The sequence below is a fragment of the Deinococcus indicus genome (assembly GCF_002198095.1).
Lineage (GTDB): Bacteria > Deinococcota > Deinococci > Deinococcales > Deinococcaceae > Deinococcus > Deinococcus caeni.
The window spans coordinates 113,104-170,774 of record NZ_NHMK01000022.1 but is presented as its reverse complement, the minus strand read 5'-3'; the positions used below and the strand labels follow the sequence as shown (position 1 = coordinate 170,774).

General features: G+C 72.2%; 47 protein-coding genes (2 of these 47 only partly in view). 31 read left to right on the top strand and 16 right to left on the bottom strand.

The annotated features are described in order from the left end of the window. The 8 genes from CBQ26_RS14990 to CBQ26_RS14955 form a co-directional block, all read left to right on the top strand. Positions 1-390 carry the 3' portion of a PhoU domain-containing protein gene (locus tag CBQ26_RS14990; protein WP_229844158.1) on the top strand. The gene continues 195 nt to the left of window position 1, outside the view, so the window shows 390 of its 585 coding nt (coding positions 196-585); its start codon lies beyond the left edge, outside the window; it ends in the stop codon at positions 388-390. 384 nt (positions 391-774) lie between these two features. Beyond that, a complete protein-coding gene (locus CBQ26_RS14985) occupies positions 775-1,350 on the top strand; it encodes a TerD family protein (RefSeq protein WP_088249444.1) in 576 nt (191 codons plus the stop codon). A 125-nt stretch (positions 1,351-1,475) separates the two neighbouring features. Beyond that, complete coding sequence (locus CBQ26_RS14980; RefSeq protein ID WP_088249443.1) at positions 1,476-2,729, top strand: TerD family protein; 1,254 nt, start codon at positions 1,476-1,478, stop codon at positions 2,727-2,729. Beyond that, positions 2,726-4,000: a VWA domain-containing protein gene (locus CBQ26_RS14975; protein WP_088249454.1), complete on the top strand. Its 1,275-nt coding sequence runs from the start codon at positions 2,726-2,728 to the stop codon at positions 3,998-4,000. Before CBQ26_RS14980 ends, CBQ26_RS14975 begins: the two co-directional genes overlap by 4 nt. Positions 4,001-4,122: 122 nt before the next feature. Next, positions 4,123-4,704 carry a TerD family protein gene (locus CBQ26_RS14970; protein ID WP_088249442.1) on the top strand — a complete coding sequence of 194 codons (582 nt, stop codon included), beginning with the start codon at positions 4,123-4,125 and terminating at the stop codon, positions 4,702-4,704. Positions 4,705-4,794: 90 nt separating this feature from the next. Next, positions 4,795-5,370 carry a TerD family protein gene (locus CBQ26_RS14965; RefSeq protein ID WP_088249441.1) on the top strand — a complete coding sequence of 192 codons (576 nt, stop codon included), beginning with the start codon at positions 4,795-4,797 and terminating at the stop codon, positions 5,368-5,370. A gap of 407 nt (positions 5,371-5,777) precedes the next feature. Beyond that, positions 5,778-6,827 (top strand): DUF475 domain-containing protein, encoded by a 1,050-nt coding sequence (locus tag CBQ26_RS14960; protein WP_088249440.1) that lies wholly within the window; start codon positions 5,778-5,780, stop codon positions 6,825-6,827. A 91-nt stretch (positions 6,828-6,918) separates the two neighbouring features. Further along, complete coding sequence (locus CBQ26_RS14955; RefSeq protein WP_088249439.1) at positions 6,919-7,422, top strand: hypothetical protein; 504 nt, start codon at positions 6,919-6,921, stop codon at positions 7,420-7,422. Positions 7,423-7,581: 159 nt separating this feature from the next. Here the strand turns inward: CBQ26_RS14955 and CBQ26_RS14950 are convergent, their stop codons facing one another. The 8 genes from CBQ26_RS14950 to CBQ26_RS14915 form a co-directional block, all read right to left on the bottom strand. Then, entirely contained in the window at positions 7,582-9,390 is a 1,809-nt protein-coding gene (locus CBQ26_RS14950; protein ID WP_172418116.1) for a right-handed parallel beta-helix repeat-containing protein, read from the bottom strand. 696 nt (positions 9,391-10,086) lie between these two features. Continuing rightward, on the bottom strand, positions 10,087-11,763 hold the full coding sequence (locus CBQ26_RS14945; protein WP_088249437.1) for a tyrosine-protein kinase domain-containing protein: 1,677 nt from the start codon (positions 11,761-11,763) through the stop codon (positions 10,087-10,089). Further along, positions 11,760-13,127, bottom strand: a complete 1,368-nt coding sequence (locus CBQ26_RS14940) for an O-antigen ligase family protein (RefSeq protein ID WP_088249436.1) — start codon at positions 13,125-13,127, stop codon at positions 11,760-11,762. Before CBQ26_RS14940 ends, CBQ26_RS14945 begins: the two co-directional genes overlap by 4 nt. Next, entirely contained in the window at positions 13,124-13,786 is a 663-nt protein-coding gene (locus CBQ26_RS14935) for a tetratricopeptide repeat protein (RefSeq protein ID WP_088249435.1), read from the bottom strand. The genes CBQ26_RS14940 and CBQ26_RS14935 overlap by 4 nt, the downstream gene beginning before the upstream one ends. Before the next feature lie 5 nt (positions 13,787-13,791). After that, positions 13,792-14,250, bottom strand: a complete 459-nt coding sequence (locus CBQ26_RS14930; protein ID WP_143342158.1) for a hypothetical protein — start codon at positions 14,248-14,250, stop codon at positions 13,792-13,794. A gap of 293 nt (positions 14,251-14,543) precedes the next feature. Further along, positions 14,544-15,446 carry a glycosyltransferase family 2 protein gene (locus CBQ26_RS14925; protein ID WP_088249433.1) on the bottom strand — a complete coding sequence of 301 codons (903 nt, stop codon included), beginning with the start codon at positions 15,444-15,446 and terminating at the stop codon, positions 14,544-14,546. Then, positions 15,439-16,803 (bottom strand): hypothetical protein, encoded by a 1,365-nt coding sequence (locus CBQ26_RS14920; protein WP_088249432.1) that lies wholly within the window; start codon positions 16,801-16,803, stop codon positions 15,439-15,441. The genes CBQ26_RS14925 and CBQ26_RS14920 overlap by 8 nt, the downstream gene beginning before the upstream one ends. Position 16,804: 1 nt before the next feature. Continuing rightward, positions 16,805-18,052, bottom strand: a complete 1,248-nt coding sequence (locus CBQ26_RS14915; RefSeq protein ID WP_172418115.1) for a lipopolysaccharide biosynthesis protein — start codon at positions 18,050-18,052, stop codon at positions 16,805-16,807. A 307-nt stretch (positions 18,053-18,359) separates the two neighbouring features. On the opposite strand from CBQ26_RS14915, the gene rfbF reads away from it, so the two are divergent. The 13 genes from rfbF to CBQ26_RS14850 all read left to right on the top strand — a co-directional run bounded on the left by rfbF (position 18,360) and on the right by CBQ26_RS14850 (position 35,638). Next, positions 18,360-19,130 (top strand): glucose-1-phosphate cytidylyltransferase, encoded by a 771-nt coding sequence (gene rfbF / locus CBQ26_RS14910; RefSeq protein WP_088249430.1) that lies wholly within the window; start codon positions 18,360-18,362, stop codon positions 19,128-19,130. Then, positions 19,130-20,374: an L-2-hydroxyglutarate oxidase gene (gene lhgO, locus CBQ26_RS14905; protein WP_088249429.1), complete on the top strand. Its 1,245-nt coding sequence runs from the start codon at positions 19,130-19,132 to the stop codon at positions 20,372-20,374. Before rfbF ends, lhgO begins: the two co-directional genes overlap by 1 nt. Then, entirely contained in the window at positions 20,371-21,432 is a 1,062-nt protein-coding gene (locus CBQ26_RS14900) for an NAD-dependent epimerase/dehydratase family protein (RefSeq protein WP_088249428.1), read from the top strand. Before lhgO ends, CBQ26_RS14900 begins: the two co-directional genes overlap by 4 nt. Next, complete coding sequence (rfbC, locus tag CBQ26_RS14895; RefSeq protein WP_088249427.1) at positions 21,429-22,016, top strand: dTDP-4-dehydrorhamnose 3,5-epimerase; 588 nt, start codon at positions 21,429-21,431, stop codon at positions 22,014-22,016. The genes CBQ26_RS14900 and rfbC overlap by 4 nt, the downstream gene beginning before the upstream one ends. Next, a complete protein-coding gene (locus tag CBQ26_RS14890; RefSeq protein WP_088249426.1) occupies positions 22,013-23,353 on the top strand; it encodes an NAD(P)H-dependent oxidoreductase in 1,341 nt (446 codons plus the stop codon). The genes rfbC and CBQ26_RS14890 overlap by 4 nt, the downstream gene beginning before the upstream one ends. 179 nt (positions 23,354-23,532) lie before the next feature. Next, complete coding sequence (locus tag CBQ26_RS14885) at positions 23,533-24,948, top strand: sugar transferase (RefSeq protein ID WP_088249425.1); 1,416 nt, start codon at positions 23,533-23,535, stop codon at positions 24,946-24,948. Continuing rightward, positions 24,945-26,138, top strand: a complete 1,194-nt coding sequence (locus tag CBQ26_RS14880; RefSeq protein ID WP_088249424.1) for a glycosyltransferase — start codon at positions 24,945-24,947, stop codon at positions 26,136-26,138. The genes CBQ26_RS14885 and CBQ26_RS14880 overlap by 4 nt, the downstream gene beginning before the upstream one ends. Then, a complete protein-coding gene (gene asnB, locus CBQ26_RS14875) occupies positions 26,110-27,984 on the top strand; it encodes an asparagine synthase (glutamine-hydrolyzing) (RefSeq protein ID WP_143342156.1) in 1,875 nt (624 codons plus the stop codon). The genes CBQ26_RS14880 and asnB overlap by 29 nt, the downstream gene beginning before the upstream one ends. Continuing rightward, entirely contained in the window at positions 27,981-29,075 is a 1,095-nt protein-coding gene (locus CBQ26_RS14870) for a glycosyltransferase family 4 protein (RefSeq protein ID WP_143342155.1), read from the top strand. The genes asnB and CBQ26_RS14870 overlap by 4 nt, the downstream gene beginning before the upstream one ends. Positions 29,076-29,281: 206 nt before the next feature. Then, a complete protein-coding gene (locus CBQ26_RS14865) occupies positions 29,282-31,144 on the top strand; it encodes a heparinase II/III family protein (RefSeq protein WP_172418114.1) in 1,863 nt (620 codons plus the stop codon). After that, positions 31,141-32,433 carry a nucleotide sugar dehydrogenase gene (locus CBQ26_RS14860; RefSeq protein WP_088249420.1) on the top strand — a complete coding sequence of 431 codons (1,293 nt, stop codon included), beginning with the start codon at positions 31,141-31,143 and terminating at the stop codon, positions 32,431-32,433. The genes CBQ26_RS14865 and CBQ26_RS14860 overlap by 4 nt, the downstream gene beginning before the upstream one ends. Further along, positions 32,430-33,701, top strand: coding sequence for a glycosyltransferase family 4 protein (locus CBQ26_RS14855; RefSeq protein WP_244898051.1), 1,272 nt, complete (start codon positions 32,430-32,432; stop codon positions 33,699-33,701). The genes CBQ26_RS14860 and CBQ26_RS14855 overlap by 4 nt, the downstream gene beginning before the upstream one ends. Further along, the gene (locus tag CBQ26_RS14850; protein WP_143342154.1) at positions 33,695-35,638 is read left to right on the top strand and encodes a NosD domain-containing protein; all 1,944 of its coding nucleotides are present in this window, start codon (positions 33,695-33,697) and stop codon (positions 35,636-35,638) included. Before CBQ26_RS14855 ends, CBQ26_RS14850 begins: the two co-directional genes overlap by 7 nt. Before the next feature lie 182 nt (positions 35,639-35,820). Here the strand turns inward: CBQ26_RS14850 and CBQ26_RS14845 are convergent, their stop codons facing one another. Together CBQ26_RS14845 and CBQ26_RS14840 are read right to left on the bottom strand one after the other, a co-directional pair. Continuing rightward, positions 35,821-37,047: a LacI family DNA-binding transcriptional regulator gene (locus tag CBQ26_RS14845; protein WP_088249418.1), complete on the bottom strand. Its 1,227-nt coding sequence runs from the start codon at positions 37,045-37,047 to the stop codon at positions 35,821-35,823. Between the two features lie 372 nt (positions 37,048-37,419). Then, entirely contained in the window at positions 37,420-37,620 is a 201-nt protein-coding gene (locus tag CBQ26_RS14840; protein WP_088249417.1) for a hypothetical protein, read from the bottom strand. A 164-nt stretch (positions 37,621-37,784) separates the two neighbouring features. Between CBQ26_RS14840 and CBQ26_RS14835 the strand changes: the two genes are divergently transcribed. Next, positions 37,785-38,960 (top strand): sensor histidine kinase, encoded by a 1,176-nt coding sequence (locus CBQ26_RS14835; protein ID WP_088249416.1) that lies wholly within the window; start codon positions 37,785-37,787, stop codon positions 38,958-38,960. A 74-nt stretch (positions 38,961-39,034) separates the two neighbouring features. On the opposite strand, the gene CBQ26_RS14830 is transcribed toward CBQ26_RS14835, so the two are convergent. Next, complete coding sequence (locus CBQ26_RS14830; protein ID WP_088249415.1) at positions 39,035-40,441, bottom strand: NCS2 family permease; 1,407 nt, start codon at positions 40,439-40,441, stop codon at positions 39,035-39,037. Between the two features lie 249 nt (positions 40,442-40,690). On the opposite strand from CBQ26_RS14830, the gene CBQ26_RS14825 reads away from it, so the two are divergent. From CBQ26_RS14825 to CBQ26_RS21460, 3 genes are all read left to right on the top strand, one after another. Then, the gene (locus CBQ26_RS14825; RefSeq protein WP_088249414.1) at positions 40,691-43,489 is read left to right on the top strand and encodes a diguanylate cyclase domain-containing protein; all 2,799 of its coding nucleotides are present in this window, start codon (positions 40,691-40,693) and stop codon (positions 43,487-43,489) included. 21 nt (positions 43,490-43,510) lie between these two features. Further along, positions 43,511-44,587, top strand: coding sequence for a diguanylate cyclase (locus tag CBQ26_RS14820; RefSeq protein ID WP_088249413.1), 1,077 nt, complete (start codon positions 43,511-43,513; stop codon positions 44,585-44,587). Positions 44,588-44,812: 225 nt separating this feature from the next. Then, positions 44,813-46,900 (top strand): hypothetical protein, encoded by a 2,088-nt coding sequence (locus tag CBQ26_RS21460; protein WP_143342153.1) that lies wholly within the window; start codon positions 44,813-44,815, stop codon positions 46,898-46,900. 65 nt (positions 46,901-46,965) lie between these two features. Here CBQ26_RS21460 and CBQ26_RS14810 read toward each other — a convergent pair whose 3' ends face one another. From CBQ26_RS14810 to CBQ26_RS14790, 5 genes are read right to left on the bottom strand one after another with little or no spacing between them, the layout of a single operon-like run. Continuing rightward, the gene (locus tag CBQ26_RS14810; RefSeq protein ID WP_088249412.1) at positions 46,966-47,757 is read right to left on the bottom strand and encodes a heme ABC transporter ATP-binding protein; all 792 of its coding nucleotides are present in this window, start codon (positions 47,755-47,757) and stop codon (positions 46,966-46,968) included. Further along, the gene (locus CBQ26_RS14805; RefSeq protein WP_088249411.1) at positions 47,754-48,818 is read right to left on the bottom strand and encodes a FecCD family ABC transporter permease; all 1,065 of its coding nucleotides are present in this window, start codon (positions 48,816-48,818) and stop codon (positions 47,754-47,756) included. The genes CBQ26_RS14810 and CBQ26_RS14805 overlap by 4 nt, the downstream gene beginning before the upstream one ends. After that, positions 48,815-49,732, bottom strand: a complete 918-nt coding sequence (locus CBQ26_RS14800; protein WP_088249410.1) for a heme/hemin ABC transporter substrate-binding protein — start codon at positions 49,730-49,732, stop codon at positions 48,815-48,817. Before CBQ26_RS14800 ends, CBQ26_RS14805 begins: the two co-directional genes overlap by 4 nt. A gap of 47 nt (positions 49,733-49,779) precedes the next feature. Next, positions 49,780-50,727, bottom strand: a complete 948-nt coding sequence (locus CBQ26_RS14795; protein WP_088249409.1) for a siderophore-interacting protein — start codon at positions 50,725-50,727, stop codon at positions 49,780-49,782. Positions 50,728-50,740: 13 nt separating this feature from the next. Next, positions 50,741-51,097: a hypothetical protein gene (locus CBQ26_RS14790; RefSeq protein WP_088249408.1), complete on the bottom strand. Its 357-nt coding sequence runs from the start codon at positions 51,095-51,097 to the stop codon at positions 50,741-50,743. A gap of 248 nt (positions 51,098-51,345) precedes the next feature. On the opposite strand from CBQ26_RS14790, the gene CBQ26_RS14785 reads away from it, so the two are divergent. The 6 genes in view from CBQ26_RS14785 to dhbA are tightly spaced (at most 34 nt apart) and all read left to right on the top strand, a layout consistent with a single transcriptional unit that may run on beyond the window. Next, a complete protein-coding gene (locus tag CBQ26_RS14785; protein ID WP_088249407.1) occupies positions 51,346-52,056 on the top strand; it encodes a hypothetical protein in 711 nt (236 codons plus the stop codon). Positions 52,057-52,090: 34 nt separating this feature from the next. Further along, the gene (locus CBQ26_RS14780) at positions 52,091-53,287 is read left to right on the top strand and encodes an isochorismate synthase (RefSeq protein ID WP_088249406.1); all 1,197 of its coding nucleotides are present in this window, start codon (positions 52,091-52,093) and stop codon (positions 53,285-53,287) included. Beyond that, a complete protein-coding gene (locus CBQ26_RS14775; RefSeq protein ID WP_172418113.1) occupies positions 53,284-54,999 on the top strand; it encodes a (2,3-dihydroxybenzoyl)adenylate synthase in 1,716 nt (571 codons plus the stop codon). The genes CBQ26_RS14780 and CBQ26_RS14775 overlap by 4 nt, the downstream gene beginning before the upstream one ends. Next, positions 54,996-55,871 carry an isochorismatase family protein gene (locus CBQ26_RS14770; protein WP_088249405.1) on the top strand — a complete coding sequence of 292 codons (876 nt, stop codon included), beginning with the start codon at positions 54,996-54,998 and terminating at the stop codon, positions 55,869-55,871. The genes CBQ26_RS14775 and CBQ26_RS14770 overlap by 4 nt, the downstream gene beginning before the upstream one ends. Further along, the gene (locus CBQ26_RS14765) at positions 55,868-57,163 is read left to right on the top strand and encodes a condensation domain-containing protein (protein WP_172418112.1); all 1,296 of its coding nucleotides are present in this window, start codon (positions 55,868-55,870) and stop codon (positions 57,161-57,163) included. Before CBQ26_RS14770 ends, CBQ26_RS14765 begins: the two co-directional genes overlap by 4 nt. Then, positions 57,160-57,671 carry the 5' portion of a 2,3-dihydro-2,3-dihydroxybenzoate dehydrogenase gene (dhbA, locus tag CBQ26_RS14760; protein ID WP_088249403.1) on the top strand. The gene runs 262 nt beyond the window's last position, so the window shows 512 of its 774 coding nt (coding positions 1-512); the start codon lies at positions 57,160-57,162; its stop codon lies beyond the right edge, outside the window. Before CBQ26_RS14765 ends, dhbA begins: the two co-directional genes overlap by 4 nt.

Below are 57,671 nucleotides of genomic sequence, written 5' to 3'. Positions count from 1 at the left end.
GCGTTGCAGGCGCCGGTCGCGCGGGACCTGCGCCTGACCGTGCTGATCCTGCAGAGCACCCCGGACCTGGAACGCGCCGGCGACTACGCCCGGCACCTGTCGCGCACGCCGGACCTGACCGGCCCGGAGGGCGCCCTGGCGCTGGGCGACCTGACCCGCATGGCCGCCACGCTGCGCGCCGCGAGCCTGCCGGGCGACGCAGCGCTGGCCGCGCAGGTCCGGGCACTCGACGCCCGCGTGGACGCCCGCTTCGAGGCGGCGACCGCCGAGCTGATTGCCCGCCCCGGCGGTCCGGACGCCCTGAGCGCCGCCGCGTGGTGGCGCAGCGCCGAGCGGCTGGGCGACCACCTGAAGAACGTGGCCGTGAGGCTGGAGACCCTGTACGCCTGAGCGGAACCGTCGGTCCACGCCCGGAACCCGTTTTCTCCGCCTCTGAGGAGCAGCTCTTCGAGTCGCGTCCGCTCGGACCCAGCGGGCTTTGCAGCCCATTCCATCGGAGTCCGTCTCAACTCCGTCACATCTGACCTTGAGCTGGGCTTTAGATTTCGTGCTTGGCGCGTCCGGCGGGAACTCCGGACATCAGAATCCCGTAAGAGTCGGTGGTGCCAGCATCAGCGGCGCCGCACGGTCCGGCCGGATACGCTCCGGCGGAGCGGGCCGGAGCGCGGGCCTGTACACTCGGGAGGCACCCTGCTCCCAGCGCACACCGTCCGCGAACACCCGATTCCATTCAACGCGCCCGCCGCAGACGCGGGCCGCACCCAGGAGGACAGCATGGCCGTATCACTTTCCAAAGGCGGTAACGTTTCACTTTCCAAGGAAGCTCCGGGCCTCAGCGCCATCACCATCGGTCTGGGCTGGGACCCCCGCGCCACCGACGGTCAGCAGTTCGACCTCGACGGCACCGTGTTCCTGCTGAACGCCGGCGGCAAGGTCCGCAGCGACAGCGACTTCATCTTCTACAACAACAAGACCAGCAGTGACGGCAGCGTCACGCACGCCGGTGACAACACCACCGGCCAGGGCGACGGCGACGACGAGACCGTCGAAGTGAACCTCGCGGGCGTCCCCGCCGACGTGGACAAGATCGCCGTGTGCGTGACCATCCACGAGGCCGACACCCGTGGCCAGAACTTCGGTCAGGTCAGCAAGGCGTACATCCGCATCATGAACAAGGCCGGCGGCGCCGAGATCGCCCGCTACGACCTGTCCGAGGACGCCAGCACCGACACCGCCATGATCTTCGGCGAGGTCTACCGCAACGGCGCCGACTGGAAGTTCCGCGCGGTCGGTCAGGGCTACGCCGGGGGCCTCGCGCCGCTGGCCCGCAACTTCGGCGTGAACGTCTGAACACCTGAACGGTGGCGGGGCGTTCCTCGCCCGTTCATGAGTCTGCCCGTCCACCCAGACCACCCCCGGAGGGAGGGCCGCCACCGGTTCTCCCTCCGCTCTCCTTGATTCCCGGAGACCCGCCGATGCTGACCTTCCAGACGGGCCAGAAAGCCCGCCTCGCCGACCTGGGGGCCGGGACCACGCTGAGCGTCACGGCCCGCGTGACCGGCCCCGCCCCGGAATACGACCTGATCCTGTTCGGCCTGGACGCCCAGGACCGCCTGAGCGACGACCGCTACATGATCTTCTACAACCAGCCCCGCTCGCCCGAGGGCGCGCTGAACATGCAGGGCGGCGCGCGCGGCGAGAAGACCTTCACCGCCGACCTGAACGCCCTGCCTGCCAGCGTGCGCCGCCTGAGTCTGGCCGCCACGGTGGACGGCGGCGCGACCTTCGCGCAGATCGACCACGCCGAGGTGACCGTGCACCTGGACGGCGCGCCGGTCGCCACGTACCGCGTGACCGGCCGGGACTTCCAGGCGCAGCGGGCCGTGATGCTGCTCGACGTGTACCACAAGGACGTCTGGCGCGCCTGGGCGGTCGGGCAGGGCTTCAACGGCGGCCTGGACGCCCTGGTGCGCCACTACGGCGGCGAGGTGGCCGACACGCCCGCCGCGCGCCCACCCGCGCCACCCACGCCGGCCCCGGCTCCCACACCGTCCGCTGCGCCGGCTCCGGCACCTGGGGGCCTGAACTTCAACCGCGAGCGGCCCCGCGCCGAACCGGCCCCCCCCGCCGCGCCGCCGACCCCGCCGGTCAGCCTGCAGAAGATCACGCTGGACAAACCTGGCCAGAGTGCCCGCCTGTCCCTGCGCAAGGGCGGCGGCAGCGACCCCATCCGCGTGAACCTCAACTGGAACCGGGGCGGCGGGTTCCTGCGGTCCAGCACCGACCTGGACCTGGGCTGCATGTATGTCCTGAACGACGGGGAACGAGGCGTGATCCAGGCGCTCGGGAACCGTTTCGGGTCCGAGCGGCTCGAGCCGTTCATCCTGCTCGACAAAGACGACCGCACCGGCGCCGCCACTGACGGCGAGAACCTCACCATCCACCGCCCGGACCTGATCCACACAGTCCTGATCTTCGCGTTTATCTATCAGGGCACCAGCGACTTCACCCGCGTGGGCGGCCGGCTGACCATGAAAGACCCGCGCGGCAACGAGATCAGCGTGAACCTCAGCAACCCGGACATGCGCCGCACCTTCTGCGCCATCGCGCAGATCGAGAATCACGGAGGCGAAATCCAGATCACCAAGGAAGAACGCTACTTCACCGGACACAAGGACTGCGACGAGCACTACGGCTTCGGATTCCAGTGGTCGGCGGGCAGCAAGTGACGGCCCTCCAGGCGGGGCAGCGCGTGCCCCTGGCGGACCTGAACCTGGACCCGGCGGCGCTGGACGTGCAGGTTCACTGCACGCTGCCCGGCACCGACGTGACCGCCTTCGGCCTTCAGGACGGGCGGCTGGCCGACGACCGTTACATGGTCTTCTACAACCAGCCCGCCAGTCCGGGGGGCGAGGTGCGCCTGACCGGGCAGGGGGAACGCACCGCCTTCACGCTGAACCTGAACGCCCTGCCCGCCAGTGTCACCGAGGTCGTGCTGGCCGCCACACACGACACTCAACCGGTGGCGCAGGCGGGCACGCTGACCGTCACGGTGGGCGGCGCTGCGGGCGGCGGGAGCTTCGACGTGAAACCGCACCTGCGCGCCGAGAAGGCCGTCATGCTGGTGCGCTTCTACCGTCACGGCGGCGCGTGGAGGCTGGCGACGGTCGCGCAGGGCTTCGACGGTGGCCTGGACGCCCTGGTGCGGCACTTCGGGGGCGAGGTGGCCGCCGACAGCCCCGCCCTGGCCTCTGACCCGACCCCGCCGGCACCCGCCGCGCCCGTCAACCTCCGCAAGGAGCGTCAGCGGGTGCTGCTGGACAAGGCGCAGGCCACGCAGCCGCACCTGGTTAACCTGATCAAGACCGCGAACGTCAGCCTGGAAAAACGCGGGCTGGGCGAGGCGCTGTACCGCGTGAACCTCGTGCTGGACATCAGCGGCAGCATGAGCCGCGAGTACCGCAGCGGCGCCGTGCAGGACCTCGCCGAACGCGCCCTGGCCCTCGCCGCCCGCCTCGACGACGACGGGCTGGTGGACGTGTACCTGTTCGGGGTCAAGGCCCACCGCGCCGGGAGCCTCTCGCTGGACAACGCGCGCGGCTTCGTGGACCGCCTGAACGTGAAACTGGAGGGCGGCACGCACTACAGCCCGGTCATGCAGCTCGTCCGCGAGGACGCCCGCGCCGCCGGGAATACCCTGCCCACGCTGGTGCTGTTCATCACGGACGGCGGCAGCAGCAACCGCGACGCCGTGATCCGCCAGATGACCGACTCGTCCCGCGAACCGATCTTCTGGAAGTTCATGGGCATCGACCAGGGCGGTGTGAACTTCGACTTCCTGGAGAAACTCGACGACCTGCGCGGCCGCGCCGTCGACAACGCCGACTTCTTCAGCGTCCCGGCACCCATCACCACCCCCGACCCGCAGCTGTTCGAGCTGCTGGTCAACGAACTCGACAGCTGGCAGCGCTCGGCCCAGGCGGCCGGCATCCTGCGCTGACCCGGCCCACGCGCCCCCGTCGTGCGCGGACCGGGCGCACCTGCCCACCGGCACGCGCGGCGCATCCGGTAGATTCACCCTGACCGCCCCCCCTCCCTCATTCCCCCTCAAGGAGTACCGACATGCCCATCTCACTGCAAAAAGGCCAGCAGATCAGCCTCGCCAAGGAAGCCGGACCCAGCCTCCAGACCGTCCGCATGGGCCTCGGCTGGGACGCCATCAAGAAGAAGGGCTTCCTGGGCTTCGGCGGCGGCAGCGTCGACGTGGACCTCGACGCGAACGCCCTGATGTTCGACGCGTCCGGCCAGCTGGTCGACGCCGTGTGGTTCCGCCAGCTTCAGAGCAAGGACGGCAGCGTCCGCCACAGCGGCGACAACCGCACGGGCGCCGGTGACGGCGACGACGAGACCATCACCGTGGACCTGACCCGCCTGCCCGCCAGCGTGCAGACCGTCGTGTTCAGCGTCAACAACTACACCGGCCAGAACTTCAGTCAGGTCGACAACGCCTACTGCCGCCTCGTGAACACCCAGGGCGACAAGGAAATCGCGCGCTTCAACCTCAGCGTGCAGGGCGACCACACCGCCATGATCCTCGCCAGCCTCAAGCGCAGCGGCAACGACTGGACCATGACGGCCATCGGCACCTCCTCGCGCGGGCGCACGTACACCGACAACCTCCCCGACATCCGCCCCCACCTGTAAGACGGACTCCGGCGGAATGGGCTGCAAAGCCCGTTCAGGCCGGGCGAATCCGTACAGACCCTTCCCCCTCACGCAAAGGACGGTACCCTCATGGCTCTTTCCCTCCAGAAAGGCGGCAACATCTCCCTGAGCAAGCAGGACGCCAACCTGCAACGCATCCTCGTGGGGCTCGGCTGGGATCCACGCAGCACCGACGGTCAGGCCTTCGACCTGGACGCCAGCGCCTTCCTGCTGACCGCCGCCGGACGCGTGCGCGGCGACCACGACTTCATCTTCTACAACCAGCTGCGCAGCGCCGAGGGCAGCGTCGAACACACCGGCGACAACCGCACGGGCGTCGGCGACGGTGACGACGAGAGCATCCGCGTGGACCTCACCAGGATCCCGGCGGACATCGAGAAGATCGCCGTGGCCGTCACCATCGATCAGGCCGACGCGCGCCGCCAGAACTTCGGGCAGGTGGGCGGCGCATTCATCCGCATCCTGAACGAGGACAACAGCCAGGAACTCACCCGCTACGACCTGGGCGAGGACTTCAGCACCGAGACGGCCGTCATCTTCGGCGAGATCTACCGCTACGGCGGCGAATGGAAATTCCGCGCCGTTGGGCAGGGTTTCGCCGGCGGCCTGGGCCCGATGGCCCGCAACTACGGCGTGAACGTCTGATACGGACTCCGATTGAAAGGGTTGCAAAGTCCTTTCAATCCGAGCGGATGCGACTCGTAGAGCTGCCCCGCAGAGGAGAAGAAAAACGGGTTCCGGGCGTGGAGCGGGCAGATCGGTGGTGTTCCCATCTGTCGGCGAAACAGACGGCAGTCCGTCTGAACCCGGACGCGGCCCACGTCCGCACCCGGCTCCGCTTCCGCCCGGATAGAGCGGTCTGTCCACGCCACTCAACCTGATTCCTCATGGGCCAGCACCCCTCGCGCTGACAGCCGCGCAGTATGCTGACCTGACCTCCGGCCGGCCGTGAACGCTCACGCCCCCGGCCGGAATCGTCTGATCCGTCCCTTCCGCCCACATTCGGGGGCCGTACCACCCTGGTCCGCGCCCCGACAGGAGTTCAACAGGTCATGAAAACCCTCCGTGAGTTCTTCGGCTTCTCCATTCTCGTCACCGTCGTGTGCCTCGTGGTCGCGGCGTGGGACGGGTACGTCCGTGGGGGCAGCACCTGGACGGCCCTCGCCAACGCCCTGATCATCGCCGTGCTGCTGGGCGTGCTGGAAGTCAGCCTGTCCTTCGACAACGCCGTCGTGAACGCCAGCGTCCTGCGCACCATGAGCGAGAAGTGGCAGCGCCGCTTCCTGACCTGGGGCATCCTGATCGCCGTGTTCGGCATGCGCTTCATCTTCCCGATCGTGATCGTGGCCGCGACCTCGGGCCTGGGCATGATCGAGGTGGTCCGCGCCGCCTTCGGTGAACCCGAGTTCTACGCCCAGCAGCTGGAAAAGGCGCACGTGTCCATCAGCGCCTTCGGCGGCGCGTTCCTGATGATGGTGTTCCTGAAGTACTTCATGGACCCCGACAAGGAAGAGCACTGGCTCCAGCGCACCGAGGGGGTCCTTGCCCGCATCGGCAAGCTGGACACCGTGCAGGCCGTGATCGTCGGCACGCTGCTGCTGGTCATCACGCAGTACTTCGTGGCGCCCGAGGAGAAACTCCAGGCCCTGAGCGCCGGCTTCATCGGCCTGCTGGTCTACCTCGTCATGGACGCCATCGGCAACCTGTTCGAGGCGGACAACGTGACCGCCAAGGCCGGGGCCGCCGGCTTCAGCGCTTTCATGTACCTGGAAATCCTGGACGCCAGCTTCAGCCTCGACGGCGTGATCGGCGCGTTCGCCCTGACGACCGACATCGTGCTGATCGCCGCCGGTCTGACCATCGGCGCGATCTTCGTGCGCTCGCTGACCATCATGATGGTCAAGAAAGGCACCCTGGAAGCCTACCGGTTCCTGGAACACGGCGCGCACTACGGCATCGGCGCGCTGGCGATCATCATGCTGATCAGCATGAACCGCGACGTGCACATCCCCGAAGTCATCACGGGCCTGATCGGCGCGGGCTTCATCGTGGTGGCCGTGATCGCCAGCCTCCGCGCGAACAAACGCGACCTGCCCGCCTGATCCCTCCCGCATACCGGACCGGCACTCCCCTGTGGGTGCCGGTTTTTGCGTCTGCGCCGCTGGGCTATAGTGGAAGCAGAGGTGACCCCGCGTGAGCGAACAGAACGAACCCAGCCTGATCGGCGCCGTGCAGGCCTGGCAGGCCACGCAACTCACCCAGGAAGACGTCGTGACCCGCTTCACGGCGCTGCCCCGCGACGAGGGCCACGTGGTCCGTCAGGCCATCACGGACCTCCTGGCCCTGCCTGACATCACCACCACGGCGGCCGCCCCCAGCGCCGACTCCGCCCCCGCCACCGACGCGTGGCGGGCCGAACTGATGGCCGGCCGCGCCCGCGCCTGGAACTCACCGGACCCCGCCGGGCTGCTCGTCGGCCCGACCGTCCTGATCCTCACGGACGGCCAGCGTGGCGTCGTCGTCAGCGCCGGCGGCACCCGCGCCCTGAGCAGCAGCGTCAGCGCCTCGCTGCTGCTGCTGTGCCAGACCATCGTCATGGCCCAGAACGCCCTGAACGAACGCGAGATGGGCACCCTGCGTCAGCAGCGCATCGAATCCGCCTCCACCTCCATGTCCGAGATCGACATCATCTCCTGATACGGACTCCGGTTGAATGGGGTGCAAAGTCCATTCAACCGGAGTCCGTATGAGCAGCGCAGGGCCGGATGCGGCGCTCGGGCGTGGCTGGCCGGGCCGGGCGACAGGACAGCGGAAGTGCCCCGCATTGGGGGCACTTCCGTCAGGTGTCTCTGGCGCTCAGGGGTTGACGGTGACGCCGGAACCGGCCACGACCGTGCGTTTGTAGGTGCTGGCGAAGGTGTTCTGGGAGATGACGCCCCGGTTCCCGCTGTTCGCCGCGTAGATGCCCACGTCCGGGCCGGTCAGGGTGTTGCCGGTCAGGTTGGCCTGGGTGCCGGTGTCGAACAGCACGGTGATGTTGGCGCCGCCCGTCAGTTCCGGGTTGCCGGTCAGGTTGATGTTCGTGCCGCCCAGGACGGCCGCGTACGTCTTGGCCTCGACCCGGTTGTCCGTGACGTTCAGTTTGTCGGCGTTGAGGCGCAGGCCGGTCTTGACGCCGCGGATCCGGTTGCCCTGCACGGTGATGTCGGTCGAGCGGGGGCCACTGCCGTAGGTGTTGACGCGGATGCCGTCCTCGTCCTGCGTGCCGCTCGTGCTGGTCGGTCCCGTGACGGTGTTGTTGCGGATGCTGCCGCCCAGTGTGGACTGCATCAGGATGCTGCCGCTGCCGTCGTACGACCAGCCGTTGTAGCCGCTGATGGTGTTGCCCTCGATGACGGCGTTGCTGACGACGTTGACGCCGCTCGGCGGATGGGGCATGACCTTGATGCCGTCCTTGCCGAAGGTCCGGATGGTGTTGTTGCGGTACGTGACGTTGCTGACGGCCTCGGTCTTGGTGGCGGTGTCGCTGATGTCGGTGATGGTGTTGCCCTCGGCGTGGAAGCCGGTGCCGACCGTGGCGAGGATGCCGATGCCGCCGTAGGTCAGGTTGTTCGGAGCCCCGTTGCCCTGCACGGTGTTGCGCAGCAGGCGGACGTTGTCGCTCTTGGAAGACCAGATGCCGTGGCGGGTGCTGTGCGCGAATTTCGAATCCTGGACCGTGACGTTCTGGGAGGACACGATGGTCAGGCCGTTGGTGGGGGCGCGGCCGACCGTGGCGTTCTGCAGGGTGACGTTCTGGCTGCTCGCGATGCGGACCCCGTCAATGTCGACGCTGGAGTTGGTGCTGTCCGTGCGGTGGCCCGTGACGGTCAGGCCGTCCACGACGAGGTCACGGGCGTTCTTGATGTACAGGACCGCGTTGTCGCCCTGGCGGACGAACGAGGCACTGGCCTGGACGATCGCTCCGGCGCCGGTCAGTTTCTGGCTGCTGGCCCCGTCGACAGTCACGACCGAGCCGACGAGGTACGTGCCGGCCGGGAAGTGAATGTTCTTGCCGCGGGTGGCGAGGGCGCGGCGCAGGGCGGCCGTGTCGTCGGTGCGGCCGTCGCCACGCGCGCCGAAATCCTTCACGCTGACCGAGTCGCCCGGCACGGGGGTCGGGGTGGGCGCCGGAGCAGGGGTGGGGGTCGGGGCGGGTGCCGGCGCGACCGGCTGCGTCGCGGTCGCTGTGCGGGGCGTGAGGATCAGGTGGTCGATCACCGCGTTGCGGTCCCGGCCCGGCCCGCCGTACGCGTCGTTGATGAAGGTGACGGAGACGACGTCGCCGGCCGTCAGCTGGAACGTGCCGACCGTGCTGTCGCTGTAGGTGGCGCTGGAGAGGGTCGCCCGGCCCACTTCCTTGCCGTTGATACGGACCGTGACGATGGGGGCGCCGTTGTACAGGACGCCACGGGCGCGGAGTTTCAGTTCGTGCTGTCCGGCGGTCACGGCGCTGCCCAGCTTGAACGCGACGGTGCTGCCGTTGCTGAGCAGGTTCACGGCCTTGCTGCCGCTGGCATTGGGGTCGGTGATGACCTCGCCGCCGGTGGGGGCGCCGGGTTCGACCACTCCCTGGGGCTGGAGGTCCAGGGTGTCGGTGGTCAGTTCGGCCGTTTCGGCTTCCACGGTCGTGACGGTGACCGTCGGGGCCCCTTCGGACGGTTGCGCGGCAGCGGGTGCCGACTGTGAGCAGCTCGCGAGGAGCCCGGCGGTGATCAGAAGGAGGAGGGACTGGTGAGGGTTGATAGATTTCATGGCGATAACCTTATTTGACGGCTACTTACCACTCTCTAACGGGTCCCATAAATTAATTTACCCGCGAGAATGTAAGATTTCTGTTACGTTCTTTTTCTGTAAGAATGTTTCCTGTAGGAAACGACACGTAAAGAAATAGCCAGAGAGTGGAAAAGTTCATCCACTGCTGTGGCGCACAGGGGTGGGAATCAGTCTATTCAGGTCTAGACTCAGTGCAGAAATATAGGAGGCATTTCCATGAGGATCATTGAGGGGTTGTGTGTCTAAAAGATCGCGCTGCAATGTTTGTCCCCACCGGGCGCATACTTTTCAGGCTCATCTTCCGTGTGAAACAATTGCCTCTGTCCTGCTTTATGTAAAAATCTGCACAAAAAAACATGCTGACAGAAAAGGACGGACTCCCCGGATGAGAAGTCCGTCCTCTTCAGATAGCGTTGTGCAAATTCCGATTGAATGGTTTGTAATACGAATTCCGTCTGTTTCCTTGACAGTCCGGCGATGTTCCGTAGTGCCGCCGCGATGTTCAGGCGTGTTGGAGCAACTTCTCAGGACACCCGAACATCGCGGTCAGAACTTCATCTCCTTCGTGTCGGCCCGGTAGAGCGGCACGGACGGCCGCTGCGTGTAGCCGTAGCCGTAGCGGGTGGTGCGTTCACGGGGATTGACCTTGTTCAGCACCACGCCCAGCACGTTCGCGTTCGCGAGCACCAGCGCGTCCAGCAGGCGCTGAACGCCGCCCATGGTGGCCCGGTCGGCGGCCAGGACGATCAGGACGCCGTCCACGTAGGGGGCCAGCATCAACGGGTCCGCCACGGCCAGGGCGGGCGGGCAGTCGACCAGAATCAGGTCATACCGGCCGCGCCACCCGGCGACCGCGTGCCGGAACGCCACGCTCGACAGGAAGCCCGGATCGTGGCTGGCGGGCCGCGGAGAGATCAGGTGCAGGTTCTCCCGCAGGCGCCGCGCCTGCGCCCGGTCCGGGTGTTGCAGCGCGCCGAGCAGGTCGCGGGCCTCCTCACCCGGCAGCGGGTCCGCGCCGGGCAGGTTAACCCACTCGGCGGCGTGCGCCGCCATCTGCCACAGGCCCACCTGCGACGGGCGGCGCAGGTCCGCGTCGATCACCAGGACGCGCTCTCCGCTCGCGGCGCGTGCATCGGCAATGGAGGCCGTCATGCTCGACTTGCCGTCCCCGCTGAACAGTGAGGTGACCATCACGATGGGCGCGCCGTCCGGATGATCCGGCAGGACGTTGCGGATCCCGGCGGACAGGAACCCGACGCTGTCCGAGTAGCGGCCCAGCCGCAGCGCGACCAGCAGCGACCGGCCCCGGCGGGGAAGGCGAAGCCGCGGCACCTCGCCCATCAGCCGCAGCCGCAGCTCCTTGAGGTCCCGGTCAGAACCCACGCGGCGGTTCAGGGACGCCCGGACCATCACGCCGGCGCTGAGCAGCACCAGGACGAACGCGCCGACCAGCACCGCGTTGCGGGTGGGTTTCGGCGCGATGGGCCGGCTGGGCACGGCGGCGGGCGCCACGATCGTGAGCGAGCCGACCACGGCCTTCTCCAGCGCCAGCAGGCGGTTCAGGGCGTCCAGGCGGTCCGAGCGCTGGGTCAGGAGGGTCTGGCGCAGGCTGGAGGGCGTCCGGGTGTCCGCGCCGGTCTGCGCGATCCGCCGCTCGATGTCGGTCAGTTGCAGCCGCAGCACGTCGGCGGCGGCCGTGACCTTCACGAGGCCCCGCTGCGTATCCCAGGCGAGCAGGGCGTTCCCGGCCAGGTTGGCCAGTTTCGCCGCGACGCGCGGGTTCTCGTGCAGGGCGCTGAGCAGGAACGTGCCGTTGCCGTACAGGTCCGACTGCCCGGCGATGGTCAGTGTCTCGCCCTTGCCGGTCGAGATGGCCTGGTTCAGGTCCGCAGCCAGCCGCGCCCGTTCGGCGGGCGTCAGCTCCCGGATCTCGCTCAGGCGGTCGCGGACCACGCCCTGCACGTTCTGGCTGTTCAGGGCGCCCTTGATCGCGCCGGGCGGCAGGGGCGGCGCGCTGACCAGCGTGTCGTTCACGCGCTGATTGCCCGTCTGCGATCCGGCCGAGAGGATCATCGTCTCGGCCCGGTACAGCGGCGTCTGCTCCCGGAACGCGAAGTACGTGCCGGTGCCGGCCAGCGCCGCGAGCAGCACGATCAGCCACGCGGCGCGCCGCAGCGCCCCGAACGAACGGGTCAGGTCCAGGTCTTCACCGGTGGGTGTCATGGCCGCTTCACCTCCCGTGTCAGGCGGTGCATGTGGGCACCCTGACGGTCCTGCACGCCGGACACAGCCGCGCCCATCAGCAGCCACGCCCAGGCGACCGTGCCCGGCACGACCGTGGCGTTGCCGTCCCAGATCCCGGCGATCCACAGCGGCAGCAGGCCGCACAGCGCGGCGACCGCCAGGGGGTCCATCCGCCGTCCGTCCCGCAGCGCCCGCAGCGGCGTCCACAGCGTCAGCAGCAGGATCAGCAGGTACAGCGTGACTCCGGCGCGCCCGTGCTCTGCGGCCATCTGGTAGTAGTCGTTGTGCGCGTAGTTCACGAACCCGAAGGCGTGATCGTTGCTGCCCGTCGCCTGGGCCGGGCGGTACTGCGGGGCCACGTGAACGAAGTTGCCCGGCCCGACCCCCAGCACCCCGGCGTTCGCCGCGACCTGCCGGTCGATGGTCCACAGCGCCTGACGTTCCTGCAGGAACCGGCCCACGCTCTTGGTCTGGGTGCCGCCCATCAGCCGGTCCAGGCGGCGCTGCCCGTCGGCGCTGCCCAGCAGCCACGCGCCGGTCCCCGCGCCCAGCAGCAGGACGCTCAGGGCGGCCGCCCCGTCCCAGCGGCGCCAGCGCCACAGCGCGGCCGAGACCGCCAGTCCCAGCGCCAGCAGCGCGGTCGGCAGGCTGGAGGAATGCGTGAAGGCCAGCGACACGGTCAGGATCACGGCCGACACCCCACCGACTGCCCGGAGTGCCAGCCGGGACCGGCGCCGCCAGCTGGCGTGACCGCCGGTCGTCAGGCCCCACACGGCCACCGGCAGGGCCAGGGTCACGAACCCGGCGTAGTGGCTGGGATGGTAGTACAGACCCGTCGCGGCGGCCGGATCGGCCCGCAGCGTGAAGCCGCCGGTCAGGCGCTGCCACACCACGGCGGCGGCCATGACACCCACGACGCCGCACAGCAGCGCCCCGAACCGCGCGCGGACGAGCGGACCCGTGAGCAGGGCGCGCGCACTCAGGCCCAGCAGCAGCGCCCCGATCAGCAGCGCCCCCTGCTGCTGCGCCCCGAACGACTCCTGCGCCCGCAGGGCACCCAGCAGGATCCAGACGATCAGGGCCAGAGTGACGCCGCCCCACACGCCGGGCCGCGCGGGAACCTCGCCCCGCGCGGCGGCCTGCGTGAAGGTCAGGACCGTCACGGCCGTCAGCAGCATCAGCCCGGCGCGGCCCCCGTCGAAGGCGCTGCCTTGCGCCAGCGGCCCCCACGCGGCCGCGCCCGCCAGCGACAGCAGCGCCGCCTGCCGCCAGTGGGACCGGACGGCCACGCCGGCCAGCCCCGTCCCGCCGGGCGTGGCCGTCACCGTGACCCGGCCCGTCACCGCTCACCCACTGCGGGCGGGGCGGGGGGCGCCAGCCGGCGTTCGGCGTCCTGCGAGTACTCGTTCGCGTCGATGCGGGCGGCCGCGCGGTACTGTTCGAGCGCCGCGTCCGGCTGCCCGCCGGCTTCCAGCGCCTGCGCGAACGCGACCCGCAGGCCGGGACTGTGGGGGTCGCGGGCCAGCGCGTTCCGGTACTCGTCCATGGCGTTGCCCGCCTGACCGGCGACCAGGAAGGTGCGGGCCCGCTCGGTGCGGGGGACGGCGCTCTGCGGGTTCAGCGAGGCGGCGCGGGCGTACGCGCTCAGGGCCAGCGCCAGCTGCTCGGGGCGCTGCTGGAAGACCCAGGCCGAGCGGGCGGTGAGGGCCAGGTCCGACCAGCCTTCCCAGGCGTGCGGCGTGAACCGCAGCGCCCGTTGCAGGCGCTGCGTGGCCAGGTCGTACTGTCCCTGCTCGCGCGCCAGCTGCGCCTGCGTGCGCGCCTGCCCGAGCACGAAGCCCTGCGCGGCACTCAGGCACAGCGCCGCGCCCGTCAGGACGCCGGCGGCGCTCAGGAGGAGGGAGGTGACGTGACTGGGAACTCCCAGTGCCGCCCGGACGTCCGGTGACGGTGCAAGAGAGTGACTGGTCGCGGCACGGTCCGGGAAACCGGGAGTGGCCACGGCCCTTACCGGGTGGGCGTGATCGGCGTCACGGGGCGCTGGGCGGCGTCCAGCAGCCGGTTGACGGCCAGCGGGTCATTTAGCATCGCGTTGATGTTCGCCACGTTCAGGCCCAGGCCGTTCGCGAGGGCGAGCGCCGACTCGGCCGTCAGGGTCTGGCCATTCACCATCTGCACGCAGCGCAGTTCCAGGATCAGCATCGCGCGCACGCCGGGACTGGCCGGCTGCCGCTGAAGCAGGCCGAGGGTCGGCGCGGTCACGCACCGGCCGCTCTTCTGGAAGGTGCTGGCGACCCGTTGGCTGGCGTTGATGCCGACGAACAGTGGCGCGCTCAGCGGGACGCCGCTGGCACGGCCGAGGCGCTCGACGAAACTGCGGGCCTCGCCGCTCAGGGAGGAGGCGCCGGCGGACGCGACCAGCGCGCTCAGCAGGAGGCATCCAGGGAACTGCAGCCGTCTTGGCATGATCACTCCTTTCCTGGCCCGGAATCCTGCGAATGGGGGTTCCGGCCGGGGCGACCCTGTGTGAGGTCCACCCCATCTTGCCCATGAGCGCAGCATGAGCAGCCGTTGCTCATTGCCGGTGGGCTTCCATCCGAGCGGAGTCGCACAACTGCGCAGCAGAGCGAGTGCGAGCCGAAGCCGTTGCCGGGCATGGATTCGGCAACCCGGTGAATGTCCGGGTTGTCGGCGACACAGACGGCAGTCCGTCTCACATGGCGTGCTCCAGACGGCCGTCCGGATGACCGGCCCGCCGCTCAGGGCCTTCCCGAGGACGGCAGCCCGCGGGCTGGCGGGGGCCTGAAGGCGGCCAGCGTTCCCTGCACGATGGCGCGCGCCTGCGGCCACTCCCGTTTCAGCAGGCGTTTGACGAAGTACCATCCCAGGCCGCAGGTCAGGGGCACGATGGGCAGCGGCGCGTGTCGCCGGTAGAAGCGCACGGTGCTCTGCGAGAAGACCCGCTCGAACGTCTCGGATTTGCGTGTCGCCGTGTTCGCGCCCGTACTGACCGCGCCGAGATGCCAGACCCGTGAATCGGCCGCGACCGTCAGTGCCCACCCGGCGGCCCGCAACCGGAAACTGTAGTCCGTGTCCTCCCAGTACATGAAGAACTGCTCGTCGAGCAGGCCGATCTGCCGGATGGCCAGCACCCGGACCAGCAGGCTCGTGCCGGCCAGGAAATCCAGCTGCTCGTCGGGCACGGTCCGTCTGAGCAGCCGGGACTCGCCCTTCCAGAGACTGACGCGGCCACCCCCGTACGCCTGCACGGTTTCGGTGCCCATGTCGTACAGGACGGACGCGACCGCGCCGATGTCGGGCCGCTCCTGGGCCCTGCGGACGAGGGCGTCCAGGGCGCCGGGGTCCACGAGGGTGTCGTTGTTCAGGAACCACAGGAATTCCGGTTCGCCGGTCCGCAGGGCAAAGGCGCTGCCGGCGTTGTTGGCGGCCGTGAAGCCGACGTTGACCGGCAGGACCAGCAGATCCTGGGCCGGCAGGTGCGCGCGCAGGCGCTCCAGCTGTTCGGGGCGCGAACCGTTGTCCACGACGACCACCCGGCCAGGGCGGGTGAGGTGCCGCAGGGACTGCAGACAGGCGACGGTCAGGTCCGTCTGGTTGTAGTTGATGACGATGACCGTCACGGCCGACATGCGTTCAGTCATAAGGCTCCAGGGGCGTCCCGGAAGGCACTCCGGGCCGCCAGGGCAGGGGTTCGGGCGCGGAGAACCAGCGGTGCGCCTGCGCGGCCTGCTGCGCGCGGGCCAGCAGGAACGCGCTGCAGACGACCATCATGAAATTCCAGTCGGCGTTCGTGAAGACGATGGTGTAACTGCCGATCACCGAGATGAAGGCCAGGGTCGTCAGCAGGGTCAGGGCGAGCGGGGAACGCAGGCGCCAGCGCAGCGCGCTCAGCAGCGGCAGCAGCAGCCCTCCCCAGATCAGGAGTTGCAGCCCGACGTACCCGAAGGTCCACTGGACCGAATGGAAGGAGTAGTGAAGTTCCCCGGTGGTCTCCCAGGGGTTGGGGGCCTTGATGTCCTCCGGGATGGTGACGTTGGTACCGACCCCGATCCAGCGCTGCTCGGGCGTCTGGACCAGCGTGAAGGCCAGCCGCGCCTGCTCCGCACGCCAGTCGATGTTGGTGCCGTCGAGACTGAAGCGTTCCTGCCCCGCGTACTGCTCGGCCAGACGGGTGACGGCCAGACCGGCCGGGGTGGTGGTGACCGCGACCCCGGCCCCCAGCACGAACAGGGCGCCGGCGGTCAGCAGCCGGACCCGCCGGGACTGGCTGACCTGCGTGGTCAGCCAGCGGATCATGACGTACAGCGTGATCAGCGCCGCCGTCGTCAACAGGAACCCGCGGGTCAGGGTGCAGGACAGGGCCAGGGTGAAGAAGGCGGCGCGGGCCAGTTCGAACCGCATGCCTTCCGGACGGGTCAGGGCGCGCTCGACGGAGACGATCAGCGCGAAGAACAGCAGCGCCACCCCCGGATAGAACACGCGTGCCAGCGGCCCCACCTGCTCGTAGATGGTCACGTCGTCCCACAGGGCCGCCTGACCGTTCCCGGCCCGGCCGGGGAACAGGCCGGGGACGGCGAAGGCGATCAGGACCCGCGCCGCCAGGACCGTGGCGAGCAGCATCAGGGTCTGCTCGATCCGGGCGTCGCTGCGGCGCTGGCACCACAGGTACACGACCGGGAACACAAGCAGTGAGGAAAACTTGTAGAAGTAGCTGAAGGCGCCCACCATGGGCGCGCCCGTGAAGTACAGCCACGCGAAGTACCCGTACGGCATCAGGCCCAGCAGCGTCAGCAGGACGCCGGGCAGCGGCAGGTGGCGCAGGCTCAGCAGCGCCAGCCCCGAGGCCAGCCACGTGACGGCCAGCCACAGCAGCGTCGCGCCGTCGGCCGCGGCGGGGTTCAGGGCGTGCAGGGTGCCGAACAGCGAGAAGGTGCCCAGGAACAGACTGAACAGGGCCGCGTAGCCCCAGAAATCCAGCTGGTCACGGGAGAGGCGCATGTCAGGCCGACCGACCGAGCGTCTCGGCCGGCACAGGTCCGCGCCGGGTCAGGGCGTAGGCGACCGTCAGGACGGCCAGCACGGCCAGTTCCGTGACGACCACCGCCCCGGCCATGGCCAGCGGACCGCCGCGCGGCACCAGCCACACGATCAGCCCTGCGTTCAGAGCGGCGGCGCCCAGGACGGTCAGGTTGAACGTGAGGTCCATTCCGCGCGGCAGCAGCCAGAACAGCCCGAGGACGATGTTGACGGCAATCACGGCCGGCAGCAGCCCGAGGACGCGCAGCAGCGGCACGGACTCGCCGAAGGCCGGGCCGAGCAGGATCTGAACGAGCAGCGGCGCGCCGAACACCGCGCACAGCGACAGCAGCAGCCCGGCGCCCGCCATCAGCCGCATGCCGGACGCCAGCGCCTCGCGGGCCTGCGCCGGCGGCAGGTGGACCATCCGGGCGTAGCGGGGAAACAGGGCGCGGTGCAGTGGACTGAGCAGCCCCTGGAAGGCGCGTGCGATCCGGTCAGCCCCGGCGTAGTACCCCACGAGCTGGGGCGACACGAACAGTCCCAGCAGAAAGGCGGCGCTGCTCGCATACACGCTGGACGCGGCCCGGAACACGAACATGTTGGTGCCCAGCCGCACCGCGCCGGTCACGGCCGCCCACCCCGGCCACGTCAGGGGGGCGTGCCGGGCGGCCAGCCACAGGCAGAGGCCGGCGGACGCGAGGGCTGCGGCGCCCTGCGCGGCAGGCACCAGCCACGCGTCGGCGGGGCCGCGGACGGTCAGGAACACGGCGGCCGTCCCGGCCGCTTTCAGTCCGATGTCCAGCGTGGACACGCGGGCCAGGTTCTCGATTCCCTGAAAGAACCACATGACGTTCAGGGCCTGCGCGGCGGCCCAGGCAAAGGCCACCCACAGCAGCAGCGGCTCCTGCCGGAAGGCCGGAACCCACTGCTGCGCGGCCAGGGTCAGCAGGGCCGCCGTGACGGTCAGGAGCCCTTTGGCCACGGTCACGCTGGACAGCAGCGCTCCCAGGGAGGCGCGGTCCTCCTGCCGCCGGGCCGCTTCACGGGTGCCGCTCAGGTCGAAGCCGAACTCGATCAGCAGCGCAACGAGCAGCGCGAACGCCTGCGCCACGGCCAGCGCGCCCCAGGCGCCGGGTCCGAGGGTCCGCGCCAGGAACGGCGTGGTCAGCAGCGGCAGGGCGTACGTGACGACATGCACGCCGTACAGCGCGGCCGCGTTCCGGAGCACCTGTGGCGAGAGCAGCCGCACTTCAGTCCGTCACGCGGGTTGCCGCCGCGCCGCCTGGGGGGGTGCCGGGCGACGCGCCGGGTCGTTCGAGGGGTGCGTTTCCGTCCGGGCTGGAACCATGGGGCCTCCTTTCACCGCAGCGGTGGCCGCGGTGGCCTCATCTTGCCCATGAGCAGCGCATGAGCAGCGGTTGCTCATTTTCCCGGTGTCTCACCATGCGTTCAGTCGCAGGAAACCGAGGCGGCCTGTGATGCCCACCACCCCACACCAGAGGAGCGCAGACCATGACCAGCAGACAAGGAACCGCGTGAAGGCCGTCATCCTGGCCGGTGGACTCGGCACCCGCATCAGCGAGGAAAGCACCGTGCGGCCCAAACCCATGATCGAAGTCGGCGGCCGCCCGATCCTGTGGCACATCATGAAAATCTACTCCGCGCACGGCATCACCGATTTCGTGATTCTGTGCGGCTACAAGCAGTACATGATCAAGGAGTACTTCGCCAACTACTTCCTGCACATGTCCGACGTGACCTTCGACATGCGCACCCATGACGCCACGTACCTGTGCAACCACGCCGAACCGTGGTGCGTCACGCTGGTCGACACCGGGGAGGACACCCTGACCGGCGGCCGCCTGCGCCGCGTGCGCCAGTACCTGGGAGACGACACGTTCTGCTTCACGTACGGCGACGGCGTGGGCGACATCGACGTGACGGGCAGCATCGACTTTCACCGCCGCCACGGGGGACTGGCCACCATGACCGTCATGCAGCCGCCGGGCCGCTTCGGGGCGGTCGGCATGACCAGCGACAGCCGCGTCACCGCCTTCCAGGAGAAACCCGACGGGGACGGCAACTGGATCAACGGCGGCTTCTTCGTGCTGGAACCCGCCGTGATCGACCACATCGAGGGCGACCACACCACCTGGGAGGCCGAGCCGCTGCGCGCCCTGGCGCACGCCGGACAGCTGTCCGCCTTCCGGCATCCGGGCTTCTGGCAGCCCATGGACACCCTGCGCGACAAGCACCACCTCGAGGAACTCTGGCGCTCAGGACGGGCGCCCTGGAAGGTCTGGTGATGCGCTACGACTTCGCTGTGATCGGCGGCGGGATCGTCGGGCTGGCCACCGCCCACGCCCTGACCAGCCGCTACCCCGACGCCCTGATCGTGGTTCTCGAGAAGGAGCAGGCCCCCGCGCAGCACCAGACCGGCCGCAATTCCGGCGTGATCCACAGCGGCGTGTACTACGCGCCCGGCAGTCTCAAGGCGCAGCTGTGCCGCGCCGGCAACCGCTCCATCACCGACTTCTGCGACCGGCACGGCCTGCCCTACGACCGCTGCGGCAAGATCATCGTCGCCACCCGCTCCTCCGAACTGCCGGGCCTGCGCCGGCTGCACGAACGGGCGCAGGCACACGGCCTGAAGGTCACCCCCCTGACGCCCGAACAGGTCCTGGAACACGAGCCGCACGTCAGGGCGCTCGCGGGGCTGCACCTGCCGGACACCGGGATCATCGACTACCGCGCCGTCTGCCTGACGCTGGCGCGGCTGTTGCAGGCGCGGCACGCCACCGTCCGTTACGGAACGCAGGTCACGGGCGTTCAGGCGGACGGGCGCGGCTACCGGATCGACACCACGGACGGTCCGTTCGCCACGCACGTGCTCGTCAACTGCGCCGGGCTGCACAGCGACCGCGTCGCCCGGCAGGCCGGCGCGGACCCCGGCAGTCAGATCGTGCCGTTCCGGGGCGAGTACTACGAACTGGTGCCGGAGCGCCGCCACCTGGTCCGCAACCTGATCTACCCCGTCCCGAACCCCGACTTCCCGTTCCTGGGCGTGCATTTCACCCGCATGATCGACGGCAGCGTGCACGCCGGCCCGAACGCCGTCCTGGCGTTCGCCCGCGAGGGCTACACAAAACGGGACGTGAACCTGCGCGACCTGCGCGAGGCCCTCGGCTACCCCGGTTTCCAGCGGCTGGCCCGGCAGAACCTGCGCGAGGGCGCCGCCGAACTGTGGCGGTCGTTCTCGAAAGCCGCGTTCGTCCGCAGCCTCCAGCAGCTGATCCCCGAGGTGCAGGCGCGCGACGTGACGCCCAGTCAGGCCGGCGTGCGCGCCCAGGCGCTGACCCCCGCCGGGCAACTGGTGGACGATTTCCTGCTGGTCGACGCACCGAACGCCCTGCACGTCTGCAACGCGCCCTCGCCCGCCGCGACGTCCTCGCTGGAGATCGGCCGGATGGTCGCGGCGCGCGTTCCGGCCCCCCCGCACCTCAGCCACTACGCCCAGCCCGACAGCGGCGAGCAAGGAGTCTACGCATGAACATTCTCGTGACTGGCACGGAAGGATACCTCGGCTCGCTGCTTGCCCCGGAACTGCTGCGGCGCGGCCACAGCGTGACCGGCCTGGACACCGGCTTCTACCGGGCGGGCTGGCTGTATCACGGCACCGACCAGACGGCCCGCACCCTGATCAAGGACCTGCGGGACGTCAGCAGCGACGACCTGCGCGGCATGGACGCCGTGGTGCACATGGCGGAACTGTCGAACGATCCGCTGGGGCAACTGCTGCCCACCATCACGTACGACATCAACCACGCGGGCTCCGTGCGGCTGGCCCGGCTGGCCAAGGCGGCCGGCGTGACCCGGTTCGTGTATATGTCCTCGTGCAGCGTGTACGGCGTGGGCGGCGCGGACTTCGTGGACGAACGCTCGGACGTCAACCCGCAGACGGCCTACGCGGAGTGCAAGGTGCTGGTCGAACGCGATCTGCGGGAACTGGCGGACGCCTCGTTCTCCCCGACGTTCCTGCGGAACGCCACGGCCTTCGGCGCCTCGCCCCGCATGCGTTTTGACATCGTGCTGAACAACCTCAGCGGACTGGCCTGCACGCGCCGGGCCATCACCATGACCTCGGACGGCACGCCCTGGCGGCCGCTGGTCCACGCCCTGGACATCGCGCAGGCCATCGCGCTGGTCCTGGAGGCGCCGCCGGAGCGGGTGCACAACGAGACTTTCAACGTCGGCGCGACCGACCACAACTACCGCGTGCGGGAAATCGCCGAACTGGTCGCGCAGGCCTTCCCCGGCTGCGCCGTGCAGTTCGGCGAGAACGGTTTGGACAACCGCTCGTACCGCGTGAACTTCGACAAGATCCGCCGCGCCCTGCCGGACTTCGAACCCGCCTGGGACGCCGGGCGCGGCGCGCAGCAACTCGCGGACCTGTTCAGCCGCATCGACCTGCAGGCCAGCGACTTCAACTGGCGCGGGTACACGCGCCTCACGCAACTCGAGTACCTGCTGCGCACCGGTCAGATCGACCAGGACTTCTACTGGCAGCCCCTGCCGGTCCCCGCGCGCCGCGAAGGGAGCCCCGCATGAACCTCACCGAGACTGCCCTGAGCGGCGCGTTCATCATCGACCTGACCGTGATCGCCGACGAACGCGGGGGCTTCGCCCGCACCTTCGACCGGGACGTCTTCGCCGGGCGGGGCCTCAACCCGCTGACCGTGCAGGCGAACCTGAGCTTCAACCACCGCGCCGGCACCCTGCGCGGCCTGCACTACCAGCTGCCGCCGGCCGCCGAGACGAAACTGGTCCGCTGCACGCGCGGCGCCATCCTGGACGTGATCGTGGACCTGCGCCCGCAGTCGCCCACGTACCTGCAGCACGTGGCGGTGGAACTCACGGCCGACAACCGCCGCGCCCTGTTCGTGCCGGAACAGTTCGCCCACGGGTACCAGGCACTCACGGACGGCGCGGAGGTCACGTACCAGGTCAGCGCGGCGTACACGCCGGGTTCCGAGCGCGGCCTGCGCTTCGACGATCCGGCGCTGGGCATCGGCTGGCCGCTGCCGGTCACGGTCATTTCCAGCAAGGACGCCGCGTGGCCGCTGCTGGCCGACCGTGACGACCTGCCCCGCCCGGTTCCCGCCCCGCCCGCCGCACTGGAGGTCAGCCGATGATCATCGTGGATACGGCGCTGCGGCGCCGCGAGCAGGCCGGCACGCCCGTGCGGGTCGCCATGATCGGCGCCGGGTTCATGGGGCGCGGCGTGGCGAACCAGATCGTGAACAGCGTGCCCGGCATGGCCCTGGTCGCCATTTCCAACCGCCACGTCGCCGGGGCGGAACGCGCCTACGCCGAGGCCGGCTGGACCCACCACGTGCGCGTGGACACCCAGGTCGCCTTCGAGGACGCCGTGCGGCGCGGCCGGCCGGTCGTGACCGACAACGCCCTGCTGCTGTGCCGCAGCGAACAGGTGGACTGCGTGATCGACGTGACGGGCGACGTGGAATTCGGGGCGCAGGTGACCCTGGAAGCCATCGCGCACGGCCGGAACATGGTCACCATGAACGCCGAACTCGACGCGACCATCGGCCCGCTGCTGGCGCGGCGCGCCGCCGCCGCCGGCGTGATCCTGACCGCCGCGGATGGTGACCAGCCGGGCGTGCAGATGAACCTGTACCGCTTCGTGCGTTCCATCGGCCTGACCCCGCTGGTGTGCGGGAACATCAAGGGCCTGCAGGACCCGTACCGCACCCCCACGACCCAGCGGGCGTTCGCGGAGAAATGGGGGCAGAACCCGCACATGGTCACCAGCTTCGCGGACGGCACCAAGATCTCGTTCGAGCAGGCGATCGTCGCCAACGGCACCGGCATGCGCGTGGAGCGGCGCGGCATGCGCGGCTCGGTGTTCCCCGGTCACGTGGACGAACTGACCAGCCAGTACGACGTGGACGCCCTGCGGGCCCTGGGCGGCGTGGTGGACTACACGGTCGGCAGTCGCCCCGGCCCCGGCGTGTTCGTGCTTGCCACGCACGACGACCCGCGCCAGCGGCACTACCTGAACCTGTACAAACTGGGCGAGGGACCGCTGTACTCCTTCTACACGCCGTACCACCTGTGCCACTTCGAGGTGCCGCTGACCGCCGCGCGCGCCGTGCTGTTCGGGGACGCCGCCCTGCAGCCCAGCGCGCACATGGTGGACGTGATCACCACCGCCAAGACCGACCTGCCTGCCGGAACTGTTCTGGACGGCCTGGGCGGCTACCACACCTACGGGCAGTGCGAGAACGCCGACGTGGCCCGCGCCGGCCAGCTGCTGCCCATGGGGCTGGCGGTCGGCGCCCGCCTCCGCCGGGCCGTGCAGCGCGACGAGGTCCTCACCTACGCCGACGTGGACCTCCCGCAGGACTCGCTGGCCGTGCAGCTGCGCGCCGAACAGGACCGTCTGGAGGCCGCTCCGCTGCCGGCGTCGCCGCCCCTGAGTGCCCACCGCCCGCACGACGCGGCCCACTGATTCCGGTTGAAGGGCGCGCAGAGCTGCGAGGCAGCGCCAGCAGCAGAGAAACGCCCCTCCGGGCGTGCAGCGGGCAACCCGGCGATCTCCCGTGTTGCCCCCGAGACAGACGGCAGTCCGTATGACCCCCGCCCGGCGGCCCCCGACGCCCCAGCATGACCCAGTACCGACGGAGAAGCATGACTGTGACGCAATCGGTAACAGACGAGATCCTCCGCCACCCCGGCCCGAACGCAGCCGAGGCCGGCGCCGAGGCGGCCGGCCCGGTCGTCCGGGCGCGGGTGCCCACCACCGGCGCCCTGGACCGCCGGGCCAGCATGAACGGCGTGATTCTGGCCGCCGGGGACGCCGGCGCGCTGTGGCTGCTGCTGGGCCTGACCCTGCCGGCCGCGCTGGGCGGGCACGCCGGTCACGCCTGGCAGACGGCGTTCATCTGCACCTGGGTGGTCGCCTCGCTCACCTTCCGCTCGTACCCCGGTTACGGCATGGACAGCAGCGAGCGGCTGCGGCGCAGCGTCATCTGCGCCTGCGCGGCCGTACCCAGCCTGATCGGCGCGGCCGTCGAGTACACCCCCACGACCCTGGTGGGCGCCGTCACGCTGCTGCTGATCGCGCCGCTGGGCGTGCCGCTGGTCCTGCTGACCCAGGGCGGCGTGCGCGCCCTGCTGCACGCCGCGAACCGCTGGGGCGTGGACGTCGCCGTGATCGGGGACGGCGAGGCCGCCGCGACCGTGACCGACACGCTGCGCCGCGACTGGAGCCTCGGCTACCGCCCGCTGGACAGTGGGGACGCCAACCTCGCGATCCTGGCCATGCCGAACATCCCGTTCGCGCTGCGCGACCGGCTGCTCGACGGGCCGCTGGCCCGCTTCCGCCGGGTGCTGGTGATGGTCACGCAGCCCGCCTCGGACACCCGCTGGGCCGGTTCGCACCAGCTGGGCACCATCAGCGTGCTGGAAGTCCGCCGCCGCCACCTGGAACCCGGCGACCTGCGGCAGAAACGCGCGCTGGACCTGGTGATCGCCGCGCTGCTGTTCCCGTTCTTCACGCCGCTGCTGCTGATCGTGGCGCTGGTCGTGGCACTCGACTCGCGCGGCCCGGTCCTGTACGGCGCGACCCGCCTGGGCTGGCGCGGCCGGCCCTTCACCTGCTGGAAGTTCCGCACCATGCACGGCGACGGCGAGCAGAAACTCGCCGACCTGCTGGCCCGCGACCCGCAGGCCCGCGCGCACTACGCCCGCTTTCACAAGCTGCCCAGCGATCCGCGCGTGACCCGCGCCGGCCATTTCCTGCGGCAGACCAGCCTGGACGAACTGCCGCAACTGCTGAACGTCCTGACCGGTGAGATGAGCCTCGTCGGTCCCCGCCCCTACCTGCAACGCGAGGTGCCCGATATGAACCCCCACACGGACGTGATTCTCAGCTGCCGGCCCGGCATCACCGGTCTGTGGCAGGTGTCGGGCCGCAGCGGCACCAGCTTCCACGAGCGCGTGCAGCTGGACCTGCAGTACGTGCGCCGCTGGAGCCCCTGGCTGGACCTGACCCTGCTGGTCGCCACGCTGGAAGTCGTCGTGCGCCGGCGCGGAGCGCTGTGACGCGCGGGCGGCCCCTGCGGGTCACGGCCGTGCTGCCGGTCCTGGCGGGCGGCGGCGCCGAGGTGCAGATGGCCGAACTGCTGCGCGCCCTGCCCGCGTACGGCGTCGAGTGCGAACTGGTCACGCTGCTCAGCGCCCCGCCCGACGAGACCCTGACCCGCCGCCTGCACCTGCGGGAACTGCGCCACGTGGACCTGGCCGCCGCGCCCCGCGCGGCCGGCGGGCGGGGCGCGGCGCACGCGCTGCGCAACGTGGCCCGCGCCCGCACCCTGCTGCGCGAACACCTGGGCCGCAGCCAGCCGGACGTGGTGTACTCGCGCCTGTGGTACGCGGGCGTGGCGGTCGCCTCGCTGAACCGCCGCACGCTGGGCTTCGCGCACGTGGCGAACGAGGAGAACGCCCTGCGCAACCGCGACGACGCCGGGCTGATCAAGCGGCAGGCGCGCCTGCACGTGATCCGGCAGGCGGACCGCTGGGTGGTGCCGTCACAGGGGTTGCTGCGGGACTTCACGCGCGCCGGCGGCGACGCCCGGCGCGGGCAGGTCATCCACAACGCCACCCGCTTCCCGGCCGCGCCGCGCCCGCCTGCCCCGGCCGGCCCGGTCCGCCTCGCCGCGATGGGCCGCCTGACCGCCGGCAAGGGCTTTGCCCGGCTGCTGGACGTCCTGTCTGACCTGCGCCGCCAGGACGTGCCGTTCACGCTGGACATCGCCGGCGAGGGACCGGACCGCGCCGCGTTGCAGGCCCGCATCGCCGCGCTGAACCTGGGCGCGCAGGTGCGGCTGGTGGGCTTCGTGCCGGACCCGCTGGCGTTCTTGCAGGCGCACGACGTCTTCGTGCTCAGCTCGTACGCCGAGGGCTTCGCGAACGTGCTGGCCGAGGCGATGGCCTGCGGGCTGCCCGCCGTGTCCTTCGACATCCGGCACGGGCCGTCCGAACTGATCACGAACGGCGAGACCGGCCTGCTCGTCCCGGACGGCGACCTGCGCGGCCTGGGGGACGCGCTGCGCGCGCTGGCGCTTGACCCGGCGCTGCGGGACCGGATGGGCGCGGCAGGACTGGAACGCGCCCGGCAGCGCTTCACGGTCGGCGGGATGGCCGAGGCGTTCGCGGCCGTCTTTCACGCGGCGGCCTCCGGGCGCCGGCAGGGAGGTGAACAGCATGTGCGGCATTCTTGGACTCATCTCTGACACCCCGTCCGGGCAGGCGCTGGACCTGGGGTCCATCCGGCACCGCGGACCGGACCGGCAGTCGAGCGTCACGCTGGGCAGCGCCCGGCTGGGGCACGCGCGCCTGAGCATCATCGACCTGTCCAGCGGCGCGCAGCCCATGAGCGACGTGGACGGACTGGTCACGACCGTCTTCAACGGCGAGATCTACAACCACCTCGAACTGCGCGCCGAACTCGAGGCGCGCGGGCACCGCTTCGCGACCCGTTCGGACACCGAGGTCATCCTGAACGCCTACCTCGCGTGGGGCGTGGAGGGCTTCGGGCGGCTGCGCGGCATGTTCGCCCTGGCGCTGTTCGACGCGCGCAGCGGCCACACGGTCCTGGCCCGCGACCCGTTCGGCATCAAGCCGCTGTTCTGGTCGCGTTCGCGGGACGGCGCGGTGGGATTCTCGTCGGAACTGGGGGCGCTGTTCACGCTGCCCGGCATGGAGGCCCGCCCGGACTTCACGTCGGTCCTGGAGACCCTGACCTACCGGCACGCCTTCGGGCTGGACACGCTGTACGAGGGCGTGCAGCGCCTGGAACCCGGCACGGCGCTGGTCGTGGCCGCGCAGGCCAGCGCCGTGTTCCACGTGCGTTTCGGCAGCGTGAGCGCCGAGGTCGAACGCTGCCGCGCCGCGCAGGCCGCGCAGCTTCCCGGCGTGCAGGACGTGCGGGAGCGCGTGCGTGACAGCGTGGACCACCACACCCTGGCGGACGTGCCGCTGGGCTGCTTCCTGAGCGGCGGCCTGGATTCCAGCGTGGTCGCCAGCCTGCTGGCCCGCCCGGACGGCCCGCCCCTGAACGCCTACGCGGTCGGGTTCGAATCGGCCGGCAGCGAACGCAGCGAACTGCCGTACGCGCAGCTCGTGGCGCGGCACCTGGGCCTGAACCTGCACCCGGTCACGGTGGGCGCGGCGGATTTCCTGACCCTGGCGCCGCGCCTGTCCGGCACCCTGAACGGACCCTTCTCGGAACCGGCGGACGTCGCCATGCTGAAACTCTCGCTGCGGGCCGCGCAGGACGTGAAGGTCGTGCTGTCCGGCGAGGGCGGCGACGAATCGTTCGCCGGGTACCCCAAGTACCTCGCCGACGGCATGGCGGGGCCGCTGGGACCGGCCATGCGCCTGGGCCGCCGCCTGGGGCTGGGCCGCGCCGGCCGCCTCGGCATCGCCGCCGACGCCCTGAGTGAGCGGCACGCCGCCGCCCGCTGGATGCGCTGGTTCGCCAACAACGACGCGCCGCCCACGCTGCTCAGCGGCCTGCTGATGGCCGGCGCGCGCCCGGAACGCGCCCGCCAGTGGGTCGAGGACCGCGTGGCCGCGTACCCGGCCGCCTGGAGCGACCTGCAACGCATGCAGGTGCTGGACCTGGAGGCGTGGCTGCCGAACAACCTGCTGCACCGCGGGGACTACACGACCATGCAGGCGTCCATCGAGCAGCGCGTGCCGCTGCTGGACCGCGAACTGACGCCCTGGGCGGTGGCCCTGCCGCGCCACCTGAAGGTGTCCCGCGCGCGCGGGAAACTGCCGCTGCGCTCCGCGTTCGGCCCGGCCCTGCCGCGCGAGGTGCTCGAACGGCCCAAGAGCGGGTTCCGGTTGCCGCTGGGCGAGTGGCTGACCACGGACGCGGCGCTGCGCTCCATGACGCACGACCTGCTGCTCTCGCCGTCCGCGCAGCTGAGCAGCCTGATGGACCGGGGTGAACTGAGCGGCATGCTGCGCCCGCAGGCGCTGGGCACCACCGGCGGCGCGAAACTGGCCTGGACGGCCGTGAACCTCGAACTGTGGCTGCAGGCCGTGCGGGCCGGGGCGGTCGTGGCGTGAGGACGGCCGCCCCCCCGATTCCGCTGCTGCTGTCCGGACCCCACCCGCGCGTGGGGGGCGGCGTGGTCGCCCACTGCGGGGCGCTGCACGGCGCGCTGGCGACCCTGGGCCTGACGGTGCAGCAGGTGCATGTCGGCGCGGGCCTCGACGAGGACGAGACGCTGGGCGCCCGCCTGCGCGGCGCCGGGCACCTGCTGGGCAGCCTGCCGGGCTTCGCGCGCCGCTCGCGCGGGCAGCTGGTGCACCTGAATCCGTCGTTCACCCCGAAGGCCGCGCTGCGCGACGCGGCGCTGATGCTCGCCGCGCGGCTTCAGGGGTCGCCGGTCGTCGTGGAATTCCACGGCGGGCTGCCCGGCGACGTGCGCGGCCCGCTGGGGCAGCTCGCGGTGCGCCAGCTGTGCCGCGCGGACGCCGTGGTCGTCATCAACCGCCTGCAGGAACGCGCGCTGCTGGAACGCCACCCGTGGGTGCGTGACCGGCTGCACCGCGTGCCGAACGGGGTGACGCTGCCGGCCCTGAACCTGAGCGGCCTGAGCGGGCCGCGGCTGGCGGGCCGCGAACTGCTGTTCATGAGCCGCCTGCTGGAAGCCAAGGGCCTGCTGGACGCCGTGCGCGCCCTGCCCGCGCTGCCCGGCGTGACCCTGAACGTCGCCGGCACCGGCCCGGCCGCCGAACCGGCCCGCGCGCTCGCCGCCGACCTGGGCGTGGCGGACCGCGTGGTCTTCCACGGGCACGTCAGCGGCGAGGCGAAAACCGAGCTGCTGCGCCGCTGCGCGCTGATGGTCTTTCCGTCGTACTACCCGGAAGGGCAGCCGATCGTGCTGATCGAGGCGCTCGCCTGGGGCCTGCCGGTCGTGACCTGCGCGGTCGAACCCATCACGGACCTGATCACCAGCGAATGCGGGCGCCTGATCCCGCCCAGATCGCCGGGCGCGCTGGCGCTGGCCGTCCAGGAACTGCTGGCCAGCCCGGCCCGCTACGACCTGATCTCGCGGCACAACCGGACCCTGGCGGAATTCGAGTACGACCTGAACCTGGTGGCGCGGCGCTTCGTGCAGCTGTACCGGCAGGTGCAGTGGAGCCGCCCGTGAGCGGCCGCGCCGTGTCCGCCGGGCCCCCGCCGCGGCAGGCGGCGGGCCGCGCGCCGGGGTATCCGGGCAGCGGCGGACTGCAGGGGTGGCGCTGGAAGTTCAGGCGGCTGGGGGCCATGTCGGTCGGGGAGGTTCTGTGGAGGGTCCAGGTCGAACGAACCAAGTTGCAGTGGCGCGCGCGCGGACTGCCGGAACCGGTGAGGACCTTGTTTGAACGGCAGCGTCACGAGCCGTTCTACGGCCTGCCGCTCTCGCCGGCCCGCCTGCAGGAACTCGCCGGCCCCGACGCGGTCGGCGCGGCGCTGCGCGAGGCCGAACTGATCCTGCAGGGCCGCTGGAGTTTCTTCGCCTTCGCGCAGGACCCCACGCCCGCCACCCCGGACGGCATGACCGACTGGCACCGCTGCGAGGCCACGGGCCGCCGCGCCGACCCGGACGCCTTCGGCCCCACCCTGAACTACCGCGACCCCACCGAGGTCGGGGACGTGAAGACCATCTGGGAGAAGAGCCGCCATCACCACACCACGCTGCTGGCCGTCGCGTACGCCCTGACCGGCGAGCACCGCTACGCGGCGGGCGCGGTGGCGCGCGTGGCCGACTGGATTCTGGAAAATCCGCCGCTGCGGGGCATCAACTGGGCCAGCGGCCTGGAGGTCGGCCTGCGGCTGGTGTCCTGGGCGTGGGTGTACGAACTGCTGCGCCCCCACCCGGACTGGAGCGGCTGGTTCGGCCCGGACTCGCCGCTGTGGCCCAGCGTGTACCAGCACCAGACCTTCCTGGAAGGCTTCGAGTCGCGCGGGTCGTCCGCGAACAACCACCTGCTGGGCGAACTGACGGGCCTGTACGTGGCGAGCGTCACCTGGCCGGTGTTCGAGGAATCCGCCCGCTGGCAGCGCGCCGCCAGGGAAGCCCTGACCCGTGAGGCGACCCTGCAGTTCTTCGAGAGCGGCGTGAACCGCGAGATGGGCTTCGGGTACCACGTCTTCGCCACGGAACTGCTGCTGCACTGCGCGCTGCTGGGCGAGAAGACCGGCGACGCCTTCGACCCGGCCGTCCTGTCCCGGCTGGCGCGCGCCATTCGCGTGATCGGGCAGCTGCGCGGCCCCGGCGACCGGCTGCCCCGCTACGGCGACGACGACGAGGGCCTCGCCGCGCAACTCGAAGCCCGCGAGTCCCCGCGCGTGGACGGCCTGCTGCGGGTCGGGCGCGACTGGCTGGGCGTGCCGGTCCCGGAACCCGGCGGCGGGCACCTGAGCGCGGCGCTGCTGCTCGGCGAGCGCCGCCCCGCGCCGCCCTTCGGGGCCGGTCCCGCCGCGTCCGTGGCCTTCCCGGACGCCGGCCTGTACCTGCTGCGTTCCGGGCAGGGCGCGCGGGAACTGCGGGTGCTGGCCGACGCGGGGCCGCTGGGGTACCTGAGTCTGGCCGGGCACGGGCACGCCGACGCGCTGGGCTTCACGCTGGACGTGGGGCCGCAGCCGGTGGTCGTGGACCCCGGCGTGTACGCCTACCACGCCGACCCGGAGTGGCGGCGGTACTTCCGCAGCACGGCGGCGCACAACACCCTGGAAATCGACCTGCAGGACCAGAGCGTGCAGGCCGGGGCGTTCCTGTGGTCCTACAAGGCCTCGGCCGCCGCGCGCGAGTGGCGGCCCCTGCCGGACGGCGGCCTGCTGCGCGCCTCGCACGACGGCTACACCCGCCTGCCGGGCCACCCGGAGCACACGCGGGAACTGGACCTGCGCGGCCCGTTCCTGACCGTCACCGATCAGGTCGCGGGCCTGGGCCGCCACCACCTGCGGCTGCACCTGCACCTGCACCCGGACTGCGAGGTGCAGCCCGAATCGAGAACCGCGTGGTGGGTGACCTGGGCGACCGGGGCCATGCGCGTCACCTTCGACCCGCGCCTGCAGGTCCGCTGCGGGCAGGGCGAGCACGATCCGGCGTCCGGCGCGACGCCGCTGGGGTGGTACTCGCCCCGCTACGGCCAGAAAGTCCCGAGCCCGACCTTTCGCGCGGCCCTGACCGCGACCCTGCCCGTCACGCTGGTGACGACCCTGGAGGTCTTATGAACGTAGCTGTCTTCGGTCTCGGATACGTCGGTGCCGTCACGTCCGCCTGCCTCGCCCAGCGCGGCCATCACCTGATGGGCGTGGACGTGAATCCCCTGAAATGCGACATGATCGCCTCCGGCCGCTCCCCGATCATCGAGACCGGCCTGGACGACCTGCTGCTCCAGGGCGTGCAGGCCGGGCGGATCCACGCCACGACCAGCGTGTCCGAGGCGGTGGCCTTCGCGGACCTGAGCATCGTGTCGGTCGGCACGCCCAGCCTCCCGAACGGTGGCCTGGACCTGTCGTACGTGTACCGCGTGTGCGAGCAGATCGGTCAGGCGCTGCGGGACAAGGCCGGGCCGCACGTGCTGGTGCTGCGCTCGACGGCGTTGCCCGGCACCACCGACGCCTGCGGCGAGATCCTGCGCCGCGCGGCGGGCCGGGACGTGCACGTGGCCTTCAACCCGGAATTCCTGCGCGAGGGCAGCTCCATCCGCGATTTCGACCAGCCGGCGTACACCATCATCGGCACCGAGGACCGGCACGCGGAGGCGGCCCTGCGGGAACTGTACGCGGACGTGCCGGCGCCCCTGCACGTCGTCCCGACCCGCGTGGCCGAGATGGTCAAGTACACCGCGAACGCCTTCCACGCGGTCAAGATCACCTTCGCCAACGAGATCGGGCTGCTGGCCCGCCAGATGGGCGTGGACGGCCGCGACGTCATGAGCCTGATCGTGCAGGACACCAAACTGAACGTCTCTCCGGCGTACCTGCGGCCCGGCTTCGCGTACGGCGGGTCGTGCCTGCCCAAGGACGTGAGCGCCCTGCTGCACCTCGCGCGCCGCGAGGAACTCAGCGTGCCGCTGCTGGCGTCGCTGCCGCGCAGCAACCACGTGCAGATCGAGCGGGTCGCGGACGCCGTCCTCGCCACCGGCGCGCGCCGCGTGACCGTGCTGGGGCTGGCCTTCAAGGCCGGCACGGACGACCTGCGTGAAAGTCCGGCCGTGGAACTCGTGGAGCGCCTGATCGGGCGTGGCTGCGACGTGCGCATCCTGGACCGCGCCGTGCAGAGCGCCACGCTGCTGGGCGCCAACCGCGAGTACATCGAGCGCCGCCTGCCGCACGTGTCGTGCCTGCTGACCGACGACCCGGAAAGCCTGATCCACGACGCGCAGGCCATCGTGGTCACGCAGAACCAGAAGGAATTCTCGCGGCTGCTCGAGGGCGTGCGTCCGGATGTGCCGGTGTTCGACGTGGCGGGCATTGCCGTGCCGGCGCACGTACGGGTGCAGGGCGTGGCGTGGTGAGCGGCCTTCTGAGCGGGCCGGGCGGCCGGGCGGCCCGGCGGGACGGCCCCGGCCGGGTGCTGATCGTCGTGGAGAACCTGCCCGTCCCCTTCGACCGCCGCGTGTGGATGGAGGCGACCGCGCTGCGCGACCACGGCTACCACGTCAGCGTGATCTGCCCCACCGGCCGGGGCTTCGAGGCGACCCGCGAGACGCTGGAAGGCATCGAGATCTACCGCCACCCGCTGCCGCCGGAAAGCAACGCGGGCCTGGGTTTCGTGCGCGAGTACCTCGCGGCGCTGTACCACGAGACGCGGCTGGCGTGGCGCGTGCGGCGCGAGCAGGGCTTCGACGTGCTGCACGCCTGCAACCCCCCGGACCTGATCTTCCTGGTGGCCGCGCCGTTCCGGGCGCTGTTCGGCACCCGCTTCGTGTTCGACCAGCACGACGTGAACCCGGAACTGTACGTCACCAAGTTCGGGCGGCGCGACCTGGGCTACCACGCGCTGAAACTCGTCGAGCGGCTCACGTTCGCGCTGGCCGACGTGGTGATCTCCACCAACGAGTCGTACCGGCAGATCGCCCTGACCCGCGGCCGCCGCCGGCCCGAGCAGGTGTTCGTGGTGCGAAGCGCCCCCAGCCTGGAGCGCTTCGCGTACCGCCCGGGCGGCGAGGCGCACCGCGCGGGCTTCCGCCACCTCGTGGGCTACCTGGGCGTCATGGGCCCGCAGGAGGGCGTGGACGTGCTGCTGCGCGCCGTGCGGCACATCGTGGACGGGGGCCGCCGGGACATCCGGTTCATGCTGATCGGCGGCGGCTCCAGCCTGGAGGACCTGAAGACCCTGGCGCGCGACCTGGACCTGGAGGACGTGGTGGAATTCACGGGCCGCATTCCCGACGACGACCTGCTGACCCGCCTGAGCGCCTGCGACGTGTGCGTGAACCCGGACCCGCTGAACCCCCTGAACGACGTGTCCTCCATGAACAAGATCGTGGAGTACATGGCGCTGGGCCGCCCCATCGTGCAGTTCGACCTGAAGGAGGGCCGCGCCTCGGCGGGCGAGGCGTCCGTGTACGCCCGCCCGAACGACCCCGCCGCGCTGGCCCAGGCGACCCTGGACCTGCTGGACGACCCGGCGCGCCGCGCGCAGATGGGCGAGGCCGGGCTGCGCGCCATGCGGGAGCGGCTCGCGTGGCACCACCAGATTCCCTCGCTGCTGGCCGCGTACCGGCGCGCCCTGGGGGCCCGGACGGCGCAGGAATCCGGTCAGGTGGGCGTGCGGTGGTAGGAGCGGCCCGGTCGCCGCTCGTGCCGGGCGCGGTCCTGGCCGCCCTGACCGGCGCCACCCTGCTCGGCGTGGCCGGCACTCCGGGCACGCAGCGGCTGGAAGCCGAGAACGGACGGACCGCCGGCGGTCAGCCCCTGCCGCAGCAGGTGGGGGCCGGCCCGGCCTGGATCAACCGCGCCGGGGCGGCCAGCGGGGGGCGGGAGGTCATGATCGCCACGGGTGGGGGAGGGGTGCGCTTCGTGCTGCCGCGCAGCCTGCCGCCGGGCCGTTACCGGGTGGGACTCAACGGGTACGGCCAGCCGTTCCGGGGCGCGCCGGTGGTGGCCCTGCGCGTGAACGACCGCGAGGTCGCGCAGGTCACGTTCACCAGCCCGGTCCGCGCGACCCACCGGGTGTCGGTGCCGCTGGCGCCGGGCGACGTGCTGGAGGTGCGCTTCCTGAACGACCTGTACGGCGGCCCCGGTCAGGACCGCAACGCCGTGCTGGACTTCGTGGAACTGACCGCCGAGGCCGTCAGTCCAGCCGGCACTTCTGGAAGCACTTCCAGTTCGGCCAGGGCGGCGGCCCCCACGCCGGCTCCCGCCCGTCTGGGCACCACCGGCACCGTGACCGTCACGGCCTACGGCGCCGTTGGGGACGGCCGCACCGACGACACGGCCGCCCTGACCCGCGCGCTGAACTCCGGCGCGGCCACCGTGACCGTCCCGAAAGGCCAGTACCTGCTGAGCGCGCCGGTCGTGGTGACGGGCCGCAACCTGACCGTGCAGGGCCAGCCGGGCGCGGAACTGGTCGCAGCGTCCACCTTCCAGGGCGTCGCGGGTACCCAGCGCGGCCTGCTGTGGCTGCGCGGCGTGCAGAACGTCACGGTCCGCGGCCTGGGCATCGACGGGCGCCGGGGTGCGCTGCCGGTGCCGGGCGGCGTGTTCATCGACGGCGTCCTCGTCAGCGACAGCAGCGGCGTCACCCTGAGCGACCTGCACGTCCGCAACGCCGTGACCGACGCGGTGGCCGCCCTGGACTCCCGTGACCTGACCACCGAGAACAACGTCCTGGGCGGCATGGGCCGCCACGGCATCTGGACCCGTAACGTCACCGGACAGCGGCACGTCGGGAACACCGTCACCGGACTGGGCAACCGCACCCAGGCAGACGCCGACCACAACGGCATCGGCATCCTCGCCACGCTGGGCACCGACTTCACCGCCGCCCGCAACACCATCCGCCAGATGAGCGACACCGCCACCAAGACCGAGGGCGTCAGCCGGGTCCTGTACCAGGGCAACACCGTCGACACCTTCGGCAAGGACGGCATCAAGGCCATGCCCTACCCGCCGGCCGTGTCGGTCGTCACGGACGTCCGCTTCGAGAACAACGTCCTGTCCGGCCTGAACTCCTGGCGGCCCGACGGGTCCGGCTACCTGCTGATGCAGTCGGTCGTGCGCGGGACCATCACCGGCAACACCGTCCTGGGCAGCGCCGGCCAGGGCAACCCGCGCGAGGAGGACGCCGTGCGGGTCAACACCTACGGCGCCAGCCCCCCCGCGACCGACATCGTGATCGAGGGCAACACCCTGCGCGACACCCGCCGGGGCCTGCGGGTCCTCAGCGCCGGCGCGGTCGTCCGGCACAACACCGTCACCGGCGCGGCGCCCTGGGCGCGCAGCGGCGTCATCGTCGGCAGCCCCGGCGTGCAGGTCCTGAACAACACCGTCTCCGGCCCGGTCATCGGCGTGCTGATCGACCGCAACGTCCGGGACACGCGCGTGCAGGGCAACTCCTTCGAGCGGCACGAACAGGCGGCCGTGTTCGCCGACAACCAGAACGACGGTACCGCCGTGATCGCCAACCGCTTCGGCGACCGGATCGGTCAGGGCATCGTCGCGCCGCGCGCCGCCGTCACCGCCTGCCAGGACAACGTGGGCACCACCTGCCCCTGACGGGCGGGGACGGCGGCCCTCACGGGAGGCTGCCCGTCCGCCTCATACGGACTGCCGTTTGTTTCGCCGACAATCCGGAACTTCACCGCCCCTGCCGGCTCCACGTCCGGAGGGGCGTTTCTCTCCTGCTCGCATCCGCTCGGATTGAATGGGCTGCAAAGCCCGTTCAATCCGAGTCCGTATCAGAGGGACTCGCCGATGATCACCTGCGCCTGCACCCGCCGGAACGACCCGGAGTACGACAGGACCTGATCCGCCATGGCCGGCAGGCTGTAGTCGATGGTGGTCAGGCGCTGGCCCGGCTCGCCGAGCAGGTCGAGGTTGTCGTGACCGGCCAGACCGACGTTCTGCCCGATGCGCAGCGGGTGGGGCGACTGCGCGCACAGGGCCATCAGGGCGCGCAGCACTGCGTCGGAGTGACCGAGCAGCGCGACGCGGACGTGCGGCCCACTGCCGATCAGGGTCTGGTACAGCTCCTGCACGACTTCCCGCTGCTCGAGCGGCGGCCGGCGCTCCAGGGCGTCACGGGTGGTGTGCAGGTGGGTCAGCAGCTGCGCCGCGCCCGGCAGGCCCCGGCGATGCAACTGCTGCGCGGTCTGCTGGACGTCGAGGGTCGGGGAGATCCACAGGCGGATCTCGGGGCAACGGTGGCCGCTCAGGGCGCGGGCGACTCCCTCGAGGCGGGCGCCGGCCGGCCAGCAGTTCTCGGCGAAGTACCCCAGGTGCAGGCGGGTGTACGACTGGGCCAGGGCGCGGTGCGTGAGCTGTTCGTACGCCTCGACCCAGTCGGGCGCGACGCTGGGCAGCTGCTCGTGGTAGCCGATCAGGACCGCTTCCCGGTTCGCGGCGCGCAGGGCCGCCACCTGCTGGTCCGTCCGGGGTCCCTCCCAGAGGATCACGAGGCCCGTGACGCTGGACTGCGCGATGTCCGGCAACTGCCACTCGGCCGGGATCGGCGCGATGACCGGCGTCAGGCCGCGCGCCGAGACGGCCTCGCTCAGGTTGCGGATCAGGCTCATGTGGTAAGCGCTGGCCAGGTGACGGATGTCCGGGCAGATGGCGACCACGCTGCCCTGACTGCTGCGGCGGGACTGCGCGACCGGGTCGGGCTGGTAGCCCAGCCGGGCCGCTTCCCGCTCGATGGCGCGCAGCACCTCCGGGCGGACGAGGTGGCGCGCGTCGGGCCGGTAGGCGCGGTTGACGGTCGCGATGGACGTGCCGGCCGCCATGGCGACCCGGTCGCGCAGGGTGATGCTGTAGTTCAGCTGCTGGGCGCTGTCCGCGACGCGGGCGTGCAGTTCCTCGACCACGTCGTTGCGCATGGCCAGCGCGGCGCGCACCTGTTCGGTGCTCAGGTTGGCGTTCAGGGCGATTCGTTCCACGTCCCGGTTGGAGAGGGATTTCTTCACGCGGACCCCCAGTGAGGCGGCTGCAGTGAGCGCTCGAAAACCAGCGGGGACCACGACGTTCCCTCGCGGGACATTCGGGGTCCGTGACTGATGGGCCAGAGTCCCCCCGACCGTGACCGGGGCGTCTCGCGGTGCCTGAACGGCATCCGGGATGCGTTCAGTGGGCGGCGTTCATCCGACTGTTCTGCTCTGGGCAGCCTGGAGAGAAGCTATGCGCTGGACGGGGGAGTCAACGTAGCCGCAGTGTACTCTATTTACCCCGAACTAACCAGATGCTCATGCCCAGCCCGGCAGCCCACGTGTGCAGCCACCCCTCCCCAGACGCTCTGCGCCAGACACCCTGCGCCGGACGCCCCGCCCACTGGCCCGGCGTTACCCGGTCTGCTCTTCGCGGTCACCCGTCACGCCGGCCGCTCCGCCCACCGTGACCCCGGTGTCGGGAGAGGCTGCCCCGGCCAGGAGCGGCCCGTCGGTTTCCGGCCCGGCCAGGGGGTCCGCTGGCTGGGCCGACTGCAGTCCTTCCAGCAGCAGGCGGATCTGCTCCAGGTTGGCGGCCGCGTGACGGTCGTTCATGGGTGCAGCGTGACATGTCGCGCGGCGCGGCGTTGCCGGATATGCCGCACTCCCTTCCCGGTGGCCGGGTTGGGGGAACGGTCCGCCGGTAGGTTAAGGCTGCGGCGGGGCTTCTTGAACGGACCCGCATCCTGCGGCCCGGTGGCGGGGGCTACCCTGGGGGCATGGCTTCCGACGACGCGCCAGCCGCCGTGAACTCCCTGCCGGCCACGGCCGTGCGGGCGGCGCTGGACGTCCTGCCGCACCAGACGGCCGTACTCGACAGTCACGGCGTGATCCTGCTGTGTAACCGCGCGTGGCTGGACTTCATGCGCGACAACGGCGGTGATTCGGCCACCTGCGGGGCCGGCGTGAACTACCTGAACGTCTGCGAGGGCGCGACCGGCCTGTGCGCCGACGAGGGACAGGCGGTCGCGCAGGGCATGCGCGCGGTCCTGCGGGGCACGCGGGACAGCTTCAGCATCGAGTACCCCTGCCACAGTCCCACCGAGGAACGCTGGTTCCGGCTGACCGTCACGCCCTTCGACGACGGCCCGCGCCGGTTCCTGCTGGTCGCGCATGAGAACGTCACGGAGCGCCGGCACGCCGAGATCCGCGAGGCCGACCTGGACGCCGAGGTCCGGCAGGAGGTCGCGCTGCGGACCGTCACGCTGCGCAACGAGGTGAACGAACTCGACTCGTTCATCGGGGCGGTCTCGCATGACCTGCGCGCCCCGGTCCGGCACATCCAGGGGTTCCTGACGCTGCTGCGCCGCCGCCTGGACCCGAAACTCGCCGACGAGGACCGCCGCCTGCTGACCGTCATCGACAGCGCGACCCAGCGGCTGAACTCCATGATCGACGAACTGCTGAAACTGGCCCGCGTCACGCAGACGGCCCTGCAGGTCCGGGAACTGAACCTCGCGCAGGTCGTCCTGCGGGCCTGGGGAAACATCTCCCCGGAAACCGAGGGCCGCGAGATCGATTGGGTGGCCGGCGACCTGCCGGTCGTGCGCGGCGACCCGCAACTGCTGACGCTGGCCTTCGAGAACCTGCTCAGCAACGCCGTGAAGTACACCAGCGGCCGCGACCGCGCCAAGATCGAGGTGGGCGCCCGCGACGTCGGGGATCACTGGGTGGTGTTCGTGCAGGACGACGGCGTGGGATTCGACCCGCGCTACACCGAGCGGCTGTTCGGGGCGTTCCAGCGGCTGCATTCCGATCAGGAGTTCTCGGGGGTGGGCATGGGTCTGGCGAACGTGAAACGCATCGTCACCCGGCACGGCGGTCAGGTCTGGGCCGAGAGCCATCCGGGCGAGGGCGCGACCTTCTACCTCAGTTTCCCCAAACCCGGCCGCTGACCCCTCCCCGCCCACCCTTTTCCCGCCGCCCCGCCCATGGAAGCGGGGGGGTGCGGCCGCTCCGGGGCCGGGCTTCAGCCGCCGGACAGGAACAGGTACCGGGCCAGCAGCAGCGCGGCCACGCCGTACAGGATCGGGCTGACGCTGCGGGCGCGGCCCGTCAGGAGTTTCAGGGCGCAGTAGGACAGCACCCCGAAGCTCACGCCGTTGGCGATCGAGAAGGTCAGCGGCATGGCGATGATCGTCAGGAACGCCGGGAGGCTCTCGCTCAGGTCGTCCCAGTCGACGAACTTCACGCCTTCCATCATCAGCGCCCCGACCAGGATCAGGGCGGGCGCGGTGGCCGCGCCGGGAATCGCGGCGGCCAGCGGCCACAGGAACATGCTCAGCAGGAACAGCACGCCCACCGTGACAGCGCTCAGGCCGGTGCGGCCGCCCGCGCCGATCCCGCTGGCGCTCTCCACGTACGCGGTCGTGGTGCTCGTCCCCATGAACGCCCCGAACATGGCGGCCAGACCGTCCATGGCGAAGGTGCGCCGCGCGCGCGGCATGTCGCCTCGCGCGTCGAGCACCCCGGCCTTCTGCGCCAGGCCGGTCAGGGTGCCGGTCGCGTCGAAGAAATCCACGAAGAAGAACGTGAACACCACGCTCAGCAGCCCCAGCCCGAACGCCCCGGCGATGTCCAGCTGCCCCACCAGCGCCGACGGCCAGACCGGGGCGTCCAGGATGCCCAGGCGGCCCGTGAAGCCCCCGAACGCCTGCATGGCGCCGTCCGGTCCACCGGGATACACCGGCAGGCGCAGCGTGATCGCGGCGAAGGTGGTGATCAGGATGCCGTACAGGATCGCGCCCGTCACGCGCCGCACCGTCAGGGCCGCCGTGACGATCAGCCCGAGCGCCGCCAGCCACGCGCCGGGCGCGGTGACCTCGCCCAGGGACAGCAGCGTGGCGGGGTTACTGACGACCACCCCGGCGCTCCGCAGACCCAGGAACGCCAGGAACGCGCCGATCCCGGCCGTGATCGCGAACTTCAGGCTCAGCGGGATGGCCTGCACGATCGCCTGCCGCGCCCCGACCGCGCTGAGAATCACGAACAGCGCCCCCGAGATGAACACCGCGCCCAGCGCCGTCTGCCACGGCACGCCCATGCCCTGCACGACCGTGAACGCGAAAAAGGCGTTCAGGCCCATGCCCGGCGCCTGCGCGAACGGGTAGCGGGCGATCAGGCCCATGACGAGCGACCCGAACGCGGCGGCGATGGCGGTCGTCATGAGCAGCTGCACGAAGGCGTTCGGAACGTCGATGGCCGCGCCGAGCACCTGCGGGTTCACGAACAGGATGTAACTCATGGTCAGGAAGGTCGTCAGGCCGGCGCGCAGTTCCTGCGGAACCGAGCTGCGCGCCGCACTCAGACCGAAAAAGCGGTCCAGGGCGCCCGCCGGTCCGGGACCGGGCGGAGTGGAAGGTTGGGTGTGGGTCATGCTGACCTCCGGGGAGGGCCGCGCGTGGGCGGCGCAGAGGGGCGGAAAGGGAAGGGCGGGCGGTCACGGCCCGGCCCCGGAACTCCGGACGCCGAACGCGACCGGAAGGCCGCATTACACCACCTTCCGCCGGGCCACGCGCCCCGGCCCGCAGGCCCCACCCCACCATGAAGGCCGCCGGCCCGACCCGGCAGGTACAGTGGGTGGGATGCGCGGACACCGGACAGGCGCGGGCGGGCGGGTCAGCTGATGCTCTGGACGGACCTGAACGTCCTGCTCGGCGGCCTGGGCCTGCTGCTCGTGGGCGTGATCCTGCTGGCGCTGGACCTGCGCCGCTGGCCGCTGACGGCCGGGCCGGCGTGGCTGGCGGCGCGGTCCCTGCTGGCCGGCGTGTGGGGCGTGGCGCTGATGCTGTTCCCGCTGAACGTCGCCCCCGGCGTGTTCGTGGACATCCGCTACGTGCCCGGCGCCCTGATGACCCTGCTGCTCGGACCCGGCTGGGGCGCGCTGGCCCTGGCCCTGCCGGCGCTGTGGCGCGTCGGGATCGGGGGCGCGGGCGTGCCGGCCGCCCTGATCGCCGGCGCCTCGATCCTGCTGATCGCCGGGGTGGTGTGGCGCGCGGCGGGGAGCAGCGTGTTCCTGTCGTGGCGCTGGTGGTGGGCGGCGCCGCTGATCTTCAGCCTGAACAGCCTGGGCCTGCTGCTGTTTCCCGGCGGGCAGGCGCTGGTGCAGCGGGTGTACCTGCCGGTCCTGATCGTGCACTGCCTGGGCCTGTGGGCCGCGCAGGTGGTGGTGGGCATGCGCGCCCGGCACCTGGCGCAGACGAGCGCCCTGCGCCGCGAGGCTTACCTGGACGCCCTGACCGGCGTCAGCAACCGCCGGCAGTTTGACCTGGACCTCGCGCGGCTGGAGGCGGGCGCGCAGCTGGTCATGCTGGACATCGACTACTTCAAGCAGGTGAACGACCGCCTCGGGCACGCCGAGGGCGACCGGGTGCTGCGCGAGGTGGCGCGGACCCTCGCGCACAGCCTGCGCGCCCAGGACCACGTGTACCGCGTGGGCGGCGAGGAATTCGCGCTGATCCTCACCGGACTGGACGCCACGCAGGGCCGCGCCGTCACGCAACGCTGTCTGGACGGCGTGCGGACCCTCTCGGCCGGCGGGCAGACCGTGACCCTCTCGGCCGGCTGGAGTCAGGTGCAGCCCGGCGAGCCGTCCCAGCGCGCCCTGGCCCGCGCCGACGCCGCGCTGTACCGCGCCAAGAACGCCGGACGCGACCGGCTGGTCATGGACATCTCCGGCCAGGACAGCGGCGCGCAGGCCGCGCAGCGCACCCTGGCCCTGCTGGCCGCCGACCGCGACCCCACGGCCGCCGACTGGCGCGCGCTGCTCGAGGCGGCGGTCGGCAGCGTGCCCGGCGCGCAGGCCGGCACGCTGTTCGTGCTGGACCGGGGCGACTTCCTGCTGACCGCGCAGCGGGGCTTCGGGGACGACCTGCTCGGCCACCGCCGCTCGCCCGCCAGCCTGCTGCGCTGGTACGCCGACCCGGTCGACGCGTGGCAGGCGGGCGAGCCGCGCGTGCTGCGGGGCGACGCCATCCGGCACAACGCCCTGGCCGCCGCCGACCTCGAAACGCAGCTGACCAGTCAGCGGCAGTTCGGCAGCATGCTGAACGTCGGCGCGGTCAGCGAGACGCTGGGCGTACCGGTCAGCGTGGACGGAATGGTCATGGCCTTCCTGAACCTCGACGTGCTCAATCCCGGCCAGCGCCTCGGGCCGGACGCCCGCACGGTCGCGCGGTCCTTCGCCGCGCAGGTCGCCGCGCTGCTGCGCGCCCGCGCCGCCCGCCTGCGCGTCGCCGCCCGGCAGCGGGAACTCGAGGCGCTCGCCCGCCTCACCGGGGACCTGCGCGGCGCCCGCACCACCGCGCAGGTCGCGCAGGCCGTCACGGCCGCCGTCATGCCGATCCTCGGAGCGCGCGAGGCGGTGTTCCTGCACTTCGACCCGGCGGGCGACCGGCTGGTGTCGCTGGTCATGCAGGGCGTCCCGGAACGCGACGGGCACGCGGAACTGCCGCGCGGATACGGCGTCGCCTGGGCCGCCATCGAGCGGCGCGAGGTGCTGCGCGTGACCAGCGTGCAGGACGCCGCCCGCCTGCACCGCCCCGCCTTCCTGACCTCCGGCGCGATGCTGGCCGCGCCGCTCCAGACGGCCGGAACGCTGTTCGGGGCGCTGTGCGTCACCCGCGAGGAAAACTTCGGCGAGGAGGACGTCCACCTGATGGGCGCACTCGGCGCGCACATCGTGACGGCCCTGGAACGCGCCGCGCAGCTCGCGGAGCTGCAACAGTCCCGCACCCGCGCGCTGCTGGCGCTGGCGACCCTGCTGGAGACGCGCGGCCTGGAAACGCCGGGACACGCCCGCCGCCTGCAACGACACGCGGGGCAGGCCGCCGACCTGCTGAACCTCTCGCCGCAGGACCGCGCCGCGCTGCTCGACGGGGCCGCCCTGCACGACCTGGGCCTGCTGGGCCTGGAGGACGGCGAACCGCAGACCGCGCACGCCGTGGCCGGCGAGACCCTGGCCCGCGACCTGCCCGGCGTGACCGACGCGGCCCTGCGCGTCATCCGTCACCACCACGAACGCTGGGACGGGCGCGGCGGCCCCGACGGACTGCGCGGCCACCGGATTCCGCTGCTGGCGCGCGTCCTGACCATCCTCGACACCTTCGACACCCTGACCCGCCCGCCCGCGCTGCCCCGTCAGACTGCACTGCCACGTCAGACAGCCCCGCCCCGCCCGACCGCGCCGAATCCCGGCGCCGCCCGCACCCCCAGCCCGGCGCTGACGCCCGCGCAGGCGCTGACTGCGATGGCCGCCCAGGCCGGAGAGGCCCTCGACCCGGACCTGCTGGCCACCCTGGCGCCCCTGCTGGCCCGCCTGCCTGTCCCGGACCCTGACGACCCTGACAGCCCGGACGCTGACCACCCGGACCTCCGCCCGGCCGAACGCTCCGACCCCGACCCGGACAGCCTGAACCTGAACTGACGCAGCCCGTACACTGGGCAGGTGGATTTCCTGACCCTCCTGAACGGCGTGGTGCTGAACCTCGCCGTGTTGATCGCCGGGGTCTTCCTGATCAGCCTGACGTTCTTCGAGGTGGGCCGCCCGGACCGGCCGGCGGCGCTCGTCACGCGGTACCTCGCGCTGGTGGGGATCTCGTTCCTGGCGCTGTTCAACGCCGTGCCGCTGGCGCCGGGCATCCTGTTCGACTTCCGGATGGTGCCGGTCGCGCTGGTCGCCCGGCGGCACGGGCGGCTGGCCGGACTGGCGGTGGCGCTGCCGGTCGGCGCGTTCCGGGCGCTGCTGGGCGGCGTCGGGGTGGGGCCGTCGCTGGTGCAGCTGCTGCTCGTGGCGTGGCTGGCCGCGCCGAACGGCACCTGGCTGAACCTGAGCGCCGTTCCCGGAGAGGCCATGATGCGCACGCCCTGGGTGGCGCTGCGGCTGTTCGCGCTGGCGAACCTGCCGCTGTTCGCGGCCTTCGCGCTGGGCGGGCGGCCGTGGACGCAGGCAGTGGCGGCCTACGCGGCCCTGGTCGCCCTGAGCGCCGTGGGACTGCTGCTGGGGCAGGTGGCCGGCCACACCCGCATGCAGTCCCTGGCCCGCCAGCAGCACTACCGGACGCTGGCGTTCACGGACGCCCTGACCGGCGCCCTGAACCGCCGTCAGTTCGAGCTGGACCTGCCGGTCACGCCGCACGGCACGCACCTGCTGCTGCTGGACCTCGATCATTTCAAGCGCGTGAACGACACCTACGGGCACGAGACCGGCGACCGGGTCCTGCAGGCGTTCTGCGCCGTCGTGCAGGAACACGTGCGCAGTGGCGACCGCCTGTACCGGCTGGGCGGCGAGGAGTTCGCGGTGCTGCTGACCGGCCCGGACGGCGCGGCGGGCGTGGCCGAACGGGTCCGCGCGCAGGTTCACGCCCTGCTGGCGCGGCGGGTGGGTCTGCCCGGCGAGACCTTCACGGTGTCCGGCGGTCTGGTGCCCGTCGGCCAGGACGCCCCCGCGCAGGCCGACGAGCGCCTGTACCGCGCCAAGGCGCAGGGCCGCAACCGGATCGTCGCCATGAGCGCCGCACCCTGAGGAGCGCGACCTGAGTGCCTCTGCGGCCGGGGCGTGCGGTGCGGGTGTTATTCTGCGTTGTCCGCCGCGCGGCGGCGCGGTCTGCCGTGTGGCCTCGCAGATACCCCCGCGCAGCACCCCGACCGGCCCCGCGTTCCGCACGGACGCCCGGCCCGGTCATCGCCCGCCGCCCGCGCCGCCGCGCGTGGGTGCGCCCCCCTCCATCCCAGGACCCCCACCCGCTGCATGTACCTTCTCGCTCATGTTCCCGCCACGCGTGCCGTTCTGGAGCACGTCCACCAGCACCTGACCAGTCAGGGCCTCACGCACGCCACGCTGCTCGTCCCCGGACGGGAGGAGGCGGCTGCGTTCGACCTGTTCACGGGCCTGCACGTCGTGGATCACGGCGCGCGGCAGGCGCACCTGAAATGCCTGCTGTGCCCGCCGGGTTCCGGCCACCACCTGCGGTACGAGTTCCGCGTGACCACCCTGACCGGCGAGCAGATCGGCCCGATCGGCAGTTCCTGCGTGTTCGCGCGGGTGCTGGGCGAGGAACGCGGCCGGCAGGTCGGCGCGCACCTCGCCGATCAGGTGGGCGCGCACGTGCGCCGCACGCAGACGCAGTCGCAGGCGGACCTGCTGGCCGGCGCCGGCAACTGGCGCGAGTACCTGCGCGCCCAGGGCCTCGACTGGGTCCTGACGGCCATGGCGGGCGGCGGCGGCCTGAGTGCCGACCTGCGCGAGAAACTCCAGCGCCTTCAGGACGCCGAAAAACCCCTGCCGCTGACCGTCCTGAGCGAACTGCGCGCCCTGACCCGCGCCCGGAACGAGGAACCGGCCCCCAGCGCGTTTGCGCCCGCCCCGGCCGCCTTCCAGCCCCCGGCGGCGCAGGCGGCGCGGCCCCGGCGGACCCTGCGGCCCCGCGCCGGGGCGGGCAACCGCATGGACCACCTTGAATGGGAGGAGTACCTGCGCGCCAGCCGCCTCACGAACCTCGTGGGGCACTGGACTGCCGTGCAGGAGCACCTGGACCTGCCCGAGGACACCCGTGACTTCCTGCTCGAAACCATCCGGGGGCGCCGGCCCTTCCGGCTGGAGGACCTGACGCTGCTGCAGGGCTTCTCGCGGGACGCCGGGGTGCTTGAGCGCCTGCGGGAACTCGGGCCGCCGGAACGACTGCGGCCGGCCGTGCGCGCCCCGCGCGTGGAACGCGTGATCGAACCCGGTAGCGGCCTGGAACTGCTGGACGTCCGGGACGACCCGCACGTGCAGGGCGCGCGCGCGTGGCTGTGGGGCCTGAAGGCCGTGTTCAGCCCGGCGCAGTGGCGGCGGGTGGAGGCCGGCATCAATACCGGCGCGCTGCGTGCCGACGACTACGCCGCGCTGCGCCAGACGCTGCTGGCCCTGCCGGACCAGGGTGAGCCGGGCGTGCCCCGCACCGCGCGGCAGTTCCTGACGTACACGGCGCTGCTGCTGGGCCGCGAGAAACGGGTGGAACGCGCCCGCGAACTGCTGCACCAGCGGCGGCAGGCGACCAGCCTGCTGGTCCTGGACGGCCTGTGGCAACGCTACCGGGACGGGAAACCCGTTCAGGAATCCGAACTGGTGGGCCGCGCCCTGAACGGCACCCGCCGCGACGCGCCCGCCCCCGCGAGGACCGCCACGCCGAAAGCGGCGGCCAAGAAGGCCACGGCACCGAACAACACAGGCCAGAAAGCCACAGCGCAGAAGACGACTGCACAGAAGGCCGCAGGCCAGAATGCTGCCCCGCCGAAAGCCGGTGCCGCGACCCAGCCTGCCGCCACCCAGTCCGCCGCGAAGAAGGCCACCGGGAAGAAGGCAGACCCCAGGCCTGCCGCCGGCAGCCCCACAAAGGCCGCCAGCGGGGCCGCCGCGCCCGATCCGCTGGGGGCCGATCCGCTCGCCGCCGACCGGGCCGCGTTGCAGGAGGGCTGGGGGCGCGGGCTGTCCAGCCTCGTGCCGGTCCCGCATCGCCGCGCCGTGAGCCGCGCCGTCCACCAGCCGCCCGGTCGCCTCGACCCGGCGCAGCTGCGCGCCGCGCGTCACGCGCTGGACGTGTACCGCCGCGTGGTGCGCGCCGGCACGCCCCCGAAGAAGGTGTTCACCACCCCGCCCGGCCCGCGCACGCCCGACGCATACGTGGCGGCCCTGACGCGGCTGTTCGTGGATCTGGGCGTGCCGCACCTGCGGGCGCCGCTGGCCGAACGCGGTCCCGCGTGGCTGCAGGCGACCTTCCCCACGCCGTACCGCCACTTCGAACGCACCGGGGAGCTGCACCGCGACCTGAACGCCATCCTGAACGCCCTGAGCTGATCAGGCCCCCGCGCTGACGGTCCTGCTGGACAGTCGGAGCGGAGGCCGGGTGGGCAGCCCTGCGCTCAGCTGGCGCTGACGATCAGCGGGCAGGCGAGGCAGGGGTGGCGGGTCACGAGGACGTCGTGGCCGTACGCGGCGCGGATGGTGGCGGGCGTGAGGGCCCGGTCGGGCGGCCCGTCGGCCAGCACCTGCCCGCCGGCGAGGATCAGGACGCGGTCGGCGTACTGCGCGGCGAGGTTCAGGTCGTGCAGGACGGCCAGCACGCCCACGCCCTGCGCGGCGAGGTCGCGGGCGAGCCGCAGGACGGCGTGCTGCTGCGCGAGGTCGAGGCTGGCGGTGGGCTCGTCGAGCAGCAGGGCGCGGTCCGGGGCGGGGTCGTCCGTGTGCAGCTGCGCCAGGGCGCGGGCCAGATGCACGCGTTGCTGCTCGCCGCCGGACAGGGTCAGGACATCGCGCGTCTCGAAGCCGCCCAGGCCCACGCGGCGCAGGGCGTCCCGCGCGATCTCGCGGTCGCGGGCCGTCTCGTGGCGGCCGTGCGGAATGCGGCCCAGTAGCACGATGTCCAGTACCTCGTGCGCGAAACTCAGGGGCGTGTGCTGCGCGACGGCGGCCCGGCGGCGGGCCAGCGGGGCGGGGCGGTGCGCGGCGAGCGGCTGCCCGAACAGCGTGACCCCGGCGGCGCGCAGTTCGCCGGTCACGGCCCGCAGCAGCGTGCTCTTGCCCGCGCCGTTGCGGCCCAGCACGGCCAGCACCTCGCCGCGCGCCACGCTGGTCGTGACGCTGCCCAGCAGGGTGCGTCCGGCCACGCTGACGGTCAGGGCGTCCAGCGACAGGACCGGTGTGGGGGCGGTCACGGGCGCTCCTGGCCGCGCCGGGCGCGCAGCAGGTGCAGGAAGAACGGCGCGCCGATCAGGGCCGTGATGATCCCGATGGGCAGCTCGGCCGGCGTGACAACCGTGCGGGCCAGCAGGTCCGCCAGGACCAGCAGCGTGGCGCCCGCCAGCGCCGAGGCCGGCAGCAGCGTGCGGTGGTCCGGGCCGGTCAGGAGGCGCAGCAGGTGCGGCACGACCAGCCCCACGAACCCGATGGTGCCGGCCACCGCGACGCCCGCCCCGACGCTCAGGGCGATCAGGGTGACGGTGACCCACTTGACCGCTGTGACCGGCACGCCCAGGCTGGCGGCGCCCTGCTCGCCGATGGTCAGGGCGTTCAGGGCGCGGCCCAGCAGCGGCAGCAGCAGCGCGCCTAGCAGGATCAGCGGCGCGGCGCTCAGCACGCCGGGCCAGGTGGCGCCGCCCAGCGTGCCCAGGCTCCAGAAGGTGATGGTCCGCAGCTGCTCGTCGGTCGCCAGGAAGGTCATCAGGCCGGTCCCGGCGCCGCACAGAGCGTTCACGGCGATGCCGGCCAGCAGCATGGTGCTGACCTCCACCCGGCCCCGGCTCTGCGCCAGGACGCTGATCAGCACGGTGCACAGCAGGCTGCCCGTGAACGCCGCGACCGGCAGCGAGTACGGGCCGAGGGCCGTGAAGCCCAGCACCACGCTCGCGGCCGCCGCGAGGCCCGCGCCGCTCGACAGGCCCAGCAGACCCGGATCGGCCAGCGGGTTCCGGAACAGGCCCTGCATGGCCGCGCCCGCCACCGCCAGCCCCGCGCCGACCAGCGCGCCCAGCACCACGCGCGGCAGGCGGATGCCGCTCAGGACGGCCGCCTGCTGCGCGTCGAAGGCTTCCAGGGGCGGCAGGCCCAGCGGCGAGTACAGGATGCTCAGCACCTGCGCGGGCGAGATGGCGACCGCGCCGCTCCCGACGGCCAGCACGACCGCGCCCAGCAGCGCGAACGGCAGGACGCCGAGCGTGAGGGCCGCGCGGCGGCGTTGCCGGCTGGGCGCGGCCGCCGGAGTGCTCAGAACCGTCACTTCTTGAAGTCGGCCTTCCACTGGCGGGAGAGCTTCAGGGCGAATTCCGGCAGGCGCGGCCCGATCCAGCGGATGGAGTTATCCACCGAGTAGATGCGGCGGTTGCGCCCGGCGTTCGTCTGCGCCACGCCCGGCAGTTTCAGGGCGCCGTCCACGCCGCCCACGGCTTCCAAGCCGCGGTCGAGCAGGATGATCGCGTCGGGGTTGATGGTCACGAGCGCCTCGGCGGTCAGGGTGCGGGTGTCGGCGAACGGCGCGGCGTTCACGCCGCCGGCCAGTTCGATCAGGTCGTCGGCGCCGCCGCTGGTGCCGTAGATGCTCGCGTCGTTGGGGCCGTGGGCGTACAGGAAGATCACGCGGGGCTTCCGGGCGGGCTGGTTGGCCTTCACGGCGGCCAGGGTGGTGTCGAACGAGCGGTTCAGGGCGGCGGCCGCGCCGGGCACGCCGTACACCTGCCCCAGCAGGTCCAGGCGGGTGCGTACGCCGTCCAGGCCGCCGGTGTCGGTGGCGGGCAGCACGAGCACCTTCACGCCCGCGCCGCGCAGTTTGGCGACCACGCCGGGATTCGTGCCGGTCGCAAAGTTGTCGGCGGTGCCGATCACCAGGTCCGGTTTCAGAGCGATGATGCCCTCGGCCGGCAGCTGCGCCCAGTGGCCGACGCTGGGAATCTTGTTCGGGGGGTACGTGCCAGTCACGTCGGTGCCGACGATGGTGCCCTGCTTGCCGAGGCGGTAGATCAGTTCGACGGTGGTGGCGTTCAGCGCCACGACGCGTTTCGGGGCGGTGACGGTGACGCTCACGCCGTCCACGCCGCGCACGGTGGCGGCGCTCGCGGACGACAGGGCGGGGGCGGCGCTCAGGAGCAGGAGGGTGGCGGCGGTGCGCAGGTGGAAGGTGCGGATGCGTGCGTTCATGGGAAACCTCGGATGGGGTGGGAAGTCGGGGAATGGGATGGGGCGGGTCAGGACTGCCAGTACCCGACGACGCGGCAGCGGGCCGGGTCGAGGCCGTGCGCAGCGCGCAGCAGCGTGCGGATCTCGCGGGCCGCGTGGCTGCCCAGCGCGCCCCAGGCGGCGCGGACCGGGGTGTCGAGTGCGGCGGCGGCGCGTGTGAGCGCCTGTCCGGGCGGTCCGGCGCGCGGCACCCAGCTCAGGTGCGTGCCGGGCGGCAGGCGCACGTCGTCTAGGTAGGGTGCGCCGCCGGGGTCGGCGATCTCGATCAGGACGCGCGGGCCGGGAGCGTCGGGCCAGTGTTCGAGCAGCGCGGCCAGGGTAGGCAGGGCGGTCTCGTCGCCCAGCAGCAGCGCCGCGCCGCCGTGCAGGTCCGGCAGGATCTCGTGGCGGCCCAGGATGGCCTCCACCGGGTCGCCGGGGTGCAGTCCCGCCGCCCACACCGAGCCGGGCGTGTCGCCGTGCAGGTACACGTCCACCTCGACGAGCGCGGCCTGCGGGTGAACGCGGCGCAGGGTGTAGGTGCGTTCCCCGGCGGGCGTGCGGAAGCGGGCGGCGTAACCGGGTCGCCAGCTGCCCAGCGTGTCGGGGTCGGCGTGCAGGGTCAGGCGGCGCAGGTCCGCGCCGGGCGACGTGACGGCCTGCACGGTCCAGCGGACTTCGCGGGTGCGGGGCTGCTCGTTCAGCTGTTCGCGGGCGGCGGCGACGGTGGCCCGCAGTCGTCCCTTGGGCGGCACGTCGGTGGTCGTGAAGGGCACGCGGTAGGTGTCCTGCCCGGCGGCGTGCGTGACCTGCAATTCCAGGCCGTCCGGGTAGAGGGCGGTCACGGCGGCGGCCAGGGGGGCCGGGGCGGGCGTGAAGGCGCGTGCGAGCAGCAGCAGTTCGGCCGGGTGGTCCTCGTTGACGTGGTCGATGATCGCGGCGGCCTCTTCGGCGCTCAGGTGGGGCAGGGTGGTCATGGGGTCTCCGGGCTCAGTTGAGGTGCATGGCCGTGCCGGGCGCGGCGGGCGTGGGGGGCAGGGTGACGCCGTGGATCAGGGCACGGAAGGCCTGGAAGTCGCCGGGCGTGAAGGTCAGGCCGGCCGGGCCGCACCACAGCTGGGCGGCGTGGTCGGTGCGGCGCAGTTCCCAGTCGCCGCGCTGCCAGCGGCCGGTGGGGGCGTCGCCGTGGGGGTCGCTGCTGGCGAGCAGCGCCGAGAGCTGCGCGAATTCCTGGTGGTTCAGCGACAGGCTCAGGGCGTGCCACAGGACGTGCAGGCTGCCGCAGGTGCAGCGCAGGACCCGGCGCTGCTGGCCGTCGCTGTTCAGGAGGCTGAAGGAGTGACACATGGGGTCTCCGGCAAGAGGGGATGAGGGGTCGGCGTCCGGTGCGTGCTGGACGACCGGATGGGCTGATGGGTGTGGGAGCGGCGGGAGGCCGACGGGGTGATAGTGCATTAATCCGACTGGTTTAGTCAAGTATTGGTGACCACCCGCCGCGAGTCCACAGAGTCGCATCCCGGCCAAACTTGACTAATCCGGTCGGATTTGTAAGATTGTGCCGGACCGACCTATTCACCGTTCGGTCCACCCCGCCCATGACCCCACCCACGCCCACCCAGACGCGGCGGGGCGTCCTGCCCCACACCCTCCCCAGTCCCCTGCACGCCGTCCTCCTCGCCACCCTGCGCGACCTGGGCCGGTCCCTGCCCCCCGGCGTGACCCTCACCGGCACCCTGCGACCCCACGATCCGCACGACCCTCACCCGCCCGTCTGGAACAGCGTCGGCACCCGGCTGCCCCCGCTGCCCCACCCACCCCGGCACCCCGTTCCCGCCCACGCCCCGCCACGCCGCCACGCCGAGTACCGCGCCGCCCGCACCTGCGCCGCCCAGGCCCTGCGCCTCGCCGGACACACCGGCCCCGCCTCCCTCCTGCCCGGCCCGCACCGCGCGCCCCTCTGGCCCGCCGGATTCACCGGCAGCGTCACGCACGCCGCCGGACTGGTCCTGGCCGTCGCCGGACCCGCGCGCTACCAGCTGGGCATCGACACCGAGGTCCTCACGCCCGACCTGCACGCCAGTGGCCTGCGCGACCACACCCTCCTGAGTCACGTCCTGCGCGAGTGCGCCTTCAAGGCCACCTTCCCCGCACGCGGCCAGCCCTACCACCCCCCCGACTTTCAGCCTGTTCCTGATCCCCGCCCCGGCCAGCCGGCCCACGTTCACCTGCGCGGCTCCGCGCCCCTCCCGGTTCACTGGACCCGCCACGGCGCGCACGTCAGCGCCCTGATCTGCCAGCCCCTCTGATCTGCCTGCCCCGTTTTCCCGCCCCGGAGGTCCCATGACAACCCTGACCGCCCCACCCACCCCGGCCCACACCCCGCGCACGCGGCCCTTCGAGTGGCACGCCCCGACCGGATCGTTCACCGCCCAGGCGCTGCCACACACCCCGCCGGGCCTGGATTCCGCCGAGCTGCCCGACCTGGGCCGCACGCTGCTGCGCCACGCGGGGCAGGCCGGTGCGGCGCGGCCCGGTGTGGTCGGCGCCGTTCCCTTCCGCCCCGGCGCGGCCCCGCACCTGCGGCCGGTGGACCTCGCCGCTCCGGTGACCGCGCGGCCCCTTCCCACGCTGTCCAGTCCAGCACTGCCGCTGCCCACGCTGAGGCGCGCCGTGAGCGTGCCGGACGCGGCGGGTTTCGAGGCGCTGGTCACGGACGCCGTGCAGACCCTGCGCGCCGGACGGCTCGACAAGGTCGTGCTGGGGCGCCTGCTCGACCTGCACCTGCACGCCGCGCCCGACCCGGACGCCGTGCTGGCCTGCCTGCGCGCCGCGCACCCCGCCGCGTACGCGTTCTCGCTGCCGCTGCCGGAAGGCGCCACCCTGCTGGGCGCCAGCCCGGAACTGCTGCTGCGCCGCGCCGGACGGGACGTGTCCCTGCGTCCCATGGCCGGCACCCGCACCCGCCCCGCCGATCCCGCCGCCGCCCCCGCCGAGGACGCCGCGCGCGCCCACGCGCTGCTGCACTCCGCCAAGGACCGCCACGAGCACGCGCTGATGGTGCAGGCCATCGCCGACCGGCTCGCGCCGCTGTGCCGCAGCCTGAGCGTGCCGCGCACGCCGGAACTGGTGTCCACCGCCACGCTCTGGCACCTCGCCACGCCCATCCACGCGCAGCTGCGCGACGACTCGTCCGGCGTGCTGGACCTCGTGCCGCTCATCCACCCGACCCCGGCGGTGTGCGGCGTCCCGACCGGCGCGGCCCAGGCCCACCTGGAAGCGGCCGAACCCTTCGACCGGGGCTGGTTCGGCGGCGCGGTCGGCTGGGCCGATGAATACGGGAACGGCGAGTGGGCCGTCACGATCCGCTGCGCCGAACTGCGCGGAACGCACGCGCGCCTGTTCGCCGGGGCGGGCGTGGTCGCGGACTCCGACCCGACCGGCGAGCGGCAGGAGACGGCCGCGAAGTTCGGCACGGTCCTCGCCGCGCTGGGCTTCACGCCGGCCGACCTGCCCGCCGCGCTGCTGGAGGCCCTGTGAAGGCCCCCCTGCCCCCACACCACGGCCCGCACGACGGACCGGACGAGTTCACGCCCTGGCCCGAGGCCCTGGCCCGCACGTACCGCGAGGCCGGGTACTGGCAGGGCGAACCGTTCGGCGCGTGGCTGAGCGGCCTCGCGCGGCGGTACGCGGACCGCCCGGCCCTCCTGACCCCGGACGGCCCCGTCACGTACCGCGAGCTGGACCGCCGCGCGACCGTGCAGGCCGCCGCCCTGGCCGCGCGCGGTCTACGTCCCGGTGACCGCGTGACGCTGCACCTGCCGAACACCCCGGCGTTCTTCGAGCTGCTGCTGGGCCTGCTGCGCCTGGGCGTGCGGCCCATCCTGGCGCTGCCCGCGCACCGCGAGCACGAACTCGGGTACTTCTGCGCGCACGCCGGGGCCGCCGCGCTCGTCACGGCCGCCGACCCGGAGCGGCTGGCGCTGGCCGCCCGCGTGCAGGCGGGCCTGGACCGCCCGCTGCCGGTCATCGCCCTGGGCGAGAACCCCGGAACCTGGGAGGGAGAGGCGGTGTCCTTCCTGCCATCCGCCGCCACCGCGCCCACGCCGGACTTCACGCCGCCCCGCATGAACGCCGGGGGGGTTGCGCTGTACCAGCTGTCCGGCGGCAGCACCGGCACGCCGAAACTGATCGGACGCACCCACGACGACTACCTGTACTCCATCCGCGCCAGCGCCGACCTGTGCGAACTCGGCGCGGACACCGTGTACCTCGCGGCGCTGCCGCTGGCGCACAACTTCCCGCTCACGTCGCCCGGCACGCTGGGCGCGCTGCACGCCGGCGGGCGGGTCATGGTCGCGCCGGACGCCGCGCCCGGCACCGCGTTCCCGCTGATCGCCGCGCACGGCGTGACGCACACTGCGCTCGTGCCGGCGCTGCTGCAGGTGTGGCTGCGCGCCCTGGAGGGCAGCCCGCACACCCCGTTCCCGTCTCTGCGTTGCGTGCAGGTGGGCGGCGCGCCCCTGAGCCCCGACGTGGCCCGGCAGGTGCGGCCCCGGCTGGGCGCGGCGCTGCAACAGGTGTTCGGCATGGCCGAGGGTCTCGTGAACTACGTGCGGCCCGGCGCACCCGACGAGGAAGCCCTCGGCACGCAGGGCCGCCCGATCAGCCCGCACGACGAGGTCCGCATCGTGGACGACCACGACCAGCCCGTCCCGGACGGCACGTCCGGCCACCTGCTCACGCGCGGCCCGTACACCATCCGCGGGTACTTCCGCGCGCCGGACCACAATGCCCGCGCTTTCACCCCGGACGGCTTCTACCGCACGGGCGACCTCGTGACCCGCACGCCCGGCGGGGCGCTGGTCGTCACGGGCCGCCACAAGGATCAGATCAACCGCGCGGGCGAGAAGATCGCCGCCGAGGAGATCGAGCACGCCCTGCTGCGCTGCCCGCTCGTGCAGGCCGCCGCCGTGGTCGGCACGCCCGACCCGTGGCTGGGGGAACGCAGCGTCGCCTTCGTGCAGGTCGCGTTCGTGGAGGCCACTCCCGGCGCGCCCGACCTCGCCCTGACCCTGAAACGCCACCTGCGGGACCTGGGGCTGGCCGCCTTCAAGATCCCGGACCGCATCGAGCCGCTGCCCGCGCTGCCGCGCACGCCGCTCGGCAAGACCGACAAGCCCGCCCTGCGCGCCCTCGCCGCCCAGCCTGTCGCCCCGTCCACGCCCCCCACCCACAGGAGCCGCCCATGATTCCCAGACTGCCCAGCTACCCCATGCCCGACCCCGCCTCCTTCCCGGACACCCGCGTCGCCTGGACGCCGGACGCCGCACGCTCCGTACTGCTGGTCCACGACCTGCAGGTGTACTTCCTGGACTTCTACGACCCGGCGCTGCCGCCGGTGCCGGAACTGCTGCGCAACGTGTCTCGCCTGATCGCCCGCTGCCGCGACCTGGGCATCCCGGTCGTGTACACCGCGCAGCCCGGCGACCAGCGGCCCGAGGACCGCGCCCTCCTGACCGACTTCTGGGGCAGTGGCCTGCGGGACGACCCCGCGCAGACCCGCGTGCACCCGCAGGTCGCGCCGCAGCCCGGCGACACGGTACTGACCAAGTGGCGGTACAGCGCCTTCAAGCGCACGCCGCTGGAGGAGCAACTGCGCGCCTGGGGCCGCGATCAGCTGCTGGTGTGCGGCGTGTACGCGCACATCGGGTGCGTGCTCACGGCGGCCGAGGCGTTCATGCTGGACGTGCAGCCCTTCCTGATCGGGGACGCCCTGGCCGACTTCAGCGAGGCCGAGCACCGTCAGGCCCTGACGTACGCGGCGAACCGCTGCGCGCAGGTGACCGGCACGGACGCCGCCCTGCGCGCCCTGGGCAGCCCCGCCTGGACGGAGGAGCAGGTGCGCGGGCAGGTCGCGGCCCTGCTGGGCGTGGATCCGCAGGACCTGCACGGTGACGACGACCTGCTGATGCTGGGCCTGGACTCGGTGCGCCTGATGCTGCTGACCGAGGACTGGCAACGCGACGGCCGGCGCGTGTCGTACGCGGACGTGGCGGCCCGCCCCACCCTGAACGCTATCGTGGCCGCCCTGAATGCCACGCCCGCCCCGGAGCCCGTGTGACCCTGACCGCCCCCCCCGCGCCGCCCGTCACCCGCGCGCTGCCGCTCACGCAGGCGCAACTGGGCCTGTGGGCCGAGGAACGCGAGCAGCCCGGCGGCACCCTGAACCACGTGGCCGAGACGCTCGACCTGCGTGGCCCCGTGGACCCGGCGCGGCTGCGCGCGGCCCTGACCGACACGCTGCGCGCCGTGCCGGCCCTGCATGTTCGCTTCCGGGACGACGGGCACAGGGTCCGGCAACTGCTCGGGCCGGTCACGCCCCGCGCGCCGCAGGAACACGACCTGAGCGGCCACCCCGACCCGGACGCCCGGGCGCAGGCCATCACGGACGCGCTGCTGGACGCGCCGCTGGACCTGCCGGGGGGCGAACTGTACCGCCACGCGCTGCTGCGCCTCGGGCCGGACCACCTGCGCTGGGTGTTCGTCACGCACCACATCGCCCTGGACGGCTACGGGATGCACCTGATGCTCGGGCGACTGGCCGCCGGGTACCGGCAGGAGGCGTGCGCGCCCTTCGACCCGCTGGACGCCGCCGTGCTGGAGGACGGCGCTTACCAGGCGTCCCCGGACCGCGCCCGCGACCGCGCCGCCCTGAACGCCGTGTACGCCGACCTGCCCTTCGAGGCCGCGCCGCTGCTCACGCGCGGCCTGAAACGCGGCCATCGTGCCGGACGCGACCTGCCCCCCACCCTGGTCCGCGACCTGCGCGCCGCGGCCGGGCCGCTGAAGGCCGGCTGGCCGGACCTGCTGTTCGCGCTGAGCGCCGCGTTCTGGCATGCGCAGACCGGCGAGCGGGCCGCGCTGATCGCCGCGCCCGTCATGCTGCGCCTGGGCAGCGCCGCCGCCCGCGTGCCCTGCATGGTCATGAACCTGCTGCCGCTGCGCGTGAACGTCGGCCCGCACGACTCGCTGCGCGCCCTGACCACCCAGGTCCGCGAGGCCCGCACCCGCACGCAGCCGCACGCCCGCTACCGCTACGAGCACCTATGGGCCGACCTGCGCGGCCGCCGCCTGTTCGGCCCGGAGGTGAACGTCCTGCCCTTCGCCGCGCCGCCGGACCTCGGCCCCGGCCTGCGCGTCACGGCGCGCACGCTGGCGTCCGGGCCGGTCGAGGACCTCGCCCTGACCTTCAGCGGCTGGGCGGGCGCCCTGCACCTGAGCGTGGACGGCCACCCGGACCTGTACACCCCCGCCCAGGTGGGTGACCTGCGCGACCGCCTGATCCGGGGGCTGGACCTTGCCCTGCGCGACCCGGACGCCCCGCTGCCCCCCCTGCTGCGGGAGCGCCCGTGAGCGCCCCCACGGACGGCTGGACCGGCCGGGTCGCGCTCGTCACGGGCGCCGCGCAGGGCATCGGCGCGGCCGTCACCCGCCTGCTCGCCGCGCGGGGCGTGCAGGTCATGGCCGCCGACATCCAGGCCATCCCACCCGAACTGCGCGCCCTGCCCGGCGTGTACGCCGCCCCGCTCGACGTGACCGACCCCGCCGACGTCGAACGCGTCGTGGCCCGCCTGGAACGTGACCTCGGCCCCGCCGACTTTCTGGTGAACGTGGCGGGCATCCTGCGACCGGGCACGCTGAACGACCTGAGCCTGGAGGACTGGCACCGCACCTTCGCCGTGAACACCACCGGCCCCTTCCTGGTGTCCCGCGCCGCCGCGCGGTCCATGCAGGCGCGCGGACGCGGCGCGATCGTCACGGTCGGCTCGAACGCCGCGCACGTTCCCCGCCACGGCATGGGCGCCTACGCCGCCAGCAAGGCCGCCACCACCCACCTGATGCGCTGCCTCGCGCTGGAACT

Excerpts from the sequence above, each read along its gene's own strand:
- CBQ26_RS14890 (WP_088249426.1), top strand. The coding sequence starts at position 22,013 with ATGATCATCGTGGATACGGCGCTGCGGCGCCGCGAGCAGGCCGGCACG.
- CBQ26_RS14830 (WP_088249415.1), bottom strand. The coding sequence starts at position 40,441 with ATGACCCACACCCAACCTTCCACTCCGCCCGGTCCCGGACCGGCGGGC.
- CBQ26_RS14980 (WP_088249443.1), top strand. The coding sequence starts at position 1,476 with ATGCTGACCTTCCAGACGGGCCAGAAAGCCCGCCTCGCCGACCTGGGG.
- CBQ26_RS14930 (WP_143342158.1), bottom strand. The coding sequence starts at position 14,250 with ATGCCAAGACGGCTGCAGTTCCCTGGATGCCTCCTGCTGAGCGCGCTG.
- CBQ26_RS14840 (WP_088249417.1), bottom strand. The coding sequence starts at position 37,620 with ATGAACGACCGTCACGCGGCCGCCAACCTGGAGCAGATCCGCCTGCTG.
- CBQ26_RS14835 (WP_088249416.1), top strand. The coding sequence starts at position 37,785 with ATGGCTTCCGACGACGCGCCAGCCGCCGTGAACTCCCTGCCGGCCACG.
- CBQ26_RS14770 (WP_088249405.1), top strand. The coding sequence starts at position 54,996 with ATGATTCCCAGACTGCCCAGCTACCCCATGCCCGACCCCGCCTCCTTC.
- CBQ26_RS14825 (WP_088249414.1), top strand. The coding sequence starts at position 40,691 with ATGCTCTGGACGGACCTGAACGTCCTGCTCGGCGGCCTGGGCCTGCTG.
- CBQ26_RS14985 (WP_088249444.1), top strand. The coding sequence starts at position 775 with ATGGCCGTATCACTTTCCAAAGGCGGTAACGTTTCACTTTCCAAGGAA.
- CBQ26_RS14860 (WP_088249420.1), top strand. The coding sequence starts at position 31,141 with ATGAACGTAGCTGTCTTCGGTCTCGGATACGTCGGTGCCGTCACGTCC.
- CBQ26_RS14965 (WP_088249441.1), top strand. The coding sequence starts at position 4,795 with ATGGCTCTTTCCCTCCAGAAAGGCGGCAACATCTCCCTGAGCAAGCAG.
- CBQ26_RS14790 (WP_088249408.1), bottom strand. The coding sequence starts at position 51,097 with ATGTGTCACTCCTTCAGCCTCCTGAACAGCGACGGCCAGCAGCGCCGG.
- CBQ26_RS14970 (WP_088249442.1), top strand. The coding sequence starts at position 4,123 with ATGCCCATCTCACTGCAAAAAGGCCAGCAGATCAGCCTCGCCAAGGAA.
- asnB (WP_143342156.1), top strand. The coding sequence starts at position 26,110 with ATGTGCGGCATTCTTGGACTCATCTCTGACACCCCGTCCGGGCAGGCG.
- CBQ26_RS14960 (WP_088249440.1), top strand. The coding sequence starts at position 5,778 with ATGAAAACCCTCCGTGAGTTCTTCGGCTTCTCCATTCTCGTCACCGTC.
- CBQ26_RS14885 (WP_088249425.1), top strand. The coding sequence starts at position 23,533 with ATGACTGTGACGCAATCGGTAACAGACGAGATCCTCCGCCACCCCGGC.
- CBQ26_RS14900 (WP_088249428.1), top strand. The coding sequence starts at position 20,371 with ATGAACATTCTCGTGACTGGCACGGAAGGATACCTCGGCTCGCTGCTT.
- CBQ26_RS14920 (WP_088249432.1), bottom strand. The coding sequence starts at position 16,803 with ATGCGCCTCTCCCGTGACCAGCTGGATTTCTGGGGCTACGCGGCCCTG.
- CBQ26_RS14800 (WP_088249410.1), bottom strand. The coding sequence starts at position 49,732 with ATGAACGCACGCATCCGCACCTTCCACCTGCGCACCGCCGCCACCCTC.
- CBQ26_RS21460 (WP_143342153.1), top strand. The coding sequence starts at position 44,813 with ATGTACCTTCTCGCTCATGTTCCCGCCACGCGTGCCGTTCTGGAGCAC.
- CBQ26_RS14780 (WP_088249406.1), top strand. The coding sequence starts at position 52,091 with ATGACAACCCTGACCGCCCCACCCACCCCGGCCCACACCCCGCGCACG.
- CBQ26_RS14795 (WP_088249409.1), bottom strand. The coding sequence starts at position 50,727 with ATGACCACCCTGCCCCACCTGAGCGCCGAAGAGGCCGCCGCGATCATC.
- CBQ26_RS14945 (WP_088249437.1), bottom strand. The coding sequence starts at position 11,763 with ATGACACCCACCGGTGAAGACCTGGACCTGACCCGTTCGTTCGGGGCG.
- CBQ26_RS14925 (WP_088249433.1), bottom strand. The coding sequence starts at position 15,446 with ATGACTGAACGCATGTCGGCCGTGACGGTCATCGTCATCAACTACAAC.
- lhgO (WP_088249429.1), top strand. The coding sequence starts at position 19,130 with ATGCGCTACGACTTCGCTGTGATCGGCGGCGGGATCGTCGGGCTGGCC.
- rfbC (WP_088249427.1), top strand. The coding sequence starts at position 21,429 with ATGAACCTCACCGAGACTGCCCTGAGCGGCGCGTTCATCATCGACCTG.
- CBQ26_RS14785 (WP_088249407.1), top strand. The coding sequence starts at position 51,346 with ATGACCCCACCCACGCCCACCCAGACGCGGCGGGGCGTCCTGCCCCAC.